Here is a 57,671-nt window from a genome sequence, read left to right as displayed (position 1 = left end):
ACATCCGGGATGGCTGGAGATGAAATAGGGGATTAATTGTTGGCGTAAGCCAAGTTCCCGGTTGATTCTGTCAAATATCTTTTTAAACTCCCCGAATTGGCTGAAGGCAGGTTTACGCATGATACTCAGTACCCGGTCACTGGTGTGTTCCGGTGCTACTTTCAGGCGGCCACTGACGTGGCGTGCTATTAGTTCGCGGGTGTATTCCGCCGTACTTTTATTGACGGAAGGGTCTTTGCTTTGATGAAGCAGTAAATCATAGCGTACTCCGCTGCCGATAAAGCTCCGTTTGATTTCCGGTAAAGAATCTACTGCATGGTAGATATCCAGCAATGGCCGATGATCTGTATTGAGGTTCGGGCATACTTTGGGATGGATACACGAAGGACGTTTGCAATGTTTGCAAAGTGCCAGGTCTTTTCCACCCATTTTATACATGTTGGCAGAAGGTCCTCCTAAATCGCTAAGATTTCCTTTGAAGTCGGGTAGTTGTACCACCTCTTTTACCTCTTTCAGAATGCTCTCTTTGCTTCGGCTCACAATAAATTTTCCCTGGTGGGCGGAGATCGTACAAAAGGCACATCCTCCAAAACATCCCCGATGGATATTGATGGAGAATTTAATCATGTCGTAAGCCGGAATACGTTTTCCCTTGTATTTGGGATGGGGTAAGCGTGTATAAGGAAGATCGAATGAATGGTCCAATTCTTCCTGTGTCATCGGTGGATAGGGTGGGTTTACCACTACTACTTTGTTGTCTACAGCTTGAACAATCCGGGCTGCTGCATATTTATTGCTTTCTTCTTCAATGTGCCTGAAGTTGGCGGACTGCTTCTTTTTATCAGCGAGGCATTCTTCGTGGGAATGGAGGGCAATATCTTGCTCATCAGGCTCGTATTCATCGGTCAGATAAGCAATTTGCGGAATAGTAGTCAGTGAAGAACGACAGATGTTAAACGGTGAAGTCGTACTGTCCCGGTATTCATTGTGCGTTGTTAATCTGCGGACCAGTTCGCAAATGGGCTTTTCACCCATACCATAAATCAGCATGTCGGCACCGCTTTCACAAAGGATGCTTTTTTTAAGCTGATCTTGCCAATAGTCATAATGGCTGAGGCGGCGCATACTTGCTTCAATACCTCCTAAAATGACCGGTACATCGGGATAGAGTTTTTTCAGGATCTGACTGTACACGATTGAGGGGTATTCCGGTCGCATATCCGGACGTCCGTCCGGTGTGTAGGCGTCATCGCTGCGCAAACGTTTATTAGCTGTATATTTGTTCACCATGGAGTCCATGCAACCTGCACTGATGCCGAAAAAAAGGCGGGGACGTCCCAGTTTGCGGAAGTCGCGCAAGTCGTCACGCCAATTGGGCTGAGGTACGATGGCCACCCGTAAACCTTCGGCTTCAAGGATACGACCAATGACGGCCGCTCCGAAGGAAGGATGGTCTACATAAGCATCACCGCTAAAAAGGATGACATCCAGTTCGTCCCAGCCGCGAAGCTCTACTTCTTTCTTAGTGGTGGGTAACCAATCAGTAAGTCGATATTCTTTCATGGGAGCAAAGATACGGATAATTTTGCTATACGAGGGCACGGATAAAGCAGAAGATGAACCAACCACATACGGCTATCTTCAGCACGGTACCCAACAGAAAACCTGCAAATGCTCCGAATCCGGCTTTCAGGGCGTATTTGGTCTCTTTACCGCCCAGCAATTCGCCTGCTACTGCACCTGCAAACGGACCGATGAATACCCCCCAGGGAGGAAACAGGAAAATACCGGCAAAGGTACCGATGATACACCCCCATTTGCCCCATGAAGTACCTCCGAGCCTTTTCACTCCAAACATTGGAATGAAATAGTCGAGTATTTGTATCAGTACCACAATGAACAGCCAAAGGAACAGTTGCGGAATAGTGAAGGAAACTTTATCGGTGAAGTGTAGACATACCAATGCCAGATAGGCAACAGGAGGTCCCGGCAACATGGGGACAATACATCCGGCCAATCCGACAAGCAGGCAGATACTGCCCAAAATAATCAGGAATAAATTCATGCGCTCAGCCGATTCTTTTAATAATAGCAATGAATTCCTCGTTGGTCATTCCGAAGTCTTGCTCACGATAGTTCACGAAATCCTCCAGATAGTCGCTGGCTATGGCTTCAAGAACTTCCTTACCGTTAAGTCCTTCTTCATCAAGCATAAAACGGATCATACCCTGATAGGCATGAATCGTTTTTAAGCGCTGTTCGGCTCCGGCTACTCCCATCATTTGACAATGATGCTCGTTGCGGGCAATAAGATAAACGGTAGCGTAGAACTTTTCTGCGCTACCGAATGTATTTTTTATTTTTTTGATTGCCGTTACCGGCCATTTCTTTATTTGATTTTGTACTTCGCTCATAAGATAGTAAACTGTAAAGTCATCCGCTCTCCATCATATATTTCGCGGAATCCGATACCTTGTTCTGATAAATATTCCTTAAGATCCTGAAATGCGGCTACCTGATCCGTTACAATCTCCATCTTGTCACCGGAACTGGCATTACACATTGCTTTTATGGCCGGAATCAACGGGCTATAGTTTGTCATTCCGCAGGTATCAATGGTAATCATACTTCCTCCTCTTCTTCTGCTTCCTGCTTCGATAGCCAGGTGAGATAAAGTTTGATGAGTTGCTGCAACCCGAATGCTTTCATATTATTGTGATAAATCACGTCTATGCAGAGGTCGAGCAGGTCCTTACTGTCTTCTTCCTGACTTGCTATCAGCGAACGTATATTCAGTTTCAGCTTCTCCAGAACGGCTTCATCTACAATGCCATTGCTGTCTATCAGATGCTGGAATAGAGAGTATTTTTCGATGGTTACCAAATTCTCTTCAGATATTTCCATGCTGCGTGTACCGCTCGGATTTGCTTGTATTGTGTACATAGTGTTTTTATTTTAATAGTTATTATTAGGAGCAAAGATAGAATTTAAAATGAAGAATGGAGTATGCAGCAGGGATTTTTTTTGATGAATTCATATTTTCATAGAATTCCCTCCGTGAGCAGACATGCTCACGGAGGGAACCTTATGACTGTTTATCCGTCAATTGTCAAGGCCATGGCTGAACAATAATCTGAATGGTTTGCCGTCCTAATGGGGGCTGCCCCGGATTGAGCGGATTGTACCATTTCATATTAACCTGATATCTTCCTGCCAAAACTCCTCTGATGCGCAGAATAATCATGGAGCCAAGTACGTATGACGCTTCCTGTTCTATGCCTTCCGGCGGGTTGTCGCATTCCCATACCATTGCTCCAAACATGGGATATGGAATTTCAGCTATTTCGCCCACATGAAGAAAGACCTGGCTTGGCAGTGGGGGAGGCGGAACATGAGGAGGTGGAATATCTTGTTCGATTCCTTCCACCTTTAAAATCGGAACGTTCACGGAAGGGCTGTATGCATAAGCTACGCCTCTACAAAGTAGCATGACTACTACTAAAAAAAACATTTTTGTTTTCATAATTATAAAAAATTGGTTCATCTAAAATGCCACAAATGATTATCCAACCATAAATAATCAGATTAGAAGACTCTATTATGAAATTAGAAAAAGATAAGATGGCAAAAACAGTAATGGTAATGGGACAACCGAATGATGACAGGAACAAAAACGATAGCAGCCATTATGTCAGATGGCAGTAAGTCTTAAAATAAATTCACGTAAATAACAGACATTATGACAGTTTTGTCTGCAAAGAACAAGTTCTTTGCAGACAAAAGACTAATACCCAATGCTGGGACATAACCATGTTTATTGAAAGTTTATTTTTCTCCGAAGAATTTTAGTATTGCTGCCATTACTGTGGCACGGTCCGTTTCGCTTTCAATGCTTTCGAATGGGAATCCCATTGCGAATACCCGATAATCTCCTTTATAGGCAATTCCGGTACTGCGTTGCCCGGGTTGATATGCGAATACCGGGAAAGCAGAACCTACCGGCACAATGCAGTCGGGAGCAGTTACCGCATAAGACTTTTCGTTAGGCAAGCGGGGAATCTGTATGGTACGTCCCAGGCCCGAGATCTGTCCGGAACGGGTATCACTTAATGAACTCTGATAGCCGTATTTCAGTACAGTCTCTGTGAATTCTCGGTTACCTTGCGAATTACTCATGTCGCTGCCTATATAGGATCCGCTGACAAGCAGGTTTCCTCCTGACTGGCAATAAGCTGTCAGTAAGCGCTGCATAGGTGAAGAGAATGTTTTATAATACGTTTTGCGGGCCGGATCACTTTGGATATCATCTTTCTCCAGGCCCAGAATGAAATCTACGATCGGATAGTGTTCCAGTTGGACACGTCCGTTTTCAACGGCTTCGTCACTGCATGAAACGAAACTGTAGTTTCCGGCAGCCTGAATCGCTTTGCCATGTATAAATGGATAGTCGAAGGTATTCCCGGCAATTTTCATTCCTTCCAGTTCGCCGCCGCTATAACCCAGGCTCCCTTTTCCTTCTTTTCCGGCTTGAGAGCGATCAAAGTCTGTTTGTGCTCCGCAAAACGAAATATTATATTGGTAGGCGACACCGGGATCTTGTTCCAGATCAAAGCCTGCTTCATCCGGTGTGTCAATAACTGCCGGTCCGCTTAACCGATTGAAACCGTTAATGATAAGCACTTTTCCGTGTTCTCGCTTGGCTTTGTAGGCCGCCAGAATTTCAGACGGGAAACTTTCTCCTCCCCGGTTGACAGCCGTAACCTTAAATGAATAAACCAGGCCCGGTTCTATTTTTAGAGAGTACGAAGGCTTGTCCACACGTACCCCGTTGTCGAAACCACCATATCCGATACGGGTGTATACTATATACTCACGAGGACGGGCAGTGGGTTCCGATGGATCATTCTCTCCCTGCCATGAAAGTTCCAGAGTATTTTTCTTTTTACCGAATCCGATGGCAAAGTTGCTTACGGGAAGTGGTTGTACCACATACTCTTTGTTGTGCTGGCTGCTGACAAATTGCAGTACGGCTTTATAAATGGCGCGTCCTACGGTAAACTTGAAATTCGGATCGTGTCCGAGTTTCATGTCGGCAAAGTTCTGGTGCGACAGTAACTCGATGATGGTGGATGGGGTGGCAGGCAGGCGGGTCTCGCTGTAATTGCGGTCCCACATGCTGCGTCGGGTCCATTGTATATTAAAGTTGGCACGAATATCCTTTTGTATTTGGGTAAGCATGAGGTCGGCCAGATCCCGCGAAGCATATCGGTTATTTCCCGAGTTGAGCAGTCCGTTATTGAAGTTGGTTGTATAGATGCCGAGTGACCCTACTATATCGCCCGTTTTACTGTATCCGGCATCACTGTGCAGTGCCACATTCATTTCTAACGGTACACCCAATCCTTTCTGTACGGGATTGAATACGGAGCCCCCCGACAGATAATTGATGGTGTTGGAGCGTGCATTGATGTCGTCTGCATAATCGTTTTCTCCCTGTTTTCCTCCGTAAACGTCATAAGGCATTCCTGCCCATTGGGCGGAATAACGCGCACCCTCCAGATAGCGGGGTAATCCGCTCACTGTAGTACCCCGGACAATGTTTCCCATTCCTCCGCCGAAACGTACGGCGTCGGCACAGACAACTCCGCTTTCATTGCTTTCATTGCTCAGTACCACCATGCCGTAATCATTGCTGCCTTTGTCAAACTCAAATGTACCAAGGTATACCCATGTGCCACTGCCTATCTTCTGGTTGACTTTGAATTCCGTTACACCACCTTTGTGAAATACCAGATACTTGGCGTCACTAACGCTATTGGGGAGTGTTTGGTAAGATACATATACCGCATAATTTCCCGCTTCGGGAATGGTAGGGATCCATTCGGCGAATGCCTTATTCTTTTTCTTTTCTGTACGGGTGAAGCGTGCGGTACCTGTCAGGAAGGGATTTTCTCCATCTTTGTAGACAGATTTTCTTTGTGCGAATCCATAACCGTTTGTTTGATTCCAACGGGCCTTGCGGCTTTTCATTTCCAGATAGATGGAACCGTTTCGGGTGTCATTGTCTACAATCACTTCATTTTTCTGAGTATCCCGTTCACGCGGAGTATAAACATTAGCTCCGGCGTTTTCAAGCATGGGAATGACATAAGGCAGGATGAAAGATTGCGTGAATAAGTCTTCTGTGGTACAGAACAGTCGTGGACGTTGCCAACTCCATTCGCCTTTATCGTTTTTGAAATATTTGCCATGGCTTTGCCAGAGGGAGATGTGACGGTTTTGCAGTCCTTTGGTTACTTCATAGGGGCGGGAAACATTTTTTACCCAAGGTGCTCCTTTGTATTCCGCATTCGAGAGTCGCGACTTATCTTTCTTTTTCCCACGAAAGAAGTTGGGGACTAACTCTTCGATGGGTTGGTCGTTGACATAAACCGTGGTTCGGAAAAAGCGTACGGGACCCGGAAGTAACTCTGCTATCTGATGGTAGATTTCATCTACTGTTTCCGGTAGAAAGGGCTGATAAGCAAAACTTTCGGAAGCATAGATGGATAGTTTTTTACCTTCAAAGTCAATATCTACGCTTTTTAACTTACTACTTCCGGTATTGGCAGATGCCGGGATGTAAGTCTCAAAGTAATTGCTAAGCCGTTCTTTTACGCTCTTTTCAATTTCTTGCGCAAATAAGATACCTGTGCCCGTAAGAAGCAACAGGAGGAGTATACATAGTTTTTTCATATATTCGGTTGAGTAATAGTCCGGGTACAAAAATAGAAGAAATAAATGAAAAACCGGTGATCCCGATAAGTCATTAGCAATTCAGACTGGTAATGAACCGTTTATTCGGTATACAATGCCCTTAGTCTGTCGATATCTGCTCCTAATTGGTTTCTCAGGAAGTTCTCCAGGCCTTGGTAATCGGAATCGATAGTCTGGAAGGCTGCTTCCAGATATTCCTTACGCACGGTGGTAAGAGGCGCGAATTCGGGATGGGCCTGTACGATCGCATCGTATTTGCCTTTTAGGTATTCGGCAGACAGCATATAATCTTCCATAATCACTTTTCTGTCTACACCCAATGCTCCCAATAATAATGCGGCGGCAATACCGGTACGGTCTTTTCCGGCCGAACAGTGAAATAAAAGAGGAGTGTTCCGTTCTTCCGAAACAATCCGGAAAAACTCCCGGTAAGTATCCTGGGCATTTTGGATGATATAGACGTATGCCTGTTCAAGTATTTTCGGAATGTTGTTCAGGTTGAAGTGAGCCATGTCGGTCATGTCACCGGCTTCGATGGACAGAGGAATGTATTGCGTTACCGTTGCCGGTATTCTGTCTGCTGCCACTTTCTTTTCCTGTATACTTCTGAAGTCAATATCCGTACGGATGGATAAAGAGGCAAGATAGGCCAGGTCGGATTCTGTCAGTTTATTGAGATCGCCCGAACGGATAAATGTTTTCCACTTTACGTGTTTATGGCCTGCTGCGGGATAACCTCCCAAGTCGCGCATATTATATGCTCCCTCGACAGGGAGAAGACGGAGATATTCTTCTTGTTTCATGTATGATTTGTCTTTTTATTAAAGAAAAGAAGAGTGAAGAGTTTCAAACTCCTCACTCTTCTTTATTTTTATTTCACTAATAAGCTCTGATTATAGTGGAATGTATTCCACAAATGCTTCCATTGCTTCGTAAGAGGCCAATCCCAAGCTGTCGTAAAGAGCTGCGGTACCCCGGTTACGGTCTTCGCTACGTTGCCAGAACAGGCGTTCGTCATTACCCAGGAACGGAGCACTTTCCATCTGGGACTGGTGCTTCAGGATGGAGTTACGTTTTGCACGCAATTCTTCCGGACTGATAGGCACAGCCATTTCGATGTTTTCAATTTCCCATTCGGCCCATGCACCACGATACATCCAGATACGGCAATCTTTCAACCATTCGGCTCCTTCTTCTTTTTCAAGGTCTACAGCAGCAAATACGGCATCTGTACACACACGGTGTGTGCCGTGCGGGTCAGCGAGGTCACCGGCTACAAAAATCTGGTGAGGTTTCACTTCACGGAGCAGATTGCGGACGATTTCTACGTCAGCCTCGCTGATCGGATTTTTCTGGATTTTACCGGTTTCATAGAAAGGCAGATCCAGGAAGTGACAACGTTCCAGTGGGATATTATTATAGGTACAAGCTGTACGTGCTTCGCCACGACGAATCAAGCCTTTGATGGTCAGGATATCGCGTGTATCCATATCACCGTCTTTCTTATCCTTCAGGAATTTACGGATTTCGGCATATTTTTCACTGATCACCTGATCTTCACTGTTTATAAAGATTTGGTTGAATCCGTTGATGAAATGCATGAAACGAACTACTTCCTCATCACCTACGGCAATGTTTCCGGAAGTCTGATATGCTACATGGACTTCATGTTTCTGTTCTACCAGACGGCGAATCGTACCTCCCATGGAGATCACGTCATCATCGGGGTGTGGAGAAAATACGACAACCCGTTTCGGATACGGTTTGGCACGTTCGGGACGATAGGTGTCGTCTGCCTTCGGTTTGCCACCCGGCCATCCGGTGATGGTGTGCTGCAGATCGTTGAATATCTTGATATTTACGTTATAAGCAGATCCGAATAGGGCAAGCAGTTCGCTCAGTCCGTTTTCGTTATAGTCTTTGTTGGTCAGTTTCAGGATTGGTTTTCCGGTCAACTGGCACAACCATACAATAGCACTGCGGATCAGTTTATCGTTCCATTCGCAAGAGGTGACCAGCCATGGACGCTGAATACGTGTCAGGTTGGAAGCTGCCGACAAGTCGATGGCTACATGTGCATTGTTGTGAGTCTGTAAATAAGATGCCGGAATGGTATCTGTTACATTACCTTCCACACACTCTTTCACCATGTGCGCCTTTTCTTCACCCCATGCCAGCAGATAGATTTTCTTTGCTGCCAGAATAGTGGCCACACCCATTGTAATGGAACTGATTGGCGTATTATCAATGGTTCCGAATATTTTGGATGCTTCATTGCGTGATCCGCTGTCCAGCAGAATCAATCGGGTGGTAGAATTCAGGCGTGAACCTGGTTCGTTGAAAGCGATATTACCTACGCGGCCGATGCCCAGTAAGGCGATATCGATACCGCCGAAACTCTCGATGCGCTGTTCGTACAGGCGGCAGTATTCAAAGATGGTATCTTTAGCGATCGTACCATCCGGAGTGAAGATATTCTGCTTGTCAATATCAACGTGATCGAGGAACATCTCTTTCAATGCGTTGAAATTGCTGTTGATAGCGTCTTGGGACAATGGATAGTATTCGTACATATTGAATACGATTACATTACGGAAACTGAGTCCCTCTTCTTTGTGCATGCGAATCAATTCGGTGTATACGCTGCGTGGTGAATTTCCACCCGGCAATGCCAGTACGCAGAAACGTCCTGCTTTTTGTTTATCGCGAATGACCTGTGCTATTTCGCAAGCGATATGATTTGCACCTTCTTCCACAGACTCATAAATATCTGTAGGAATTTTCTCTAATCGGGTTAATACCGATCTCTCGAATGCATTCTCCGGTCTATAATACCTGGGGGAGACCCTGTTGAGTGTAATCTGAGAACTAAGATTTGTCTTCATAAGTTTGTTATTAATTAAGTTTGACTGAGTCTTTGTCGTTATCGGAAACTCTGAACAAATATATATAAAAACAATCAACTATGCGATAAGGTTGACAGGGAATTTAAATTAAAATCTTTTTTTACCTATAAATGGGGAGGAGGGGAGTGATAAAACGATGAAGGTTAAACGATAAACGGTGGACAATGAAGAGGCTGCGTTATAATGGTCTGTTCATTGTTCACCGTTTATGTTCAAAAAACGTCTATTCGATTAAAACAGCGTATTGGTTTCAGGCACCAGCTTACCCATGGCCCATACGGCTCTTACGTTGAGGTCCTCATCGAGTACCAGGATATCGGCATCTTTGCCTTTTTGCAAGGAACCCTTACGGTCGTATACACCCATGATACGTGCCGGGGTTTCGGAAGCCATACGGACTGCGTCTTCCAATGGAATTTCTGCTTTCTGTACGACGGTACGAATCAGGCGGTCCATTGTGGCAATACTTCCTGCCAAAGCAGAATGGTCGGCCAACTTACATACTCCGTCTTCGATAATAACACGCGGGTCGAAAGCTTCTTTGCTGTCACTGTCGGCGCAAGCAAGGGCGTCTGTAATCAGGCAGGTTCTTTCTACACCTTTTATTTTATATACAAGTCTCAGGATAGTAGGAGGTACATGGATTCCATCGGCTACTACTTCTACGGTCATATTATCCAACAGATAAATACTTTCGACTGTACCTTCATACTTGTATTCTCTGCGCTTGTGGAAACCGGGCATTGCATTGTAGAAGTGGGTGGCATGGGTATATCCGGCTTCATATGCCGTACGGATGTCTTCAAATTCGGCTTGTGTATGTGCCACGGAAGGGAGAATGCCTTTGGCAGCAATATATTTTCCGAACTGCATGGCTCCCGGAAGTTCCGGAGCGGCGTCCCAGCGCTTGATGCAATGATACTGTTCTACGATCGGAATATATTCATTCGGATCAGGGTTCTTGATGTTCTCGGGAATTTGTCCTCCTGCCATTTTCATGTTCAGGTAATGACCTTCAAGGTGCAGTCCCAGAATAGGGCTGTTTTTCTCTTCCATCAGTTTGGTGCAGGTTTCAGCAGCTTGCTGGATCATGGGGACTGTAGATGATGAAAGTGTAGGAAAGATACTTGTAGTGCCATGTTTCATGTGAGTATGGACCGCTGCCCGGAAGGCATCTTCCGTACATTCCATAAAGTCGCGGCCTCCACCACCATGCACGTGGATTTCTACCCCACCGGGAACTACATACATACCTTTGACGTCAATAAGTTCAGCTCCGATAACGGCCAGATCGCAGTTTGTGACTTCTAAAATCTTATTGTCTCTGATAAGCACGGAACCGTCTTTCATCCATCCTTGGGGGGTGAGTATACGTGCGTTAATTAATTGGGTTAACATTCGTGTTATGAGTTAAATTAGGGTTTGTTTTTTGGTACAATAAATTGATTGTCTGGCAAAATTAGATACTTTTTTGCATTTATATACTATAATTCAAGAGATATTTTTATTAAATGCGGAAATTATGTCCTGTAGATTTAATAAAGGAGAAAAGAGTCTGCGTCTTTCCAGCTGGGGAATTTATGGCGAAAGGCAGTGAGGGTTTCTATATCAAGTTCGATGGTTTGTATCTTTTCTTCTGAGTCGGGAGTCCCTGTCAGTATCTCGCCTTTAGGACTATACAAGGCTGAATATCCCGGATAGTGAAGTCCGTTGCCGTCTCGTCCTGTACGGTTCACACCGCATACGTAACATTGGTTCTCGATAGCGCGTGCGCAAAGTAGTGTATTCCATGCATGGATGCGTGGAGTAGGCCAACTGGCTATGTAAATAAGAAGGTCGTATTCGTTGTTTATATTCCGGCTCCAGACAGGAAAGCGAAGATCATAACAGACCTGAAGGCAGATATTCCAGCCCCGATAGGGGACGATCACCCTCCGGTTGCCTGCCGAAAAGTGTTCAGTTTCGCATCCCATGCGGAAGAGATGGCGTTTGTCATAGTAAAATTCCTGACCGTCCGGAGTAATCAGAAAGGCCCGGTTATAATAAGCACCTGCTTCTTCGCAGATGAAACTTCCGACCAATGCGAACTGAAACTCTGCGGCATACCCTTTGAGGGTCCGGATGGTGAAACCGGAAATCGGTTCGGCCAATGTCCGGCTGTTCATGCTGAATCCCGTTGTGAACATCTCCGGTAAAACAACAATCTCCGTTGTTCCGCGAAGAGGAAGTAGCTTTTCGCGGAGCAAACGGAGATTTTCCTGTTTATTTTCCCAGATAATATCTGTTTGTACAATCGAGATTTTCATACATCATTCAACATCTCCAATGGAGAAGTTTTCGGGGTGTTTCCCTTTGAAATCTTTGAAATAAAGTTTTATTTCACGCATGTCCTTGTCAATATCTCCACTTGGCATGACTGCTTTAGTCGACGTAATGGTCTTGGTTGTATAGTCGATGCCGACCAGGACAATGGGTACCTGTGCTTTGAGCGCAATGTAATAGAAACCTTTTTTCCAGTTGGGGTTGCGTTTACGCGTTCCTTCGGGAGTAATAGCGAGGTGAAACTTTTTGCTGGTATTGAAGTGATGAACCATTTGCTCTACCAATGAGGTCTTGCGACTACGATCTACAGGAATACCTCCTACAGCTCTGAAAAGCAGCCCTAAAGGAAAAAAGAACCATTCTTTTTTCATCATGAAACTGGTCTTTCCTCCCATGGCACCGTAAAATAGTTTACCAATAAACAAATCTAAATTAGTGGTATGGGGAGCTGCGCAAACTACACATTTATCATATTTGGGTACTGTCACGTTCATCTTCCATCCCAGCAGGCGATAGTAAATAAAGCTATATATTGCTTTTTTCATTCTTAGTTCAGTTTCGCGATGGCGTCAATGATTTCGTTTACTTTTGCATTGAAGTCTACACGGAATTTTTTGTAGAATCCTTTCACATTTCCCGGTTCGGTGTGGCTGATACGGCTGATAAATTCATCCTGCATTTTCAGGATTTCCGCCATCAGTTCGTCAGCTTTTGCTTTATCTGTACCCGGTACGAACATGCTGTTGATCAAACACTCTGAAAATAATTCACCTGCGATATAGTTTACGTTCTTTTTAAGTTCTCTTCTCTTTGCCATAATTCTAAATGTTTTATGTGAGTATATAGAAAATATTTTCGGTAAAGATAACGACTTTCTTCGGTTCTGAGTAATAAATTTGAAATAATTAAATAATTCCATGCTGTGTCTGTCTTGTTGTTTGGTGGTTACAGACGCATTTTAGCAGAGGGTGTAGCCATCCGTATGCCGGGGCTACACCCTATTGGCGGGAGGGCTACACCCTTTACCTCGTGGGGCTACACCCCCTGCCGGAAGAAAGAGGTTGGTATTGTCAGAAAGAAAATCCCAGGTTTACGTAAAATCCTACGTCCTTGGATTGGTTGGAATACCCCAATGATGCTTCTAATGGACCGAACATGCTGTCCAGCCCATATCCGATGCTACAACCGTAAATCCGGTTGCCCTTCAGGATCTTGAAAAAATTATCGTCACTCAAGGCAAAGTTTCCGGCTAACGTTATATAATGTTTGCTACCCATGCGTTGGCGCAGCTTTAGAGAAGCCACGGCAACGGAATTGTGCGTTAATTCTATATTGTAAATTCCGGCGAACGGGAGTTGCTGGGGCAAATAACGTCCGAACACGTCACTTCCCAACGCATTCTCGTAGGCATAAGGAATTTCCTGCCCGATCAGTACTCTGCCGTAAATAGCCGGGATCAGGGCCAGACGGTTGCTGACAGAGAACACACTTTCCCAGGAGGCACTGAGTGCGGAGAAGGGGGCATGTCCGTTATATCGGGCGAAGTTGTCCGTATACAATGAATAAGCACCGGAGAAGTTGCTGCCTTTGGATGGGAAGTATCCTTTGTCGAAGGTGTTGTAACGTAACTGCGCAAAATAACTGATGAAGTATTCGGAGTTGACATCCATTGTAAATTCCGGTTTCTTGAAAAGGAAATCTTTGTATTTGAAATACTCGATTCGTGCGCCGAATCCAAACCGGAGATTTTTATACCACACATCCGAAAATCCGAATTCACCCAGATGATATTTATAAGTTGTGTTGTAGGCACGGTCGCCATGATCATAAATGTTGATGTCATTGTACTGGAACATGTACGAGAAATTGATGTTTCTTTGTTGCATGGGTTCCAGGGTATAATCTACCCGGGCCATGTATCGTTTGCCCAGTCGTCCGGTAACAGAAACTTTGGAAGGAATGTGGGTCTTTAATTGTGCTGTGGCATTTATCAATAGCGAAGCTATCTCTTCCGAGTCGAAGCGGAGACCTACATTGATGGTTTTCTCATACTTTTTCTCTAACAGGAAGGTTAAATTATAGCCTTCAGGGGTATTGGTCAATGTGTAACTGGCGTTTGAGTAAGATTGGTTCCCGCGCAGAATGAATAGCGCTTGTTCAATCTGTCGCATGCTGATTTCACTGTTTTCTTGCAGTTTGCATTTTTTCATTAACCACTTCTTGTCGTTTTCTTCTACATCAGAGAAAGTAATTTCCTTCACTGGCAAAGTCCGGGTGCTTGAAAATAAGGTATAAGGACCATGTGACTCGGGTTTGAAAGTGTCTGCAATACCGATTTTCTTTTTAAGAGCGAGCAGGGAGTTCCATTGCTTGCGAGCTGCCTCTTCTCCCCGGTGCATCAGAGAATCAATGGCCGAAGGGGTAAAACTGGCCGAAGAATATCCCTCAACGTTCACTTTTATATAAGTATCGGTCAGGCTGATATTTTTTTGATGATTGTTTTTGGTAGTCAGGTCAATGATTTGGGAGAGTATGTCCGGAGCACTGTTAAGTTTGTCGATCCCTTTTAAGTTGTTTTGCACATCTACACCGATGATAACATCGGCGCCCATCGATTTGGCTACATCTACGGGATAATTGTTAATCATGCCGCCGTCAATCAGAATCATGCTATCCTTGCGCACAGGTGTGAACACTCCGGGAATCGCCATGCTGGCTCGCATTGCTGTGGCAAGCACTCCATTGTGGAATACAATCTGTTCGCCATTTACGATGTTTTGTGATACGCACGCAAAGGGGATAGGCAGTTTGTTGAAATCAACGGAATCATGATAGCCTACTGTCAGTTCCGTAAATAGGTTGGCCAGATTCTGTCCCTTTATGATTCCACCGGAAACGGCGTCTTTGGGGCTTTTGGTAAAGGGGAATGAAAAGACATATTTTTCTGATTTTTCGCGTTCGTTGAGTGACATGGCACTACGCTTTACACGATCACTGAGCAAAAACATCCAGTCTTGTTTGCGTACCATACTGTCCAGTTGATGCGGAGTATATCCGATGGAGTATAATCCACCGATTATGGATCCCATACTGGTGCCTACTATATAATCGATTGGGATGCCGGCTTCTTCAATGACTTTCAGAGCCTGGATATGTGCTACCCCTTTCGCACCTCCTCCGCTGAGTACCACTCCGACTTTTTTACGTTGCTGTGCCATAGCGGGCAATGCCAGAAAAAAAGCCGGTAACAGAACTAATATCAGTGACAAATGTTTTTTCATTATAGTGTTATTTTTATGAATGCACTACAAATTTATATTATTATTTGGTAAGTAAGTAGTGAATGACACTAAAAGTGCAAGTTATGGAACTTATGCAGAAAAGAATTATCTTTGCGCCCCTTTTGTGGAATAATTCCCCAATCAGGGACACAATTCCACACTTTGGATAAGTGGCGGTTATGTTCCGAAAATCACTAAAACAGCTTCTGCAGGGCATTGGAGAGAACTTTTTAGTTAAAAAGATATATTCGGGACATAGTTTGGTATCTGATTTGTAAAGTAGCTAAGAAAGGATAAGTTAATTTTAATAATACAAACAAGCATGAGACTATTTTTAACGAGAAAAGAGCTGAAACTAAGGAGAAAAAGAACAATAGTGGGCATCGTCTGTTTGGCTCTGGTGGTAGGCATTTACTGGGTTCTGACGCGGCCACATAAAGCTAAGCCGGAGATACCTACTGTGATTGTAGAACCGGCAGAAAGGGACAATGTAGAGATTTTCGGAGAGTATGTGGGGCGTATACGTGCACAACAGTTTGTCGAAGTTCGGGCGCGGGTGGAAGGATATCTGGAAAGTATGCTTTTTGCCGAAGGAACGTATGTGAATAAAAATCAGGTGCTGTTTGTGATCAATCAGGATCAGTATCGTGCCAAAGCAGATAAGGCACGGGCACAATTGAAAAAAGATGAAGCACAAGCATTGAAGGCAAAACGGGATTTGGAACGTATCAAGCCGTTGTATGCACAAAATGCGGCCAGTCAGTTGGATCTGGACAATGCGGAGGCAGCTTATGAAAGTGCGGTGGCGACCGTCGCAATGAGCGAGGCAGATCTGGCACAGGCCGAGTTGGAACTGGGTTATACATTGGTTCGTTCTCCGCTGTCGGGTCATATCAGTGAGCGTAACGTGGACTTGGGAACTCTGGTGGGACCGGGTGGTAAATCGCTGTTGGCTACAGTTGTGAAAAGTGACACTGTACTGGTGGATTTCAGTATGACTGCTTTGGATTATTTGAAGAGCAAAGAACGCAATATTAATATCGGGCAACAGGACTCTTCTCGTTCCTGGCAGCCGAACATCACTATTACATTAGCAGACAATACGGTGTATCCTTACAAGGGATATGTGGATTTTGCCGAACCTCAGGTAGATCCCCAGACAGGTACTTTTTCAGTCCGGGCAGAGATGCCGAATCCGAAGCAGGTGTTGCTTCCGGGACAGTTCACAAAGGTAAAGCTGTTGCTGGATGTACGCGAAGGAGCGATTGTGGTGCCGCACAAGGCGGTAACTATCGAGAAGGGTGGAGCCTATATCTATACCATGCGCAGAGATTCGACGGTAGAGAAACGATTTATAGAGCTGGGACCTGAATTTGGCAATAAACTTGTAGTGGAGAGAGGATTGGCCGCAGGCGAAGAAGTGGTAATAGAAGGATATCACAAACTGACGCCGGGAATGAAGGTGAGGGCTACTTTACCTCAGTCACTAACCGAGAAAAAGGAGAGCGAATGACTCCTTTCCTGAGATAAATAAGAACGTATAATTTAAAAGAAACTCTTCCTCCCTCTCGTTGGGAGAGGGGTGGGGTGAGGCCTTATAGAATATGAAAGTTAGTTTTTTTATAGATAGACCTGTTTTCTCGATCGTTATCTCGATACTGATTGTCATTATCGGCATCATTGGTCTGACCATGTTGCCTGTCGACCAGTATCCTCAGATCACTCCTCCGGTAGTGAAGATCAGTGCTTCTTATCCGGGAGCCAGCGCATTGACGGTTTCACAGGCAGTGGCAACTCCTATCGAGCAGGAGATTAACGGAACACCGGGTATGCTTTATATGGAGTCGAACAGTTCCAATTCCGGCGGATTTTCGGCAACGGTTACTTTTGATGTTTCTGCCGATCCGGATTTGGCGGCCGTAGAAATCCAGAACCGTGTGAAACTGGCGGAAAGCCGTTTGCCGGCTGAAGTTATTCAGAACGGTATCTCCGTAGAGAAGCAGGCACCCAGCCAGTTGATGACCCTTACGCTGATGTCGTCTGATCCGAAGTTCGACGAAATTTATTTGAGTAACTTTGCCACGATCAATGTACTCGATGTAATCCGTCGTATTCCGGGAGTAGGACGTGTTTCGAATATCGGTAGCCGTTACTATGCCATGCAGATATGGGCGGAACCGGATAAACTGGCAAACTTCGGACTGACTGTACAGGATTTACAGAATGCGCTGAAAGATCAGAACCGTGAGTCGGCTGCAGGTGTACTTGGTCAGCAGCCGGTGAAGGGACTCGATGTAACGATTCCTATCACTACACAAGGACGCCTTTCTACTGTAGAGCAATTTGAGAACATTGTGATCCGTGCCAATACGAATGGTTCTATCATCCGTTTGCGTGACGTGGCACGGGTTTCTCTCGAAGCTTCTTCATACAGTACGGAGAGTGGGATCAATGGCAAGAATGCTGCCGTTCTGGGCATTTATATGCTTCCGGGCGCTAACGCGATGGAAGTTGCAAAAAGTGTCAAGGAAGCGATGGATGAAATCAGCAAGAACTTCCCGGAGGGGTTGAGCTATGAGGTGCCATTCGATATGACGACTTATATTTCCGAGTCCATTCATGAAGTATACAAAACCCTGTTTGAGGCGCTGGTTCTTGTGGTGCTCGTCGTTTATCTCTCTTTGCAGAGCTGGCGGGCTACGTTGATCCCGATAGTTGCCGTTCCTATTTCATTGATCGGTACGTTCGGTTTCATGTTGATCTTTGGCTTTTCGCTGAATATATTGACATTGTTGGGGCTGATTCTTGCTATCGGTATTGTAGTGGATGATGCCATTGTCGTGGTGGAAAACGTGGAGCGTATTATGGAGGAAGAGAAACTTTCACCGTACGAAGCTACGAAGAAAGCCATGAACGGATTGGCGGGTGCGTTGATTGCCACTTCTCTGGTGCTTTGTGCGGTGTTTGTTCCGGTGAGCTTCCTCAGCGGTATTACGGGGCAGCTTTACCGTCAGTTCACTATTACTATTGCTGTATCCGTACTGATTTCTACTGTAGTGGCGTTGACGCTGAGTCCGGTCATGTGTTCGTTGATTCTGAAACCGGATAACGGTAAAAAGAAGAACATTGTTTTCCGCAAAATCAACCACTGGTTGAACGTGGGCAATCATAAGTACGTAGTCGCTATCCGCCGGGTAATTGGTAATCCGCGTCGTGTATTGGCCGGTTTCGGGGTGGTGCTGATCGGTATTCTGTTGATTCACCGTCTGATTCCGACAAGTTTCCTTCCGGTGGAGGACCAAGGCTATTTCAAGATAGAATTGGAGTTGCCCGAAGGGGCTACGCTGGAGCGTACCCGGGAGGTAACGGATCGTGCCATCACTTATCTGGAAAAGAATCCGTATATAGCGTATGTACAGAATGTGACCGGAAGCAGTCCCCGTGTGGGCAGCAACCAGGCACGGAGTGAGTTAACCGTAATTTTGAAGCCGTGGGAAGACCGCAAGAATACTTCGATAGACGAGATTATGACAAACGTTCGTCGCGATCTGAGTGAGTATCCGGAGTGTAAGGTTTATCTCTCCACTCCTCCTGTCATTCCCGGTTTGGGAACCTCGGGTGGGTTCGAAATGCAACTCGAAGCGCGTGGTGAAGCTACTTTCGATAATTTGGTGCAGGCAGCGGATACTCTGATGTATTACGCTTCCCAACGCAAGGAGCTGACAGGACTTTCCTCCTCACTTCAGTCGGATATCCCACAACTCTACTTCGATGTAGACCGCGATAAAGTGAAGATGCTTGGTGTGCCTCTGGCGGATGTTTTCTCAACCATGAAAGCCTATACGGGATCGGTCTATGTGAACGACTTCAATATGTTCAACCGTATTTATAAGGTATACATTCAGGCTGAAGCACCCTATAGGGAACATAAAGACAATATCAACCTGTTTTTTGTGAAGGCCTCTAATGGAGCGATGATCCCGCTGACTTCTCTGGGTAATGCATCGTATACCACCGGCCCGGGTAGCATTAAACGTTTTAATATGTTTACCACTGCTGTTTTTCGTGGTGAGGCGGCGCAGGGCTATAGTTCCGGTCAGGCTATGGAGATTATGGAGCAGATTGCACGTGACCATCTGCCTGATAATATCGGCCTGGAATGGAGTGGTCTCTCTTATCAAGAGAAAAAGGCAGGTGGGCAGACCGGATTGGTACTGGCATTAGTGTTCCTTTTTGTATTTCTCTTCCTGGCTGCACAGTATGAAAGCTGGACAGTGCCCATTGCCGTATTGCTTTCGCTGCCGGTAGCCGCTCTGGGGGCTTATCTGGGGGTATGGATTTGCGGACTGGAAAATGATGTCTATTTCCAGATCGGATTGGTGATGCTTGTCGGATTGGCGGCCAAGAATGCCATCTTGATTGTAGAGTTTGCGAAAGTACAGGTGGACCGGGGAGGTGATCTGGTGCAATCAGCCATCCATGCGGCACAATTGCGTTTCCGCCCCATCTTGATGACTTCGCTCGCGTTTGTACTGGGTATGCTTCCGATGGTGTTGGCAACCGGTCCCGGTTCGGCAAGCCGTGCGGCCATCGGTACGGGAGTATTCTTCGGAATGATTTTTGCCATTGTAGTGGGCATTATCCTTGTTCCGTTCTTCTTCGTACTGGTCTATAAAACAAAAGCAAAACTGAGAAATGTGCCGAATGTGAACGTGAAGTTACCGTTCAAGTCTAAAAAGAAAATTGATTGAATTATGAAAAGAAGCTATTTATATATTACTCTCTTATTAACTGCATTTACCCTGGGTTCTTGCAAGATAGGAAAAAGTTATGTCCGTCCCGACCTTAACTTGCCCGATAGTCTGGCACAGCATCAGGATACCCTGAGCTTCGGAGATAGGGAATGGTGGCAGATTTATACTGACAGTACCCTCCGGAGCCTGATAGACCGGGCACTGGAGCATAACAAAGATATGTTGATAGCCGCTGCCCGTGTCAAGGAAATGGCAGCTCAAAAACGCATTTCGACAGCAAATCTGTTGCCGGACATTAAAGGTACGGTGACTGCTGAACGGGAAAACGAAAACCATGGTGGAGATGCTTTCAAACGTAGCGATACTTTCGAGGCGCAACTTCTTTTCTCCTGGGAGCTCGACCTCTGGGGAAATCTTCGTTGGGCACGTTCCGCCAGCATTGCCGAGTATCTTCAGTCCGTTGAGGCACAACGCGCTCTTCGGATGACTATTGTAGCTGAAGTGGCTCAGGCGTACTATGAACTGGTGGCTCTTGATACCGAACTGGACATTGTCCGTCAAACGTTGAAGGCACGTGAAGAGGGGATGCGACTTGCCCGTATCCGCTTTGAAGGGGGATTGACTTCCGAGACTTCTTATCGCCAGTCGCAGGTAGAGTTGGCACGTACTGCTACGTTGGTACCCGATCTGGAGCGTAAAATTTCGTTGAAAGAGAATGATATAGCTTTCCTTGCTGGTGAGTATCCCAATAAGATTACACGTAGCCGCTTATTGCAGGAGTTCAATTTTCCGCAGGAATTACCTGTCGGTTTGCCTTCAGGACTGCTTGAACGCCGTCCTGACATTCGTCAGGCTGAACAGAAATTGATTGCCGCCAATGCCCGGGTAGGGGTGGCCTATACAAATATGTTTCCACGCATTTCACTTACCGGCAGGGTAGGATCGGAGAGCACTGCACTTTCCGAGCTGTTGAAGTCGCCTTATAGTATAATGGAGGGTGCTTTGCTTACACCAATTTTTGGCTGGGGTAAAAATCGTGCTGCCCTCAAAGCTAAGAAAGCTGCTTACGAGGCTGAAGTGCACAGCTACGAAAAGTCTGTCCTGACCGCTTTCAAAGAGACTCGGAACGCGATTGTGAACTTTAATAAAATCAAGGAAGTATATGATCTTCGTGCCAAATTGGAACGTTCGGCTAAGAGTTACGTAGATCTGGCGCAATTGCAATATATCAATGGAGTGACGAATTATCTCGATGTACTCGATGCCCAGCGTGGGTATTTCGATGCCCAGATCGGACTTAGCAATGCGATGCGGGATGAACTGATTGCTGTGGTACAGGTGTATAAGGCACTGGGAGGTGGATGGCAGATAAAATAATGGAATCCCGATTTTAGTCACGCTCCCATGAACAGCATGAAAAGATTAAGATTCTTTTTTAGAAATCTCAGAGCCAGGTTGATATGCCGCTCTATTGCTTTTTCGGTAATAGAAAAATGTTCTGCTATTTCTTTGTTGCTCATGTGCAGCTCCCTGCTCATACGGAATACTTCTTGTTGGCGGGGAGGAAGTTGCATGACAAGCTTATCGATGTATTTCTTTAAGTCAGCGGCATCCAGTTCTCCTTCCATATCATAAGATTCCTCGACTGCTTGTATCGCAGTTATTTTGAGGGCTGTTTCTTTATAGTATCTACGTGAATGATTGAATATAACATTCCGGGTTATGATAAAGAGATAGCCCTCAAAACTTTTGTTTTCATCTAAAAAATGGTGAGATTCCCATACTTTCACAAATACTTCCTGCACAATCTCCTCAATGTCCATTGAAGCGGTGAAATAAAGCTTTGTGAAATTATAGACTTGTTTCCAGTAATGATTGTATAAAAAAGCAAATGCTTCCTGATCGCCATGCTTTAATTTCCTGACTGTTTCTTTCTCTTGCATCTGTTTTAGTAATTAGAGGTGCAAAAGTAATCTTTTTGTTCTAAATAGATGCAGTTTCTACAAGAATATTAAAAAATAACATATTTTGTTTAATTGATATTATGTTATGATGGCTGTATTGTCTTATTATATGGACTTAATAGAATAATGTATCCACTTATTATATAAATAAAATAATAGCAACATATATTTATTGGATAAGTTCTAAAGGAACTATTCTTTTGTGAACTTTTTTGCATCTGTTCTCGATCTTATTCCATATCTGATTTCCAATCTCTGTATCTACCGGATTATTTTTGTTTTCATTCCATTGTTTTCTCATTTGTTTCTTTATCAAATTCGAATGATAGAGCTTTTTACGTCCTTTTTTGTCTAATCGATCTGATAATAGTTTTTTGATCAGATCGATTTCCTTGTTGTTTTTATCCATTTCTTAAATCTATTTTGTGTTATCTAAAACTAAATACACAACAGACCTACTTACCACCACATGTAAATTATAACTTTTTAATTGAAAATCGTCTCTGATGATATCGATAGCATACACATCTTGGTTTTTGTGGATGTTAATTCATTGTTTTACAGTATTATATATGGTTTTTATTTGGTAATAATAATTGCTTGTTTTTTTATGTGTAATAACGTTAGTTCCTTTAGAACTATGGTATATCGCTGCTTCTGTAGCTCTTGTTCTGATCGTGGGTGGACTTTGGATGTACTCTAATACGGGTAGAACTCAAATAGAGAAATATATTGAATTTACGGCACAAGAAAGCAGAATGTATCTATTGCCGGATAGTTCGAAAGTATGGATGCAGCCGGGGAGCTCCATACGTTTTGCCGAAAACTTTAAAGAATGCAGGGATGTATGGCTGAAAGGCAATTCACTTTTTGAAGTTCGCAAGAATTCGGGTAGTAAATTCAGAGTATACATTGATAAAGCATTTATCGAAGTGAAAGGAACCTGCTTTCTGATAAAACAGAATAACCCTAATGCGAATGAAATTACACTATTTAATGGGAGTATTGAATTTAATATAGAATCCACCCATGATAAAATAGCAATGAAACCACTCCAGGAATTAGTGTATAATCCTGTTAGTGCAAGAACTCAGCTGAGGCGGATAGAAAACATAGAATGGCAAAACGGGCGCTATAACTTTACCCAATTTAATTTGGAACACTTAACCCGTATTATGAATCAAATGTATGGCTCTCACATCACCATTAGCGACAAAGTGAATAAAAATTGTGCTTTCACCGGAAGTATCCGCTATGATGAATCTTTGGAAGACGTTATTGATAAAATCTGTTTTAGCCTGAATCTTAGAAGCAAAGAAATGAATGAAGGAATTCTTATTTACAACTAATATTTATTAACCCAATGTTAAATCTAAAAATTGAAGCATGAACAAGTTTTTATTTTCTTGCCAGAAGCGGTGTCTTAAATACATCGTCATGGCTCTGCTGCTTTATCCGTTGTCTGCACTTGCTGCGCAAGGACAGATTGTGGTTAAAGGTCAGTCTCTCACCATTCCTCAAGCCATCCGGCTTATAGAGAAAAGTAGTACATATACTTTCTTCTACAACGCTAATGATTTGAAAAACACAAATCTCAAGAGTATCGATTGTAAAGGTTCCATCAACGACGTCCTGAACGAAGTATTTAAAGGGAGCAATATCAGTTATGTCATTAAAGGTAATGAGGTTATTCTTAAAGTAGAGAAAACGGAAAGCACACAACAAAAAAAAGCCAAAATTATCGGTGTGGTAACAGATTCTAAAACCGGTGAACCTATCATTGGAGCAACTGTACAGCTACTGGGTACTACTACAGGCGTTATTACCGATGTGGATGGTAAGTTTGAACTTGCGGCAACTCCTAAAAATGAAATACAAATTTCATATATAGGATATGTTACCAAGAAAGTGAAAGTAGGTAGCCAAAAGGTTATTTCGGTCACCCTATCCGAAGATGCCCAGCAGTTGGATGAAGTGGTGGTGACAGCGTTTGGTACAGGACAAAAGAAGGAGACTATCACCGGGTCTATTCAGTCCGTACGTCCTTCAGACCTTTTGGTGCCTTCCGCCAATCTTTCTTCTTCATTTGCCGGACGCCTGTCAGGTGTGATTGCTTATCAGCGTAGTGGTGAGCCCGGTCAGAATTCTGCCGATTTTTTTATTCGTGGTGTTGCGACGATGAATGGGGCGACTTCTCCTTTGATTATTTTAGACGGAGTTGAAGTGTCTAAAGCAGACCTGAATTCGTTGGATCCTGAAGTAATAGAAAGTTTCTCTGTATTGAAGGATGCTACGGCATCGGCGATGTATGGTACTCGTGGAGCCAACGGTGTACTTATTATTAAAACCAAATCGGGTAGTGATCTTGAAAGGCCGATCATTGGCGTGCGTATAGAAGGATATGTGAATACTCCGATCAAGAAACCGGAGATCGTTGACGGACCTACATATATGCGTTTGTACAACGAAGCGGTTACCAATCAGGGAACAGGAGCCGTACTTTATTCTGATGAAAGAATTAACGGTACAATCAATAATCTGAACCCCTATATCTATCCTAATGTAGACTGGTATAAAGAAGTCTTCAAAGATGCAACATTCAATCAAAAGGCGAATTTTAATGTACGTGGGGGTACTTCTAAAATCACTTATTTTATGAATGTCAATATGAACCATGAAACCGGTATGTTGAAGGATCGTTCCAGTGATTTCTTCTCTTATAAAAACAATATAGACTATATGAAATATGCGTTTCAGAACAACGTGGATTTTCATCTGTCAAAGTCTTCTACTATTTCGCTGCATCTGAATGTGCAGTTGAATGACATGCATGGCCCTTTGACTACAAAGGACGGAAATGGAGTAGGAGATATATTCAGTGCTATTATGGGAACCAATCCTGTTGATTTCCCGGTTATGTTTCCGCAAGGATCGGATACATGGTACCATTGGGGAGGTATTCTTGCAGGTAACTATCAACCGCTCAACCCGGTAGCCCTTTCAAGTGCAGGATATAAAGATACATTCGAGAGCACGGTAGTGGCCAATGTGAATTGGGACCAGAAACTGGATTTTATTACGAAAGGTTTGAGCTTCAGGGCTTTGGTCTCATTTAAAAATTGGAGCTACAATCAGAAGTTCCGTCTGCAGGGATACAATAGTTACCAGCTTTCCGACTATAAACAAAATGAAGACGGTTCCTATGATTTTACCAATACACCTATCGGTGAACCGAGCAATCATACGATGGATGCTTTCTTTGGTACTAACGGCGACCGCAGGTTTTACATTCAGGGATATCTTAATTACGAACGTTCCTTCGGTTCACACAATGTAAGCGGTATGCTGCTTTATAACCAGGATGATTATAATACAAATGTAAACAGCAGTCTTATTGGCTCACTTCCCAAACGTAAGATGGGCGTTGCCGCACGTTTGTCATATGATTACGATCACCGTTACATGCTTGAAGTAAATGCCGGATACAATGGTTCCGAAAGTTTTGCCAGAGGACATCGTTGGGGATTGTTTCCATCCATATCGTTGGGATGGAATATCAGTGAAGAGAAATTCTGGAAATCTATTAAACCGGTTATTTCCAATTTCAAAGTCCGTGGTTCGTATGGCTTGGTAGGTAATGACCAGATTGGTAGTGATCGTTTTGCTTATCTGGCAATTGTGAATCTGAACAGCAGCCCGTCTTATACAACCGGATATGGCGGGAGTACAACTTCATTATCGGGTCCTACCTATAATCGTTTCCAGAATAACGAACTTACATGGGAAGTGGGACATAAACTGAATGTGGGTGCCGATTTGCAGTTTTTCAATTCATTAAATATTACTGTCGACGGATTCAGGGAGATCAGGGATAACATTTTCCAACAGAAAAATTCGATACCGAATTACTTGGGGACTGCCAATACTAAAATCTACGGTAACTTTGCTAAAGTGAAGAATACGGGATTTGATCTTGCTTTGGACTACGGAAAACAGGTGAACCGGGACCTCTCTATCCAGATGAAAGGAACATTCACCTATGCGCACAATGAAGTTTTGAAATACGATGAAGCGGCAGGACTTCGTCCGGCATTGTCGCAGGTTGGAAAGAGCTTGAACTCGATTTGGGGATATGTAGCAGACGGGCTGTATATTGATCAGGCTGATATTGCCAATAATCCTCAGTCGACTATCGGCAATATTGCCATTGCGCCGGGAGATGTGAAATATGTGGACCAGCCGGATGCTAACGGAAATTATGATGGGAAAATAACATCGGATGACAGAGTGGTATTGGGGTATCCCACAATTCCGGAGATAATATACGGATTCGGCCCTTCTGTTACGTGGAAGAATTGGGACTTCTCTTTCTTCTTCCAGGGACAAACCCATGTGTCACTGATGATGAGTGGTTTCGAACCGTTTGGAACACAGAGTAAAAGTAATGTCCTGAAGTGGATTGCTGATGACCATTGGAGCAAAGATAACCAGAATCCGAATGCAAAGTATCCAAGGTTGACACAATATAATAATAACAACAATACTGCATCATCTTCCTATTGGCTGCGCGATGCTTCATTCCTGAAATTGCGGAATGCGGAAATTGGCTATCGTTTCAAATGGGCAAGAATCTATGTGAATGGAAGTAACCTGCTGACCTTTTCTCCATTTAAGTTGTGGGATCCCGAAATGGGTGGAGGTGCCGGTATGAAATATCCGACACAGCGTACATATAATGTTGGTATTCAATTAACTTTTAAATAATAAATACTTATGAAGATAATATATAAACTCCTGTTCCTGCTTTTCCTGATGCTGGGATATAGTTCATGTGATTTCCTGAATATCGTTCCTGATGAAATAACGACCGAGGAAGATGCATTTAAAGATCGGAATGCAGCAAAGAATTTTGTTTATTCTTGTTATGGTTATCTGCCTCAGAGCAATGTGGCGTCGGCAAGTCTTGATTTGCTGACGGGAGATGAAGTGATTACAGCTTTTGAACATGAAACGTTTGCCAGTTTTCCGAAAGGAAACTATACGGCTTCGTCGCCGGTGATTTCTTATTGGAACACATTCTTTCAGGGATTGCGCCAATGTTACCTGTTTTTAGAGAATGTCGACAAGGTACCCGATCTGACTGAAAGTGTGAAGGCTGATTATATTGCACAGGTTAAATTCCTGATTGCTTATTATCATTATCAATTGGCACGTTGCTACGGACCTATTATCCTGATTAAAGAACTGCCGAATGTAAATGCTTCGCAGGCAGAATATTTGCCTCGGACTCCCTATGACGAATGTGTAGAGTGGATATGCAATCTGTTGGATGAAGCTGCAGCTTCATTGCCTGCCATACGTACCAATAAAGAAGATTACGGACTGGCAACCAGTGTGGGAGCAAAAGCGGTGAAAGCTAAGATGTTGTTGTATGCAGCTTCTCCGTTGTTCAACGGAAACTCGGCATTCTACAGTAACTTTGCGGACAAATCGGGCAACATGTTAATGCCTGTTACTTACGATCCCAACAAATGGGTAAAAGCGAGAACAGCCATAAAAGAGGCGATTGACCTTGCCGAGCAGAATGGGCATGCTTTGTATACGAAGCAAGACTATAAGATAGGTAATGAGGATGCGAACCCTTATCCGGCAGCCGGCCCCGTAAGATGTCTACGTACCAGTTTGGTCGATTGGGACTCTCGTAATCCGGAAGTACTGCTTGCAGAAACCCGTAGCGAAGGTTCATACGGTATACAGAATAAGTCATTGCCGTTTGTGACTGATGGCTGGGCATGGAATGGTATCGGTCCGACATGGACTATGTTGAATCGTTTCTATACCAAGAACGGTTTGCCTTGGGATGAAGATCCGGAGTATAAAGATAAAGACAAATTGAAGATTGTAAATGTGGATGCTGACCATGCTGATGAGGCCCATGAAGGTAGTAAAACGCTTCTGTTCAATCTGGAACGTGAACCTCGTTTTTATGCTTGGGTAGCTTTTCAGGGAGGATATTACGAAGTAATGAACGGGTCGACTAATCCCGCTTATGTGATGAGTAACGGAAAAAAAGACAATTCGGACAGCAGATTAATATGTGATTTTGTTTTGGGAGGTAACTGTAGCCGTGGTACTGCGACCGTACAACGTCCCGGAAATTATACTCCAAGTGGTTATCTGAATAAAAAAGGAGTCGACCCCAGTACGGTTGTATCTACCAATTCGACCAATCTGAATACATATCCTTGGCCTATTATCCGTCTTGCAGACCTCTATCTGGCATATGCCGAAGCGTGTGTGGAAACCAACGATCTGGAAACTGCCAAACAATACTTGAATAAAGTAAGAGAGCGTGCCGGTATCCCCACGGTAGAAAATGCATGGAGTGGCGTTGCTGCATTGGATCAGACGAAGCTCCGTCAGATTGTTCGTCAGGAAAGAATGAACGAACTCTATCTTGAGAATCAGAATTTCTGGGATATGCGTCGCTGGTTGCTGGCAGAGCAATATTTTGGAACTAAAGCCAAGGGATTGAATATCGCCGCCACCACTATTGAAGATTTTGCGGCAATTAAGACGATTGACTTTGAACGTAAGTTTGAGGCACCGACTCAATATCTGCTGCCGATACCTTCTGACGACATTAATAGAAATGAAAAATTAGTAAACAATCCGGGTTATTAATCTTTATAAAGAGAATTGAAGATGAAAAAAATACTGCTTGGCCTATGTGCGATACTGGGCCTGATAAATATGACAGGGTGCTCCAGTGACGAGAAGTACCCCATGCCGACCACTATAGACCAGAATTCACTGTCGGCTGAAGCCAAAGCCGGGGCTATAAAACTGAAATGGACAGTGCCGGCTGATTCCAATTATTATTATGTGAAAGTGACTTATACGTTGCCGGAAGACGGAAAGAAATGCCTGAGACTTGCGAGTGTGAAGAGCGATACCATGCTGGTGGATAACTTGTTGCACCGCTATGGCGACATTGACTTTACACTGCAACCATGCAACCGTGCGGGGGAAGGATCACAGAGTTGCAGTATAACAGCACGGGCCTTGCCTGCCCCGAAGCAGATTAAAACAGACCGGAGTGATGTGACTTTGTCCGCTAAACAGTTGTATACGGATGATCAGGAAAGCAGTGAAGGTCCTATCGCCAATCTGATAGATGGAAAGAACGACACTTATTTTCACATGTCATGGAGCAGTCCCACACCTTTCCCACATTACATTGTGGTTGACTTGGGTGAGGAGAATGCTTTGTCTACTTTCCTGTTCTCTTATGTTTGTCGTGATAATAACAATAAGGATAATCCCAAAGAGATGGATATTCTGGGAAGCAATACTTTTGATGGAAAGAATTACGATGAAAGCCAGACAACCCTGTTGGCGTCTTTAAGTGATTTGCCCAATACCAAGGCTGCATCTTACGAGTCGGATATTATAAAAGCGGGTGCGTCTTACCGTTATCTCTGGTTTAAGGTGAAATCGTCTACAAGCGGTTCCAATTGGATTGCGCTGGCCGAACTCGCCCTTTCTAAAGTAATTGTGAAAACCTATGATCCGGAAACCGGAGAGACTACCATTGAATAAAACAGGATTCAATAGGGACTAAATAAAGTAGCATGAGTCTGCGCAGCCGGTGGCTGTCGGCTTAATGCTAAATAGAAGAATCAAATAATTATCAAAAAGGAAATACAAATGACATTTTTTACCAGAACAAAATTTGTATTTCCTTTGTTTTATTTATCTTATGTTTAATTTATCCTAATAACATGAAGAAACATCTAATTTCAATGATTTTTGCAGCAATCATGCCCTTGTTGCTGTATGCTTGTTCTGCCGAAGAAGAGAAAATGGTAACATCGACCACCCTTGAGGTGGCGCAATCTGCAATTGACTTTAAAAGTGACGCAGGGACCCGTGACATTGCTATTGTCACCGATGCGGATAATTGGACGGCACGGTCTGATAAGGACTGGTGTTCGGTTGCTGTCAACGGAAGTACATTGACGGTGAATGTATCCGGATATGACGGGAAAGAGACCAGAGAGGCAGTGATCAGAGTGACTGCCGATGCATTGACGGAAACTGTTAACGTACGCCAATTGGGATCGGATCCTGCTATTCTGATATCCCAACAGACATTTACTGTTGAGGCCAGCGGAAGTGATATTGCGTTCGATGTAACTACAAACGTGCCGGTGACGATTACATTGCCGGAATGGGTCAAAGAAAAACCGGCGGATACGCGTGCATCCGAAATGGTGACTACAACACATAGATATATTGTCTTGGCCAATCCTGAAGACGGTGAACGCACTGGCAATATTACTGTAAAAGAGGTAGGCGGAGAGCTTGAGGCTCTGGTATCTGTTACTCAAAAAGGACTGGGAGAATATGAATCCGGAGATATGGAAGGTATTAAAGACGATATTAAGGTTCCGGTAGAATCGGGCGAGGCAAGTTCTTTCCAGGGAGGCTCGAATATCGATAAATCATTCGATGGAGATATGAGTACTATTTATCACTCTAATTGGAATAACGCAGGAGAGCATTATTTTCCTATCACGTTGACTTATAATTTCCCTGCGGGTTCGGATATGGATTATTTTATATATTATCCCCGTACTTCGGGACCGAATGGTAACTTCAAGGAAGTAGAGATCCGTGTGAAGTCAAATGCGAATACCAGAGGGGCCGATGAATGGAATACTGTAATGACTAAGAACTTTGGAGGTACCAATGCCGCAGTCCGTATTAATTTTCCGAAGGCACAAATCGGCGTCACATCCGTTCAGTTTATTGTAAAATCAGGTTCGGGAGACGGACAGGGATTTGCGGCCTGTGCCGAAATGGAATTTTATAAAAAGAATCCGGGAGCATTTGACCCGTTAACTCTTTTCACTGATGTAACTTGTTCTGAGCTGAAGCCCGGACTTACCGATGAAGAGATAGAAAACTGTCCTTATTCATTCTACAAGAACATAGCTTACTATATGAAGCAAGGTAAGTATCCGACAGAGTTCCGTATTCAAGATTATAAAGCGTGGCCCAATCCGGATGATCAGTCGAAAACACATAAGACCAGTCCCTACAGCCTGCGCGACAATCCTACGGGAATTTCGGTAAAAGACGGGGAACAGTTGATGGTCTTGGTCGGCGATACGCACGGGCAAATTATCAGTGCAGTGATTCAGAACCTTGACGTCCCCGGTGGTGACGGCTTCGGAGGTACCTTCTATCCGTTGTCTGAAGGAGCCAACAAGATTACGGCCCGGAATAAAGGATTGATGTATATTTTGTATCACACCCCTGACTATGAAACAGCTCAGCCTGTAAAGATACACATTGCTTCCGGACAGGTGAACGGGTATTTCGATGTAGCCAAACATCAGGCTTCCGATTGGAATAAATTGTTGAGCAATGCGGTCGATAAGTATTTTGATGTGGTGGGACATTATGCACATCTCACATTTCCTACCGAGCGCTTCCGTGCTCACACTCCGGACGGAAAAGCATTGATCGATGCTTATGATCAGATCGTGAATTCGGAGATGGAACTGATGGGGCTGTATAAGTATAATAAATTGTTTAAAAACCGCATGTATCTGCATGTGATGTATACCAGCTATATGTATGCCACCAGTTATCACACCGCGTACAATGACGGTACACTGGCGGAACTTTGTAATGTGGATAAACTGAAAACTTCTTCATGCTGGGGGCCTGCACATGAAATAGGGCATTGCAACCAGACACGTCCCGGATTGAAATGGCTGGGAACTACGGAAGTGACGAATAACATTATGTCGGAGTATATTCAGACTACGATTTTCGGGCAGCCTTCACGCCTGCAGACAGAAAATATGGGAGATGGTAGCCGGAACCGATATTCCAAAGCTTGGACCCAGATCATTGCGGCAGGTGCTCCTCACGGAAACTTTGGCAGTGACAGTGATGTTTTCTGCAAACTTGTTCCTTTCTGGCAACTGGAGCTTTATTTCGGCAAAGTGCTTGGGCAGACACCGCTTCAGCAGGCTGACAAAGGAGGATTCTATCCGGATGTATACGAATATATACGTACGCACGACAACCTGAAGACTGCCGGAGAGCAACAGACTGAGTTTGTGTATATCTGTAGTTTGATAGCTAAAGCCAATTTGCTGGATTTCTTCACGAAATGGGGATTCCTGACTCCGATAGATGTCACTCTGGACGATTATGGAGTTGGAAAACTTACTATCACTCAGTCCCGTATCGACGAGATAAAGAAGCGTGTAGAGGCTTTGGGATATCCGAAACCGGATGTTGCCTTAGAGTATATAACTGATAATTCGGTAGAACTCTATAAAACCAAACCCGGAATAATATCCGGAACAGCTACGCGAAGCGGTTCGACATTTACCATGACCAATTGGAAAAATGTGGTAGCTTATGAAGTAGTGGATGAAACGGGTAAAAAGGTTTGTATCTCCGATGGAGTATTAGCACCCTCAAATACTGCCACGTTTACCATGAAAACAGCCTGGAAGGACGGCTTTAAAGTGTATGCCGTCTCTGCTACAGGCGACAAGACAGTGGTGACGTTTTAAAGAGGAAGTAAGATATACCTTTAAGTAGCCGGGAAGGGCACAGAGTTCAGATCGTTGATTTTAGCTCTGTGCCCTTCGTTTGCTCTGTGGCATACCCGCAGAGAACAAAATCACCATTTTCTTTCATAATTCGGAAAAAAACACGAAATTTGCGACGCTTTTAAGTTCGAATTACTAACACCTTTAAATATAAGATAAAGAAAATGACTAAAAGTGCATTGCAAATTGCCAGGGCTGCTTACCAGCCCAAACTTCCGAAAGCGCTGAAAGGCTCAGTAAAAGCAGTTGAAGGCGCAGCTACACAATCTGTAGCCGACCAGGAAGCTATCCAGAAACTGTTCCCGAACACTTACGGAATGCCGTTGATTAAATTCGAAGAAGGTGAAGCTATCCAGCTTCCTGCCATGAATGTAGGTGTTATCCTTTCAGGAGGACAGGCTCCGGGCGGACATAACGTAATCTCTGGTCTGTTCGACGGTATCAAAACACTGAACAAAGACAATAAGCTGTACGGCTTTATCCTGGGTCCCGGCGGATTGGTTGACCATAACTATATGGAGCTGACTGCCGATATTATTGACGAATACCGCAACACTGGTGGTTTCGATATCATCGGCTCAGGACGTACTAAACTGGAAACTCCGGAACAATTCGAGAAGGGTCTGGAAATCATCAATAAGCTGGGTATCAAAGCACTGGTAATCATTGGTGGTGACGACTCCAATACAAATGCCTGTGTTCTGGCTGAATATTATGCTGCAAAGAATGCCGGTGTACAAGTGATCGGTTGCCCGAAAACTATTGACGGTGACTTGAAAAACGACATGATTGAAACTTCGTTCGGTTTTGATACTGCATGTAAAGTATACTCGGAAGTGATCGGTAACATCCAGCGCGACTGTAACTCAGCACGTAAATACTGGCACTTCATCAAACTGATGGGACGTTCGGCTTCTCACATCGCACTGGAATGTGCTTTACAGGTTCAGCCTAATGTATGTATCATTTCTGAAGAAGTAGAAGCAAAAGACATGTCATTGGATGATGTAGTGACTTACATTGCCAAGATCGTGGCTGACCGTGCTGCTCAGGGAAACAACTTCGGTACTGTGCTGATTCCTGAAGGTCTGGTTGAATTTATCCCGGCTATGAAACGTCTGATCGCTGAGTTGAACGATTTCCTGGCTGCTAACGCAGTTGAGTTCGCCAACATCAAACGTTCTCGTCAACGTGAATATATCATCAGCAAGCTGTCAAAAGAAAATGCTGACATCTATGCAAGCCTTCCCGAAGGTGTGGCACGTCAGCTTTCTCTGGACCGCGACCCGCACGGAAACGTACAGGTATCACTGATCGAAACAGAAAAATTGCTGTCTGAAATGGTTGGTACGAAACTGGCTCAGTGGAAAGAAGAAGGCAAATATGTAGGCAAGTTTGCTGCACAGCACCACTTCTTCGGTTACGAAGGACGTTGTGCTGCTCCGTCAAACTACGATGCCGACTACTGCTATTCACTGGGTTATACAGCTTCTATGCTGATTGCCAACGGTAAGACCGGTTACATGTCATCTGTACGCAACACAACTGCTCCTGCTGCCGAATGGATCGCAGGCGGTGTGCCTATCACGATGATGATGAACATGGAACGTCGTCACGGTGAAATGAAGCCGGTAATCCAGAAAGCATTGGTGAAACTGGATGGCAAACCGTTCCTGACATTTGCTGCCAAACGCGATCAGTGGGCGCTGACTACAGACTACGTTTATCCGGGTCCGATCCAGTACTTCGGTCCGACAGAAGTTTGCGACCAGCCGACTAAGACATTGCAGCTGGAACAGGCTAAGTAAGCTGTTCTCCGCATTACAATAACAGAAACCCATCGGGGCGGATTGATTCAATTCCCTTCGGTGGGTTTTTAGTTCATTTGAATATCCTTATTTATATGATGAAACGACTTTCTACTCTATGCCTGTTGGCGGCAGGTTTTTTCCTTTCGGGGCAGGCGCAGCAAGCCCGTCCGTTAGTGCTCGATTCGGTCTGTGCTCCCTTGAAAGTAGCTACTCCGCCTTCCGATGCTTATATCGGTCTGTCGCTTCTTGACAATGGTGAAGTAAGACATTACAACTATGGAGAACAGGCAGTGGCAGGAGCTGTTTATCTGTCGAGTACCGATCACGGTCTGACCTGGAAACGGGTAAACCGGGCTAAAGAGATGCCTTTTGCAGACCGTCAAAGCCCTGTGAGCAAAGAGTATATCCGTTTGGTAGATATGGGGGCGATGGGTGTTTATTGCATTCGTACTTCCGGTGGACTGGCAGGCGGACGTACCCTTACGAAAGTGGCCGATCGCAGTTCCATCATGATTAAACCACCCGTTTTTATCAAGAACGGCAAGCGTATTGTGGTGGCTGCCCATGGAGGCGTGACACCGAAAGGCTGTTATACTTACGTTTCCGATGATGACGGACTGACCTGGAAGTGCTCGAATACAGTCACTTCGCCCGACCATCGGGGAGGAGGCTTCCACAAAGGTATTCGTTGGAATCACGGTGCTGTGGAGCCTACTGTGGTTGAACTGAAAGACGGAACACTCTGGATGCTGATGCGTACTTCACAGGACCGGCATTATCAGGCTTTCTCGCAAGATGGCGGTCTGACATGGAGTGAATCGGAACCTTCGCCTTTTTACGGTACTATCACGATGCCCACCCTTGGCAGGTTGGCCGATGGTAGACTGTTACTTTTCTGGTGCAATACTACTCCTCTGCCTGAAAAAGAAGGGACGAATGGTGTCTGGGATGATGTTTTTACCAACCGCGACGTGACTCACGTAGCTGTGTCCGATGATGACGGCAAGACGTGGACAGGTTTTCGTGAACTTTATATGGACCCCATGCGCAATGACTCCGATTATGCTGTCAATGGCGGTGGAATCGACCGTGGTGTCCATCAGGCGCAGTTTGTAGAAGTAGCTCCGGGCAAGGTGCTGGCGTCCATCGGTCAACATCCCCTTCATCGTGCCATGATGATGTTCGACGTGAATTGGCTGTACGAGAAAAGCCGTTTTAATAATTTCAGCGATTCTCTTTCGCAATGGAGCACATTCAATTATATCGACGGCATTAAAGGTCATTGTGCCTATAACCGCATACAGGGGTGCCGGCTCGAATCCCATCCCGAGAAAGAGGGTTGTCAGGTGCTCCATTTGTCTTATCAGCCGGATGCCTCGCTGGTAGCAGATACACGTGGGGCAGTGTGGAACTTCCCGGCAATGAAGAAAGGGACGTTCACTGCCAGCCTGCGTATTCCGGAGGGAAGCCATTCGGTTTCATTGTTACTGAATGATCGCTGGATGAATCCTTCGGACACCGTGGCCCGCTATGAATCGATGTACGAACTTCCTCTGACCCGCAAGCAACTGGGAGTGAAAGATGACCGCTGGCATGAAGTTTCTTTGGAATGGGATTTGTCTCAGAAACGTCCGCAGGCACGTGTCCGGGTAGACGGACGGCTTCGGTCCCTGCGTCTTCCACTCAGAAACAAGTCGCAAAACGGAATTAGTTATGTTCACTTTATCGCTCCTCCAGCAGAGGCTGATCCGGGCATTTATCTGGAATGGGTCAGGGCGGAAGCTGATGGCACTATTTAGAAATGAATCCAACTCAAAATAAGAATACAATCAATGAAGTCTTCACGAACCACTTCTGTTTCTAATAAACCCGCTCCCCGTCGCCATACGTCGGTACGGAAGAGAAAAGCGAAAAAGAAAGCCTCCCGTACCATGCCTGTTTGGTTGCGCAATACCCTTGCGCTCGTTGTTGTCGGTCTGTTTTCTGTTGCTTTTTACTATTTCGTTATCCGTCCTTATTCCTATCGCTGGAAAGAATGCTACGGGCGGAAAGAGTATGGCGTTTGCATTCCTTGTGGTTATGAAGTGCATGGTATCGATATTTCCCATTATCAGGGAAACATCGACTGGGAGGAACTGAAACAGAATAAGGAGACTGATTTCCCGCTTCACTTTATTTTTATGAAGGCCACCGAAGGAGGCGACCATGGCGATGATACCTTCAAGCAAAACTTTGAACAGGCACGCCAGCATGGCTTTATCCGTGGGGCCTACCATTTCTTTACTCCCCGTACGGATGCCTTGAAGCAGGCTGACTTTTTTATCCGTACCGTAAAGCTCGATAGTGGCGATCTTCCCCCGGTGCTCGATGTGGAGCTGTCAGGCAAGAAATCTAAGAAGGAGTTGCAGCAGAGCATCAAGAAATGGCTCGACCGGGTGGAAGCGCATTATGGTGTGAAGCCTATCCTCTATACTTCATATAAATTCAAAACCCACTATCTGGACGATTCGCTTTTCAATGCCTATCCCTATTGGATTGCCCATTACTATGTCGACTCGGTGAAGTATCAGGGAAAATGGCATTTCTGGCAGCATACAGATATCGGAAGTGTGCCCGGTATTCACCATGATGTAGATTTGAATGTATTTAACGGTTCGCTCGAAGAGTTGCGTAAGATGACTATGAGGTGAACTTTACCCGCTTTGCCTGCGTTATATTCCTAAAAAAAGGAGATTCAGATGAATATAGCAATTAGCGGGGCCTCCGGTTTCATAGGCAAGCATCTTACAGAGTACCTTACGGAAAGGGGGCACCGGATAGTCCCTCTGGGGAGACCCATGTTTCGTGAAGGTACATCGGGACATTTAATTCAGGCCTTGTCGCATTGCGATGTAGTCATCAATCTGGCAGGAGCACCCATCAGTAAACGCTGGACGCCGGAGTATAAGAAAGAGCTTTATGACAGCCGTATCAAGGTGACGCATCGCATCATCCGGGCCATGGATGCGGTAAAGACAAAGCCGCGGTTAATGATTTCCGCCTCTGCCGTAGGATATTATCCGGAAGATGGGACGTTTGACGAATATACCAATACCCGCGGCAGCGGTTTCCTGGTGGAACTTTGCTACGCCTGGGAGAAAGAGGCTCGCCGTTGCCCTTCACAGACAAGGCTGGCTATCACCCGTTTTGGCATAGTGCTCTCACCCGATGGCGGGGCAATGGAGCAGATGTTGCGTCCGCTTCGGATAACACGGGTAGCCGGTGTGATTGCTCCGGGCACACAGCCTTTTCCCTGGATTGGAATCCAGGATCTTTGCCGTGCGATGGAGTTCATCATCAACCACGAAGTATTAAGCGGAGTGTTCAATCTGGTGGTTCCGCAACAGGTTTCACAATATGCGTTTACCCGGGCGATGGCAGCGCGCTATCATGCCTGGATGAAGGTGGTGATACCACGTTGGTTTTTTCGGATGCAATATGGTGAAGCGGCTTCCTTCTTAACGTCGGGGCAGAATGTGCGTCCCACACGCTTGCTCGAGGCAGGTTTCCGCTTTGATAAACCGACTATCGAAGCCTTTTTTGAGGGCACGGACCACAGTACGGTGGACGAACTGGATCTGCAACGTTATATGGGTACATGGTACGAGATAGCCCGTTTCGACCACCGCTTTGAGCGGGGACTGTCGGAGGTGACGGCAACTTACACATTGCTGCCCGACGGAACCGTTCGCGTAGAGAACCGGGGATGTAAGCATAAAAAGCCGTATGATGTCTGTAAAACAGCGGAAGGACGGGCAAAGGTTCCCGATTCGTCGCAACCGGGCAAACTGAAGGTATCCTTTTTTCTGTCCTTTTATTCAGACTATTATGTTTTGGAATTGGATCAGGAGGAGTATAATTATGTACTGATCGGCAGCAGTTCGGACAAGTATCTGTGGATATTGAGCCGTACGCCTATTCTGCCGGAAGAGATAAAGAAGAAATTACTGGATGCTGCCATCCGCAGGGGGTATGATGTGGATAAGTTGATCTGGGTGGAGCAGAGGGAGAAGAATTTAAAATAATCTATATTAACCTAAACAAAAAGGAGATTGGAAAATGGAAGAATATGAAGTAACTCACCGCCCGGAGCGGAATCGTTTTGAACTGGAAAAGAATGGAATGACTGCTTTTGTGGAGTATGAAGTGGAAGATGGAACGCTGGACATTATGCATACCATCGTTCCTCCCCCTCTGGAAGGAAAGGGGATTGCGGCAGCTCTGGTAGAAGCAACCTACAAATATGCTGCCGGACAAGGTCTGAAACCGAAAGCGACATGTTCGTATGCCGTAGCCTGGCTGAAGCGGCATCCGGTGGAATAAACGGTACCTCTTCCGATACAGCAGGAGATGTGTCAAAAGCCTTTTCACCAGAGGATTACACAGATTGCCACAGATTAGAATGTTAATCATCGATGACTTAAAATTCACTCTGTGTTACTCTGTGTCCTCTGTGGTGAGTTTCGACACATTCTCCTTTGTTTATGCGTCACAGATGTCTGTTTGAGTTATGTTTCATTGTTTCCATCTCTTCAGCATCGGGAAGAATTGCTTCATGTTCGCAATGGCCTCTTCCTTCGTCATTTTCACTTCCGAATCCTTGTTAAATTCGTCAACGAACTGTGCGCAATGGTTGATCATTTCGTCCATCGTGCAATCCACGGTGAAATGTCCGTCGGCATAACAATAGGTGCAGTATTCTTCGTTCTTGCTGCCATCTTTTTCTGTTCCCAATACTTCCGGGCTAAGCGGCATACCGCAGCTCTGGCAAAATTTCTGTTCCATTCTTTCTTTGTTTTTAATGAATTATTCAATAGGGATATATATTCTTGTCACATAGTCTTTCCTGTCCGTATCGGCAGCCGTTTCCATATCCAGCGCGGAATCATCCGCCAGAAAAAGACAATGACAGCATAGCGCCAGTCGATCACTGCCACTCGTTTCCGGTGGTGCAATGCCCGTACAATCTGCCGGGCTACCTTTTCCGGTTGCATCAATAGCGGATAACGTTTTCCGTCGTTCAGCAGGTCGGTAGACACAAAGCCCGGGCGGATGTCCGTAAAACAGATGTTCAGTTTTTGCATGCATGCCAACTGTTCCAGTGCGTCGATATAGGTGTTCTGAAAACGCTTTGTGGCAGAGTAGGCAGGTGCCACTCCCAATCCCTTTGTCCCCGCAACGGAACTGATCACAGCCAGTTGTCCGCCGCCGTGCTCACGGAAGTAATTGAAAGCAGTGTCCACCATACGGGTGAACCCTTCCACATTGGTACGGGTGGTTTCCAGTTCGATGTCCGGATTCAGCCCTATGTTCTGATAACCGATGCCGGAGCTCAGCAGAAACAGATCCATACCTCCGACTCGCCTGATCAGGTTACTCAATTTGGGGGCTGCATCCGGTTGGGTGACGTCCAGTGCGGCGACTTCTACGCGGTCCGGTGCGCTGCTCTGCAAAGCTTCGAGTGACGGAAGCCGGCGCCCTGCAATACCGAGGTGCCAGCCCTGTAGGAGAAGTTGTTTGGCTACTTCACGTCCAATGCCTGAAGTAGCTCCTATGATAACGGCTCGTTTCATATTTGAATTTACTTTTATGGTGTTCTGTTTCTTTGAGAAGAACGTTTTTTCCGTCCGGTGTGTTTATCCGTCCGGCGCTCTTTTGTGTACCATCGGGTCAGTTGTCCGCTAAGGATCCATCCTGCGAGTAGGAACACTGCCAGCATTGCGGGAGTCACCCAGATATGTTTTTCAATCAGGGCTTCGAACCATTCAGTGTTCCGTATCGGTATGAACCACAGGGCTGTCAGCCCGATGGCCGAGAATATTCGTATGAGTATCCGCCTGTCTTTTCTTCTTTCTTTCTCCGAAAATCCGGTTTCCGGGTTGAAGCTGCCGGGTGCCGGCACCTTGACGATGAGTGTAGTCAGCAGTACGATTACGCAGCCCGATGCCAGCATTATCTTCTCCAATGGTTTGCTGCCTTTTGCCGCGAACTTCACAAAAAGAAAGATCAGGGCAGCGATAACAATGCCTGTAATCCAGCAGGCGGTTTGGTCGGCGGCGGAAGATGCTGTGTATATCATTTCCTTACGAAAAGGTGAAATATAACTGGGTTTGCGGCAACAAAGATAATTAAATCTTTCTAAAATGCGACCTTCCGTTTTAAAATGCTGTTTTTATAAGGTTGGCAGAATAAAGGAGGGGAAATTGTAGCGGCGATAAAATGTCATTTTGTATATTCTATCACTCTCAGGCAGTCTTGGTTTCATGCCGGAGGATGTGGCGACTGAAAAAACGCTTGTAGGAGGATTAAGGTAAAGCAATATGATGGAGAATTTGGGATATTGTTGGAAAATTGTGTGATATATGTTTTTATGATCTTAGTAAATGATCTTTTTTGTGTGTGATTACTTTCTTTTAGTAGATTTGATTCGTGCGGCACGGTGGCTCTGATAGTTCGTAAACAGCCCATCTTACTCTTCTTTTTTACCCGTGCGGCGTTGCTCGTAGAGGAACGCACCGTCTCTTTGAAGCCAATGCACCGTCCGTTTGGGACTAACGCACCCTTTCTTTGCTGTCAACAAAGGCTCTGATAGAGTGGGGGACTGCATATATCTGCTTTTTATTGCATTTTTATGAGAGAATAAAGGCTTGTCCTTGCATGTTTTTTCATTATCTGTTGCTCCATCTCTCTATTTGTCTCTTTTTGTAAATGGAGGCTGTCGGCAGATAAGGGGTTTTACTGTCTTTTTGAAAGAAATCTATTGGAAATTCTTTCTTGGAGTGTTTGGCTTTTGAAGGACTTAATAGTTCTCTTTTAGCCAGATACCTAAAAATTGATCGTATATCTGGTATATTCCCAACTCCTGAGTGATGAAATCTTTTTCGAGCAGACCTTTCAGAGCCGATTGTACGGAGCTGGAAGAGGATAGCTTGTACTTCTTGATAAAAGCTGCCGAAGTAATAGCCTTCGCTTTTCCCTCTTTTGTGATGGCGATTAGTAACTCTTTCTGTTTTTCCGGTATGCGGAACAGTATTTCGGAATAGGTGAACTTGAACGAGTCGATGATTTGGCGGATGGCCTCCTCCACCATCTTCACTTCACAGGTTCCCTGTGCGGGAGTCATGTCGTAAAGTGTGTGGAGCACTTTCTGCATGTACCAGGTGATGCCGTCAAATCGTCGGTAGATGGTTTCAACCGTTTCATCGGTGATGCTTTTTCCTGCTTGGGCGAAGTGCAGTTGCGCGAAAGCAGTGTATTTTGCCAAAGGAATACTTTCAAGATGCATCATGGAAACACTCTGATAGAATGGGCGCGAGGGGGTGAGGAACATATTTCCCATGATGTGGCGCTGGCTTCCGGCAAAGATAAAATGGGCATTGCTGCAATGCTGGACATAGGTGCGCAAGGTTGCTTCTACATTATCCTCCGCATATCCGGCTATCTGCTGAAACTCGTCGATGGCTATCAGGCAGGGCTTGTCGGCATGGTTCAGGTAATGGAAAATTTCGTCCAGCGTTGTTGCCGGAGCTTGTATGTCTCCCAGTCCCAGACTCAGTGAAGGAGTGCCGTTGATGTCGAAAGATACGCTTGTATGCAATGATTTGACGCTTTTCCAGAAGAGTTGCAAAGCTTTCTTGCCGGAAGGTTTTAATTCTTCCAGAATCTCTTTGCTCAGTGCGAATACAAAGTCACGAAGTGATTTGGTGGCATATATATCTATAAAAAAGGTATAGTAGTCCTTCCGGATTTTCCTTTCGCGGAAGCAATGCTGAATCAATCCGGTTTTCCCCATTCTCCGGGTAGAGATCAGGGCGAGATTGTTTCCGTTGCTTACTTCCCGGATCAGGGTTTCGCTCTCTTTCTCCCGGTCGCAGAAATAATCGGAAGATACATATCCACTGGTTATAAAGGGGTTTCTGATGATAGTCATGGTTCGTTACTTTAATAAGCAAAGATAATTATTATAAAGTAATAATGCAATTATAATAATAATATTCTTCTCTGTGCCTGCTTATCCAAACAGATGCCTGATTGCTTCCCAAGGTGCATAAATCAGCATTCGGGGACCGGAGAAACGCATTACTTGTTTCATCCGTTCTCGCATGGCAGGTTTGTAGCAGTGTACGCTGCATTGCTTGCATGCTTTCTTTTTCTCCCCAAAAGGGCAGCGGTCCAGCCGGGCATGCGCATAGCGAAGCAACTCTTCGCATTGGGGGCAAAGCGTGACATTCTTTTCTTTTTTACGGCAGTAAAGACGGATCATCAGCTCTACCACTCTCTTTTCCTGATCAATACGGTTTTTGCTCAATTTTAATCTCTGTTAGAATTGACGCAAAAGTAACCAACATCTCCAAAAAACTGTATCTTTGCACCCCGAAAATTGAATATAATAATGAATATTAATAGTAAGGCTAAAGGATTTGTTTGCGGAGCTGTGGCTGCTGCTACTTACGGCATGAATCCGTTGTTTACACTGCCGCTCTATAAAGAAGGAATGTCGGTGGACTCTGTATTGTTCTATCGTTACGGGTTTGCCGTACTTATTTTGGGGATTCTGATGAAAGTGCAGGGACAGTCGTTTGCTCTGAAAAGGAACGAGATATTGCCTCTGGTTGCAGGCGGACTGCTTTTTTCTGCCTCTTCACTGCTGTTGTTTCTGAGCTATAAGCACATGGATGCAGGCATTGCTTCCACCATCTTATTTGTCTATCCGGTGATGGTGGCGCTTATCATGTTCCTGTTTTTCCATGAGAAAGTGTCGTTGCTGACCGTCTTTTGCATTCTGCTCGCCCTTTCCGGCATCGGACTGCTTTACAAAGGGGAGGGAGGCGAAACGCTGAGTCTGGTCGGCATGTTGCTCGTTATCCTTTCCTCACTGTCTTATGCTGTCTATATAGTCGGTGTCAACCATTCCACGCTGAAGTTGATGTCTACGGCCAAGCTGACTTTTTACGCGCTGTTGTTCGGTCTTTCCATTTATATAGTCCGCCTGAATTTCTGCGCGGATCTTCAGGCTGTTCCTTCGTTTCCTGCCTGGGGCAATATTCTTGCCATGGCTTTCTTGCCTACCGTCATATCATTGGTATGTACGGCTGTTTCCATTCATAGCATCGGCTCTACGCCTACTGCCATTCTGGGAGCATTGGAGCCGGTGACGGCACTTTTCTTCGGGGTGATGATTTTTGGCGAACGGCTGACTCCCAGATTAATGCTTGGCATTCTGATGATTCTGGTAGCGGTCATGTTTATTGTAGTGGGTAAGCCATTGATGACTTTTATCAAGGAAGAGTTAGCCCGGGGAATGAAGAAAAAACTGATAAGATAAGGAATCCTGAAAAGCTTATAGCCGTTATACATGACTACATTTCACTCTATCGACGAGTTGCTGAAGATGATGAGCCGAGAACAGCTCCTGCTGAAACAGATGTTCAGCAAGCGGAAACAGCAATCCTTCCGGCGGGAATATGCACTGGAACTGACAGAATATAAACTACAACGTATACAGAGCCTGATCGATCACGGAGTGCTTCGTGAGAATGGTTCGTTTCTTGAGATGGAGGATATTTATCTGCATTTCTTCGAGCAGGTACTCGAAGTGAATGAAGAGATCAACACTTCGTTTGTCAACGAGCATATCAGTTATCTCAAAGATACTATCTCCTATTATCAGCAAGAAAACCACGAGAAACGGAAAACGACCTATCTGCGTACCATCAAGCGGATATTACGTAATATCGCCCTGACTACCTTGCGCAATGTGATCGACCTGAAGCGTAACATCGACAGCACTTTCAAGAATGAGCCGAACTATCAGATCAAGAAGAAAAAACTGGTTCGCCTGGACGAGAAACGGCGGGATATCGAGGCATTGATAAAAGTGAGCGAGGAGCTTCTTGCCAATGAAGAAGACCGCTTCTTCCGGCGGATACCGGACGAGGAACTGGGGATTGTGGTGGCAAACGTACGAATACAGCTCAATGAATGTTTCCACAACCTGATCGAGATACAAAAGCAGATTATCAGCTATCTGAACAAAATAGAGTATCAGAACAAGATCCGGGTTAAGATCCGGCAGCTGAAATACCTGAAAGATCAGTTCGAACTGGAGGAACGAACCAATATCTGCGAGGTGTTGATGCAGAAAGACAGTGTCTGGTTCGAACCTGCACCGGCTTATCCGTTACGTCTCTCCGTAGAATATCTTCGTAATGATGATGAAGTGTTGGAGAGCATCCGTAAAGTGATAACCATGATCGGCAAGCGTGCCATCCTGACCCGGAATGTGGCCGGCAGCATTGCCGAAGACTCTCTTGAGACCCATATATCGGAAGAGGCTTATATCAATCTGGAGGAAGTGAAGAAGCGGTTTATGCAGGCTGAAGAAGATTTGTTTTCGTTTGTGACTGCCTATCCTTTCGCACAAGAGGTTTCTTTTGATGAGCGGATAACGTTCTACTGCCAGATTGTATCCCAGTTTTACGAAGAACTCCGTATCACCGGTGATTATGGCAGAATGGGTGGGGTGGAATATGCACTGATTTATTCGGAAAGGACAGGCGAAATAGTTTAGAAACGAATACAACTCACCACAGATTACACGGATTCTCACAGATTAATAATTTATTTTATTGAGAGTTAAATTAAAAGATCTGTGTTAATCTGTGCAATCTGTGGTGAACTCAAAGCCATTATAGTAATGATTAAACAAACTGCTGAAATATTTGAAATACTGAGTAAAGGAGGATTCATCTCTTCCGACAGTACCAATCCCAATATCCGCCAACTCTATACGGTGATCGAAGATAATCAGTCGGAGTTGTACGATTTCTTTGCCGCCATCAACTTTATCCTTGAGAGCGGGAATGAATATTATTATTTCTCCCGTCGGGAAAATAAAGTCGATCTGGAGCGTAAGTTAGAGATTGCCACCCGCTGGATTGATGTGCTTGATTTCATTAAAACCTACGATGCGGCTTTTTCATCCGGATTCCGTTTCCAGCCGGCCGATATGGTCGTAAAAGTAGGTACCGACCTGGAACTGAAAGAGAAACTCGCCGGATTAAAGAAACTTGTCGGACGGGAGAAGCACGAAGAGATGATCGATAAAATAGTGAATGACCTGAAACGTGACGGCTTCATTGAATTGGAGAACGAGATCACTTCCACCTATAAAGTAGTAGCGGCTTTCGGCTATCTGGAAGAGTTGGTCGCTTGTATTAACATATCAGAAGAAATACAGAATGAGATACCTGAATAAAATTGTTTTCATCAATAGTGCCCGTATACAATATGCCGAAATACAGATAGACGGCAATGTCCACTTTATCGGTACACAGGGGGTGGGGAAGAGTACGGCGTTACGTGCGCTGCTTTTCTTTTACAATGCCGACAAGACGAAGCTGGGCATATCAAAAGAGAAAAAGAGCTTTGACGAATATTACTTTCCGTACCTCAATTCATATATTATTTATGAAGTGACCGTAGACGATGCATCGTATTGTGTGTTGGCTTTTCGCTCCCAGGGGAGAGTTTGTTTCCGTTTTCTGGGAACGGGTTACAAAAAAGAATATTTTATTTCTCCCGAAGGAAAGGCTTACGAAGAGTGGGATCAGATACGCGATGCCCTTGGCAGCTTTGTCTATAAGAGCCGTCGCGTAGAGACGTATGAGGAGTATCGTGACATCATTTTCGGCAACAACCGGGGGCTTCCTCCGGAGTTACGGAAGTTTGCCATTACCGAGAGCCGTCAGTACCAGAATATACCGCGTACCATTCAGAATGTTTTCCTGAATTCAAAGCTCGATGCTGAGTTTATCAAGCAAACCATCATCATGTCACTGAACGAAGAAGATGTGCGTATCGATCTGGGGCAATATGCCCATCATCTGCGACGGTTCGATGAAGAGGTGACCGATATCAGCAAGTGGTTCAGGAAGAACAAGAACGGCGAGGTTACTGTTCGCCGGCAGGCTGACCGGGTAATTGAGCTTTATAGGGAAATGCATTATCTGGAGCAACAGGCGCGTACGCTGGCCGGGGAACTGAATTATACTTTCCGGATGGCACAGGAACTGCTCCCTTCACTGCAACAGAAGAAAGAGGAACTGTTGAAAGAGTTGGCAAAAGAGAAACACCAGCTTGAGGAACTTTCCGGGAAATTCCAGAGTGAGCGCGACCGTTTGCTGGGGCTTGTCAGGGTACAGAACGAGAACTTGAAAACTGCGCGTGAACGAAAGGAACGGTATGAGTCGCAGGATATTTATAATGTGTGCGACCGGGTGAATGCGGAGCCCGAAGCCATACTCCACAAACAGATGTTGGAGGAGCAGCTGACCATGTTGACTGCCCGCTTTGACGACATCAACAGCCAGTATAAGCTACTGAAGGAACAGGCTTCCAGTGCCTTTGAACGTTTCCGTAACGGTAAAAATGCTGAGCTGAATACGCTCCATTTACGTGCTATCGAACGTAAGGAGGCTGTACGAAAGGAGTACGATAAAATATTGAAAGAGGTGCGTGAGCATGAGGTAGGGAAGTTGACCCTCCTGCGAGAGCAGACAGAAAAGAAAAAAGAGGGCATCTATCAGTTGAAGATGGAACGGGAGAAGTGCCTGCACCGGACTTTCCATGAAGAAGAGTTACAGGCCTGCCGGACGGAACGTGTTGCATTGGAAAAGGAGAATCACGAATACCGGTTGAAGCTGAAAGAGGCAGAACAACAAATGGGGCTGGTACGTCGGCAATGGGAACTGGATCAGGCTGCCTGTGAGCAACAGTCGGGCGTTCGTCAGAAGGAAATAGAGCAGCAGATTGCGGTTGGTAGAGAAAAAGTGGCGGAGATAGACCGGTTACTTGATAACTGTCAGGGATCACTCTATGAATGGTTGAGCCGAAATTGTCCGGGATGGGAGAATACCATTGGTAAGGTGGTAGACGAAAAACTTGTTTTATTCAGTAAGGAACTCAATCCCCAATCTGTTCCGGATACCGGACAAGACTCTTTCTATGGCATCAAACTCGATCTTTCGGCTATCCGGAAAGAAGTGAAAAGTGTGCAGGAGTATGCCGCAGAGCAGGAAGCAATCCGTAAGGAGATACATGAATGGCAGCAGAATCTTGAGAAGTCGATAGAGGAAAAAGAGAAAGAGCTGGCTGCCATCCGGAAGAAATACCAGACTGTACTTAATACTTATAAGGAAGAGATGGCTCAGTCCGCTTACTGTATGGAACAGAATGACAAGCGTATTCAGGTTCTGAAAGCAGATGAAATCATGCTGGAGCAGAAGGCAGGCGAGGAGAAACGTATATTGCTGGAACAGTTGGAAAAACAGTTGGCTGAGGCTACACACAGTTTGCAGGAGTCAGCGGCGGAACTGGAACAGTTCAATCACTTACTTGAAACCCGAATCCGCCAGAAAGAGAAGGAACGTAACCAGAGAATGCAGGAAGAAGACACTTTGATCCGTAACAAGCAGGAGGAGATCCATCAGTCCATTGCTTCTGAAAAGAAGAAAACCGATGAACTGCTGGAGACAATGGATAAGGACCTGTTGCATGAACTTTCCGGAAAAGGGGTGGATACGGAACGTATCACTGCCCTGCGTAATGAAGTGGCCCGCACGGAACAGGAGTTAGCGTTTATCGAGCAGCACCGCCGTCTGGTTTACGATTACGAAAAAGATAAGCGGGAATTCTTCGACCGTATGGACGAATTCAGAAATGGAAAGCAGTTGGCCGAGAAAGAACTGGACGGTGAGAAAGAGAAGTTCCGCTTGAAGGAAGAAGAACTGAATCAGAAAGTAACGGGACTGAACAAGCAATTAGTTGAGACAAATACCCGCCTGAAGCATTTAGAAGAGGATATCCGGGAGACTGAGAACTTCAAAACACTCAATATTTGTCCGCCTGTACTGCAAACGGGAGTGGAAGCAGAGAGTGTGAAGCGTTGCAAAAAAGTGATAGAGGAGCTGACACAGAATCATTATCGGCAGATTGAACAAGAAAAGGACTTCCGGGAAGCGGTCGGCCGCTTTACGGGTAACTTCTCCGAACAGAATACGTTCAACTTCCGTACACGTCTTACAAAGCGCGACGAGTTTATGACCTTTGCTGCCGATCTCAAAGAGTTCATTGATAATGATAAGATCATTGACTTTGAACGTCGTTCGAATGAAGCATATACCGACTTGATTCACCGGATCGGGAAAGAGACGGCGGATATGCTTTCAAAAGAAGGGTTGATTCGCAAAACTATCAACGACATCAACAGTGACTTTGTGGAACGCAATTTCGCCGGGGTCATCAAAAGCATTGCCTTACAGATTGTACCCAGTGGCAATCGTATCATGCAACATTTTGTTACCATCAAAGAGTTTTGCGACCGGAATCAACCGGGTGCTCTGGGCATGTTTAGCCTGTTCGGTCAGGAGGAGCTTGTGGAACAGAATCGGCAGGCGGTAAGTTTATTGCAGTCGCTGGTGAAAGAACTGGCACTGAACAAGGAAAAGGAACTGACGCTTTCTGATACTTTCGAACTTCAGTTTCGCATTGTGGAGAACGATAATGACAGCGGATGGGTGGAGAAACTGGCAAATGTAGGTTCCGATGGAACGGATATTCTGGTGAAGGCCATGATTAACATCATGTTGCTGAATGTGTTCAAGGAAAAGGCATCGCATCAGTTCAACGATTTCAAGCTTCACTGCATGATGGACGAGATCGGAAAACTGCATCCCAATAATATTAAAGGTATTTTGGACTTTGCCAATAACCGGAATATTATCCTGGTGAATAGTTCGCCTACTTCTTACCGGGCAAGCGATTACAAATATACTTATATCCTGAATAAAGACAAGCGAAATATTACAAGCGTGACACGGCTGATAAAGCAAGAGGTGAGGGAGTAATTTCCCTCACTCACATCTGCAAAAGTCGTTGGCTCCGCAAGTACATCGCGGGAGCAACTGCTCCTGCAGAATATATTTTCATACCTTTTCCAAACGAGGAAAGAAGAGCCTGTGCGATCCGGCTGCGGCAACTGTCAGCATTGCTGAGGATTAATATGTTCATAATAATGTATAGTTTTCCTATTAACAGTGTTAACTCGGAATGAATGATTCTGATTGTTTGCAAACAAAGGACTTCTTTTGCACAGTTAAAGGACAAGTCTTTTGTTTGTAGAAAACAAGTTTTAATACAGTGTTAAAACACGTTTTCCGGAATTTGTTTGTTTGGAGTGATAAACTGTTTAACCTCAATGATATCTCTACATTGCGGATGATCTTTTATTAAGGCCGCCTCCTTGAAAGATTTGAGTAGATACTTGCTAATTTAGTAACTATATCTTTCTCAGAATCTCCATGCCAAAATCCGGCTGGTTTTACTACCTTGGTGCATCTCGATAATCTTATGTTCAGATATACCGACTGATTTGAGTTTGGCGGTCAGTTTACCCAGGTTCTTTTCTTTCGATACCAGACTGGTGAACCATTCGCAATTCTTTCGGTAGTTCCGGCTCTCTTCGATCATGGTCAGCAGAAAGCGAAGTTCTCCACCTTCGCACCAGAGTTCGTTGGCATTGCCTCCGAAGTTGAGCCGGGCTTTGGTTATTTTTCTCCCCTTTAGGCTACTGAGTTTACGCAGCGTCCCGTCTTCAGCTTCTTCTCTGGAACTGTGGAAAGGAGGATTACAGATGGTTACATCGAAGTATTCATCCGGAGCAATGATCCCTTCAAATATCTTTCGGCTATCCCGTTGCAGCCGGAGTTCTATTTTATGGGCCAGTGCCGGATTGCAAGTTACAATCTTTCGTGCATTATCAATGGAGATAGGATCAATATCGGAACCGACGAAAGTCCATCCATATTCTGTTTGTCCGATAATGGGGTAGATACAGTTGGCACCTACACCGATATCAAGACACCTGCATGGGTGAGTGGCTTTTGTTGCTGCTTCTGTCTGTATCGGGTTTTCGGGTTGAATCAAATCCGCTATGTAATGGATATAGTCTGCTCTTCCCGGAATGGGCGGACACAGGTAATTCTTAGGAATATCCCAGTATCGTATGCCGTAACAGCTTATCAACAAGGCTTTGTTGAGTGCCTTCACCGCCTGCGGATTAAAGAAATCGATACTTGTCGTCCCGTATGCGTTCGGTGCGACGAACTTCTTCAATGGGGGATACTCTTCCATCAGTCTTGAAAAATCGTACTGTCCGTTATGCTTGTTCCTTTTATGTAATTCGTTTCTCTCTGCCATGCGGGCAAAGATACAGAGAATCTTTCGGCCGACAAATCGGGCTTGATTAAAAATGCGTATCTTTGCCGGCGAATTAAAAAAGAGCCAACCGTTGAAGTTACTTATCTTATATCTGGTAATCGTGAACACCGTTTCTTTTGTTATGTACGGTATCGATAAACGGAACGCATCCCGAAAACGATGGCGTACTCCCGAAGTCCACCTGCTGGGAATAGCCGTAGCGGGAGGGTCGTTAGGTGCATGGGCAGGGATGTATACGTTTCGGCATAAGACACGGCATCTTAAATTTAAGTATGGTATACCGGTAATTGGGGTATTGCAGGTGGGGATGGCGGTATATTATTTCTTGTCAGAATTCATATAGGGACGAATGTCTTTTAAGAGTGATTCTAAATACATTTGCAATGTCCTTTACTGTGTTTTTCCACTCGATTCTCTTCTATGCCTTTGGAATTGCTGACTACTTTTTCTATCATTTTTTTACAGTGTCACATTTGTAAAACCCTTTTCTCTCTACCCGTATTTAATAAGAGATGTCGTTTTAAAACCAGATAATATCATTATCTTAATTTAATTCCCAGTTTTTGTAATCTGGAACGTATCGCTCCGTCATTCCGTTCGAATATCTCTGTCAGTTCGTTAATGGTTTTGCCTTCCGCATACAACCGGAGAAGATAATCATCTGCACTCTTTTCCCATGGCAAATAGGCGTTGCCATACTCTTCTCTTTTGAAACTAAGAGTCTGTTTTTGCTTTATAGGGTTCAATCCCCAATATTCAATAGCTCGGTCTAATTCTTGTTTGAACTGGAGTATTTCATCCTTGTTGATGAAAATCGTTTCTCTGTGGAAACCCTTATTTCCTTGATGTTTACTTTGGGTAATTTTTAGATATTCTTGTCCGCTTAAGTCCTGTTTAATATCTAAAAAGAGTTCTCCTCCTTTTGTGGATGTCCTATAGGTTATAACATCACTGTCTGCCGCTCTCTCCATAAGGGTAGGTTCTGTCGGCAGGTAATTCGAATTGTGTAAAAATGTAATGTTTGTTTTTCCGCTAATTTGTCTGTCGATATTTCCTCCTGGTTTACAATAACCGATTATAACATGGTCCGCAAATGAAAGTATTATTTTATTCCGGTCATAGGCTGATTGATGATTAATTCTGTGTACCTGGCTATTACAGGCAGTTACTATCAATAGCCTCTTCTCTTTGAGTGCCAACTTAATATGATTACTCCATTCTTCTTTCATGCTTTCAGCCAGTACCAGAATGACTGGTATTTTCTTCTCCAATAGTATATTAAAGACCTCTTGTTCCATTTTTGAATGATTTCCGCAAAGGATGCAATCTCTTTCCGGTAATAATTGATTTGCCCAGCGATAAATAGATGCTGTTTTATTTTCAGGTACTTGCCGGGAACATAAGAAAGCAATTTTCTTCTTCGATATGAGTGCACTGTTACCTGATTGGTAGAGTTGGGGAGTGGTGTTCATTTTATATGCTGATAATTGTTTTTCAATGTATTAATTGTTAATTGTCTTATCGTTATGGGACTTACATTCCGGTGATTAACAAAGGTAGGGAAAATATTTAAGATTAGTCTTTATTACTTTTAATTTCCTCCTTTCCCACATTCTTTTATTACTTTTGCATCCATTATCTTCGAAACCCAATACCGCAGTCATTATGAAAAGTATAGAAGTCGTAGCAGCCGTTATCAGATCTGGAGGAAAATATCTTTGTGTACAACGGGGACGGACTAAATTTTCATATACTTCTTTCAGGTACGAATTTCCGGGTGGAAAAGTGGAGAAAGGTGAATCTTTGCAGGAAGCACTTCAAAGAGAAATTATGGAAGAAATGGATTATACTATCGAAGTGGGAGAAAAGCTTTTGACAGTCCATCACATCTATCCTGATTTCGAAATTACGATGCACGCTTTTCTATGTCATCCTATCGGGGAGCAATATGTATTGAAAGAACATATTGCTGCACAGTGGCTCTTTCCTGGGGAGATGGCAACTTTGGACTGGGCGGAAGCGGATAAACCGGTAGTAAAAAAGATTTCGGAACAATAAAAAAGTATGTTTAATTACGTGATATCAAGACGCATCTCTCTCCAGAGATATAAGTTTATACCTTTTTTCTACTCTCTCCAATAATGATCGAATAATAACTTTATGGAAAGGACGAATCACGAAAAAGTAGAGTTTTCCCAAACGGTTGTGGTATTTGACTATCGTGGTGATTCGTAAAGTTTGGCTGTTGGCTTTGGAAACCTTACACCAAAGGGATACGTAGAAAGTCAAGTGTTTATCGGACATGCCAAAGATTATTTCGTGTTGATTTCTTTCACACTCCATATCCGTGATTCGTTTGTTTGTATTGAGTCCGAGAGGCTTGACTATACTATTTCTTACTTTTAGAAGCCGGATAATCCAGAAGGGTAGTTGGTTAAAAGCTATATCTGCAAACTCGTCAGTGGAGATTGCATTCTTATTATGCAACTCTTTTGAAAAGGAGTCATAATAATCTGCCGGAAGATAGTTCTCAATTAGGCTGTCTGGATTAGTTTCTTGTTGCTTCATAGATCTGATTTCTTATGATTATGGGTTTTATTGTATCATGGTACGTCATGGCGTATTATATAATATCATGAAAATTAATTAGTTATTTAAGAACATATATATGTGTCGGTTAATAAGATCGTGTTGTTCTGCCGATCCGTTTTCTCCCATGTTACTGTGTGTAACTCCATCCAGTCGCACAACTTCTATTCGAAATTTCTGTTGCTCCTCGCTGGTTGGGAGTACACCCGGATCAGCATCATAATCACATCCTCTCAACGTGTATATCCGTGGCTTTTGTGTTCTTGGGATTATCATTCTCCGGTGGTCCATTGAGATAGCTTTCATTATCAGTTCCGGATGATTTGTTGCGGTGAGCATGGTTATATCACCTCCGTTTGAATGACCTATCACACAAAGTTTCTCCCATTGCAGGTTCGGTTTTAGCTTCTTAAACTCCCGGATTGTAAAGAGAATATTTTCTTCTCCTCTTTTCCAGTTAGGCATACGGGTTTCCATAAAATTTCCTTCCATAGCCAAAAGAGGATCATCGGACAATTCATGTTGGATACTTATCACATAATATCCTTTTTCTGCCAAAAAACGAGTCAGATATGAATAACTCTGGTTCGATTTATCGTTCTTGTTTCCGTCATATCCATGGTTGAATATAATGACTCCGGTCCTGGCGCTTTCTTTTTTTGGCCGGTAAACAGCTACCGGCACTATCCGGTTACGTCTTGAATCAAACAGGCTGGTTGTGAATTCTGTTTGTGCGTACACTTCTGCCAATGAGAGTAAAAGAAGCAGTATGGTGAATCCTTTTTTCATGTTGTCCCGTATGCTTGATGAACATGTTGCTATCTCACAAGTCCATTCTTACTGAAATCATAAAATGCTTCGATCTTTTCCTCCGTATCGGCTTTCAATGCTAATAGCAACTCACGGGTGAATTCCAGATAACCGGTACCGTTTGCCGTAACTATGTTCTTATCACCGACAGCTTGCTTTTCCAGGTAACCATCTTCGTTGGTATATCGTTCTCCGCCCCACTGTTTGAGCACGGCAAGGGTGTTTCCGGTATGCTTAACATTGTTTAGGAAGCCTGGGCGCACAGAAATGAAGCAGCGTTGCAGATACCGCCAATCACTTTCCCTTTTTCAAAAGCATCCTGGACGATGGGGAATACACGTTCTGCTTCAGGAGACTGCCATTGCATACCACCAATTAGGACCAAGGCAGCATAATCGGAAGGAAGGTTGTCGAAACTGTAGTCCGGCAGAGTACGGAAACCACCCAAAGAGCAGACTGGATCCAAAGTGGGGGCTACTGTTTTGACTACGTACTTGATTTCACTGCCCGGCATTAGTCCGGAATGAAGGGACGCTGCTACGAAAGCACTTTCCCAATCGGCATACTCGTTGAGAATGATAAATAATACTTCTTGTTTCATTGTTTTTTTGTTTTTATAATTGAATAGTGACTGTGAGGGGCTTATTTCATTACCTGGCATCCCCTGCAATAATAAATGCTTCCTCCCAGATAGTTCTCTTTCACAATGGTTTCACCACATTTGGGGCACGCATGTCCCGCTGTATTTTTTGACAGGGAGGCTACATATTGCCCGGGAACTCCAAACAAATCAGTTTCGGTGCTTCGTCCGCCCAGGCGGTAGATATCTTGTAGTGTCTCTTTCACTTGTTCGTACATTTTCTCCTTTTCCTCTGCGCCCAGTTTGTCGATCTTTGTTTTTGGATGGATATGCGCATGGTACAGGATGTCTTGCAATACTCCGTTGCCCAGTCCGGGAATTGTCTGTTCCGTGGCCAGAAAAGCTTTTGCCGATTTCTTCTGTGCATCCGGCGCATTTACCAATCCAAGAAAGTACTCCTTGTCAAAGGCGTCCGACATCACTTGTGGCTTTGTTCTGGCCGTTTCGTAATAGGCGGCCAATGGTGCGTCAAAATGCCCTCGGGTAAAGCACAACAGTGCTCCGTACATCCGTACAGATGCTAACAGGCAACTTTCGTCATCGAATGCCACCAGCAGTTGATGTTTGGAGGGTAACTTCGCTCCCGGTTCGAAATAACGAAGATTGACCCCGTCTGTCAAAACCAACATCGTGTCTCCAGCCGTTAGTTCGACCATTCCGCCTTGTGGGCAGGCTTTGTCAATGGTCTTGCCAACCAGGCGTTCGGCACACTCTTCCGGTTTACCATAAAACCAGGCAAATTTATGTGGTGTATATTGGGCGAATACATCCGTGATTCGTTTGCCGCATACGGTTTTGTTCAGTTGCTCGCACAGCAGGCGAGCTTCGGGAGCTTCTATCATGGGCGAAAGGATTAAAAGGTTTATAGATGCACAAAGATACGATTCTTTTAAAAAAAAGAGAATATAATAGGAAAATAAGGCAGCGTTACTTATAACGCTGTAAGTCGAAACATACTAATTCCCTTGCTTTCATCTAATATTATTAAGTAGTTAATCAGGATTAGCTGAATCTATTAGAAGTATAATTTATTGGTCTTTAATATTATACTCAAATTGATATTGATAACTAAATATGCATTGGTACTTAATATATTAATATTTAAACAAGGGAATTATCCTTAAAAAGGCTTCAATCTATAAGATTCTTAAATTCTACTTTAAGGTAGTCTTCCATACCTCTCTTTTGATCTATAATGGTTTTACCGGTATGCAGATGTCAACAATGTGTTTCTTTTGCGGATGGGTGGTGTAGTCGTTGTGGTACAATTCATACGCACATCCATCTCCTTGCTGGTAGCCGCTTTCGGTGAACCAATGGCACATGGTGTTCCATGCCTTCTGAAACTCGTCCATTCCAAGTTCGAAATGCCCGACTGCATACTGACCGCCCGGAATCGTCATCTTACCGATTTCGCCTTCTACCTTCACCTCTTTGTCGACAATGATGCAGGCACTTTGCCTGATTTTGTCTTCATCGGTGATCGAAGGATCGTCGTGTGTGACGGTAGCGGTTTTAGTAACATTAGGCGTGTACAATCCCCTGGGTGTTGCCCATTGTCCCAATTTTGCGTAAGCCTGGCCAATCAGGTGGAACGGGCCGATGTGGCGGCAATAGATCGCCTTCATTTCCGGCATTTCTTTTACTTCTACAATTGATTCCATAAAATATAGTTGTTTTAGTTTTACACCGCAAAGGTCGAAATTTGCCACTGCACTGTGTGTTATATTCTTGCGGATCGCTTGCCCGTTCTTGCTAAATAGGTTTCCTTCGAATACATAGACCGGCTTATCCGTTCGGCTGAACTGGGTAGGGGTGATGCCGAAATACTTTTTGAAGGTCCGGCAGAACAGGGATGTACTGCCGAAACCGCAGCTGTAAGCAATCTCGGTGATGGACGGGAAGGGATCTTTCTGTAATTTCCATGCTGCCTTCTCCACCCTGAGACGCTGGATGTAGTCGGTCGGTGTTTCACCTATCAGAAAGGTAAATATCCGGTGGAAATGAAAGGGTGAAAAGTTGGCAACGGCAGCGATGTCTTTCAGTTCGATCGGTTGCTCCAGGTTCCGGTCGATGAAATCCATCACCCTATTAATCCTGGAATGATGTTCTATCCTGCTTCTTTCTTGTATATTCATGCCTGTTTGTTTTGGTGGACAAAAGTACGTTCTAAATATCAGCTGCGTTTGTCCATTCTTGCTTTTCTTTGTCTCTTTTTTCCTATCCCTTCTTTTTCCCGTACCTTATCTTTGCCATGATGATCTAAAAAACAATATATTTGTAGTCTATGCAATCATTCAGAATCATAAAACCTGCTGCGGCACTTGTCCCTTATGTCCGGCATTACTGGGTATTGAGCGACGATGCGCTTGCGCCGGTATCCGAACGGACGCTGCCCGTGGGGTGCGTCCAGATGGTCTTTCACCGGGGGCGGCAACTGCTTTCGCTGACCGAAGGCCGGTTGCAACCCTCTTCTTTCATCAGCGGGCAGTCGTTCGGCTATTCCGATGTTGAGTCTACAGGGATGCTGGAGATGATCGTAGTCGTTTTTCAGCCCTTTGCCGCAAAAGCTTTCCTTCACATGCCTGTTAGCGAGTTTCGTGGGATGAATGTAAATACCGAAGAGACGGACGATCCTCAGTTGGCTGATCTGGGCAGGTGGGTAGCCGATATGCCGGATCAGGCAGCGTGCATCCGCCTGATAGAAGAGTTTCTGTTAAGCCGTCTCTACGCTTTTCCCGAATACAACCTGAAGCGGGTTTCGACCGCTTTGGGGGCGGTAACCCTCCATCCGTACATCCGTACGGCACAACTGGCGGACGTAGCCTGCCTGAGCAATAAGCAGTTTGGGCGGGTGTTTGCGGAGTATGTAGGCGCT

Annotated in this window: 49 protein-coding genes and 1 pseudogene (2 of these 50 cut by a window edge); 20 read left to right on the top strand and 30 right to left on the bottom strand. The window is 44.7% G+C overall.

Going from position 1 to position 57,671, the window contains the following annotated elements; genetic code table 11:
- The 14 genes from R3O62_RS18825 to R3O62_RS18760 all read right to left on the bottom strand — a co-directional run.
- Nucleotides 1–1,563, bottom strand: the 5' portion of a protein-coding gene (locus R3O62_RS18825; protein ID WP_220576046.1) for a YgiQ family radical SAM protein. 291 nt of this gene lie to the left of the window's left edge; only the first 1,563 of its 1,854 coding nucleotides appear in the window; its start codon is at nucleotides 1,561–1,563; its stop codon lies off the left edge, out of view.
- Between the two features lie 25 nt (nucleotides 1,564–1,588).
- Complete coding sequence (locus R3O62_RS18820; protein WP_217737531.1) at nucleotides 1,589–2,065, bottom strand: DUF456 domain-containing protein; 477 nt, start codon at nucleotides 2,063–2,065, stop codon at nucleotides 1,589–1,591.
- Nucleotides 2,066–2,069: 4 nt separating this feature from the next.
- Entirely contained in the window at nucleotides 2,070–2,414 is a 345-nt protein-coding gene (locus R3O62_RS18815; RefSeq protein ID WP_005807359.1) for a hypothetical protein, read from the bottom strand.
- The gene (locus R3O62_RS18810) at nucleotides 2,411–2,626 is read right to left on the bottom strand and encodes a sulfurtransferase TusA family protein (RefSeq protein ID WP_005807358.1); all 216 of its coding nucleotides are present in this window, start codon (nucleotides 2,624–2,626) and stop codon (nucleotides 2,411–2,413) included. Before R3O62_RS18810 ends, R3O62_RS18815 begins: the two co-directional genes overlap by 4 nt.
- Nucleotides 2,623–2,943 (bottom strand): hypothetical protein, encoded by a 321-nt coding sequence (locus tag R3O62_RS18805; RefSeq protein WP_005780191.1) that lies wholly within the window; start codon nucleotides 2,941–2,943, stop codon nucleotides 2,623–2,625. Before R3O62_RS18805 ends, R3O62_RS18810 begins: the two co-directional genes overlap by 4 nt.
- A 166-nt stretch (nucleotides 2,944–3,109) precedes the next feature.
- Entirely contained in the window at nucleotides 3,110–3,511 is a 402-nt protein-coding gene (locus R3O62_RS18800; RefSeq protein ID WP_005807355.1) for a hypothetical protein, read from the bottom strand.
- A gap of 314 nt (nucleotides 3,512–3,825) precedes the next feature.
- The gene (locus tag R3O62_RS18795) at nucleotides 3,826–6,735 is read right to left on the bottom strand and encodes a xanthan lyase (protein ID WP_317472792.1); all 2,910 of its coding nucleotides are present in this window, start codon (nucleotides 6,733–6,735) and stop codon (nucleotides 3,826–3,828) included.
- Between the two features lie 101 nt (nucleotides 6,736–6,836).
- Nucleotides 6,837–7,559, bottom strand: a complete 723-nt coding sequence (locus R3O62_RS18790; protein WP_005823386.1) for a tyrosine-protein phosphatase — start codon at nucleotides 7,557–7,559, stop codon at nucleotides 6,837–6,839.
- Nucleotides 7,560–7,649: 90 nt separating this feature from the next.
- Nucleotides 7,650–9,641: a glucosamine-6-phosphate deaminase gene (locus tag R3O62_RS18785; RefSeq protein ID WP_005780179.1), complete on the bottom strand. Its 1,992-nt coding sequence runs from the start codon at nucleotides 9,639–9,641 to the stop codon at nucleotides 7,650–7,652.
- A gap of 252 nt (nucleotides 9,642–9,893) precedes the next feature.
- Nucleotides 9,894–11,060 (bottom strand): N-acetylglucosamine-6-phosphate deacetylase, encoded by a 1,167-nt coding sequence (gene nagA, locus R3O62_RS18780; RefSeq protein ID WP_317472791.1) that lies wholly within the window; start codon nucleotides 11,058–11,060, stop codon nucleotides 9,894–9,896.
- Between the two features lie 137 nt (nucleotides 11,061–11,197).
- Entirely contained in the window at nucleotides 11,198–11,968 is a 771-nt protein-coding gene (locus tag R3O62_RS18775; protein WP_005780174.1) for an amidohydrolase, read from the bottom strand.
- 3 nt (nucleotides 11,969–11,971) lie between these two features.
- A complete protein-coding gene (locus tag R3O62_RS18770; protein WP_005780170.1) occupies nucleotides 11,972–12,529 on the bottom strand; it encodes a 1-acyl-sn-glycerol-3-phosphate acyltransferase in 558 nt (185 codons plus the stop codon).
- Between the two features lie 2 nt (nucleotides 12,530–12,531).
- Nucleotides 12,532–12,801: a hypothetical protein gene (locus R3O62_RS18765; RefSeq protein ID WP_005780168.1), complete on the bottom strand. Its 270-nt coding sequence runs from the start codon at nucleotides 12,799–12,801 to the stop codon at nucleotides 12,532–12,534.
- A gap of 253 nt (nucleotides 12,802–13,054) precedes the next feature.
- Nucleotides 13,055–15,265, bottom strand: a complete 2,211-nt coding sequence (locus tag R3O62_RS18760) for a patatin-like phospholipase family protein (protein ID WP_005807345.1) — start codon at nucleotides 15,263–15,265, stop codon at nucleotides 13,055–13,057.
- Nucleotides 15,266–15,587: 322 nt separating this feature from the next.
- On the opposite strand from R3O62_RS18760, the gene R3O62_RS18755 reads away from it, so the two are divergent.
- The 3 genes from R3O62_RS18755 to R3O62_RS18745 all read left to right on the top strand — a co-directional run bounded on the left by R3O62_RS18755 (nucleotide 15,588) and on the right by R3O62_RS18745 (nucleotide 21,396).
- Entirely contained in the window at nucleotides 15,588–16,778 is a 1,191-nt protein-coding gene (locus R3O62_RS18755; protein ID WP_005780164.1) for an efflux RND transporter periplasmic adaptor subunit, read from the top strand.
- 91 nt (nucleotides 16,779–16,869) lie between these two features.
- Nucleotides 16,870–20,016 (top strand): efflux RND transporter permease subunit, encoded by a 3,147-nt coding sequence (locus R3O62_RS18750; RefSeq protein ID WP_005780162.1) that lies wholly within the window; start codon nucleotides 16,870–16,872, stop codon nucleotides 20,014–20,016.
- A 3-nt stretch (nucleotides 20,017–20,019) separates the two neighbouring features.
- Complete coding sequence (locus R3O62_RS18745) at nucleotides 20,020–21,396, top strand: efflux transporter outer membrane subunit (RefSeq protein ID WP_005780160.1); 1,377 nt, start codon at nucleotides 20,020–20,022, stop codon at nucleotides 21,394–21,396.
- A 17-nt stretch (nucleotides 21,397–21,413) separates the two neighbouring features.
- Here the strand turns inward: R3O62_RS18745 and R3O62_RS18740 are convergent, their stop codons facing one another.
- Nucleotides 21,414–21,962: an RNA polymerase sigma-70 factor gene (locus R3O62_RS18740; RefSeq protein WP_317472790.1), complete on the bottom strand. Its 549-nt coding sequence runs from the start codon at nucleotides 21,960–21,962 to the stop codon at nucleotides 21,414–21,416.
- A 190-nt stretch (nucleotides 21,963–22,152) separates the two neighbouring features.
- Nucleotides 22,153–22,392 carry a hypothetical protein gene (locus R3O62_RS18735; protein ID WP_022012434.1) on the bottom strand — a complete coding sequence of 80 codons (240 nt, stop codon included), beginning with the start codon at nucleotides 22,390–22,392 and terminating at the stop codon, nucleotides 22,153–22,155.
- A gap of 349 nt (nucleotides 22,393–22,741) precedes the next feature.
- Between R3O62_RS18735 and R3O62_RS18730 the strand changes: the two genes are divergently transcribed.
- The 10 genes from R3O62_RS18730 (at nucleotide 22,742) to R3O62_RS18685 (ending at nucleotide 38,799) form a co-directional block, all read left to right on the top strand.
- A complete protein-coding gene (locus tag R3O62_RS18730) occupies nucleotides 22,742–23,332 on the top strand; it encodes a FecR family protein (protein WP_005807339.1) in 591 nt (196 codons plus the stop codon).
- Between the two features lie 37 nt (nucleotides 23,333–23,369).
- The gene (locus R3O62_RS18725) at nucleotides 23,370–26,747 is read left to right on the top strand and encodes a TonB-dependent receptor (RefSeq protein WP_317471643.1); all 3,378 of its coding nucleotides are present in this window, start codon (nucleotides 23,370–23,372) and stop codon (nucleotides 26,745–26,747) included.
- A 9-nt stretch (nucleotides 26,748–26,756) separates the two neighbouring features.
- Complete coding sequence (locus tag R3O62_RS18720; protein WP_005780152.1) at nucleotides 26,757–28,667, top strand: RagB/SusD family nutrient uptake outer membrane protein; 1,911 nt, start codon at nucleotides 26,757–26,759, stop codon at nucleotides 28,665–28,667.
- A gap of 21 nt (nucleotides 28,668–28,688) precedes the next feature.
- Nucleotides 28,689–29,585 carry a discoidin domain-containing protein gene (locus tag R3O62_RS18715; RefSeq protein ID WP_005807335.1) on the top strand — a complete coding sequence of 299 codons (897 nt, stop codon included), beginning with the start codon at nucleotides 28,689–28,691 and terminating at the stop codon, nucleotides 29,583–29,585.
- A 182-nt stretch (nucleotides 29,586–29,767) separates the two neighbouring features.
- The gene (locus tag R3O62_RS18710; RefSeq protein ID WP_317472789.1) at nucleotides 29,768–32,587 is read left to right on the top strand and encodes a M60 family metallopeptidase; all 2,820 of its coding nucleotides are present in this window, start codon (nucleotides 29,768–29,770) and stop codon (nucleotides 32,585–32,587) included.
- Nucleotides 32,588–32,790: 203 nt separating this feature from the next.
- A complete protein-coding gene (locus R3O62_RS18705) occupies nucleotides 32,791–34,434 on the top strand; it encodes a diphosphate--fructose-6-phosphate 1-phosphotransferase (RefSeq protein WP_005780146.1) in 1,644 nt (547 codons plus the stop codon).
- A 98-nt stretch (nucleotides 34,435–34,532) separates the two neighbouring features.
- Nucleotides 34,533–36,236 carry a sialidase family protein gene (locus R3O62_RS18700; RefSeq protein ID WP_032538075.1) on the top strand — a complete coding sequence of 568 codons (1,704 nt, stop codon included), beginning with the start codon at nucleotides 34,533–34,535 and terminating at the stop codon, nucleotides 36,234–36,236.
- A gap of 33 nt (nucleotides 36,237–36,269) precedes the next feature.
- Nucleotides 36,270–37,127 carry a glycoside hydrolase family 25 protein gene (locus tag R3O62_RS18695; protein WP_005780142.1) on the top strand — a complete coding sequence of 286 codons (858 nt, stop codon included), beginning with the start codon at nucleotides 36,270–36,272 and terminating at the stop codon, nucleotides 37,125–37,127.
- A gap of 48 nt (nucleotides 37,128–37,175) precedes the next feature.
- Nucleotides 37,176–38,501 carry a TIGR01777 family oxidoreductase gene (locus tag R3O62_RS18690; protein ID WP_317472788.1) on the top strand — a complete coding sequence of 442 codons (1,326 nt, stop codon included), beginning with the start codon at nucleotides 37,176–37,178 and terminating at the stop codon, nucleotides 38,499–38,501.
- A 34-nt stretch (nucleotides 38,502–38,535) separates the two neighbouring features.
- Nucleotides 38,536–38,799 (top strand): GNAT family N-acetyltransferase, encoded by a 264-nt coding sequence (locus tag R3O62_RS18685; RefSeq protein WP_005780139.1) that lies wholly within the window; start codon nucleotides 38,536–38,538, stop codon nucleotides 38,797–38,799.
- A 192-nt stretch (nucleotides 38,800–38,991) separates the two neighbouring features.
- Here R3O62_RS18685 and R3O62_RS18680 read toward each other — a convergent pair whose 3' ends face one another.
- From R3O62_RS18680 to R3O62_RS18655, 6 genes are all read right to left on the bottom strand, one after another.
- The gene (locus R3O62_RS18680) at nucleotides 38,992–39,261 is read right to left on the bottom strand and encodes a zinc ribbon domain-containing protein (protein WP_005807327.1); all 270 of its coding nucleotides are present in this window, start codon (nucleotides 39,259–39,261) and stop codon (nucleotides 38,992–38,994) included.
- Between the two features lie 47 nt (nucleotides 39,262–39,308).
- The gene (locus R3O62_RS18675) at nucleotides 39,309–40,049 is read right to left on the bottom strand and encodes an SDR family NAD(P)-dependent oxidoreductase (RefSeq protein WP_005820920.1); all 741 of its coding nucleotides are present in this window, start codon (nucleotides 40,047–40,049) and stop codon (nucleotides 39,309–39,311) included.
- 14 nt (nucleotides 40,050–40,063) lie between these two features.
- Complete coding sequence (locus R3O62_RS18670; RefSeq protein WP_317472787.1) at nucleotides 40,064–40,555, bottom strand: accessory gene regulator B family protein; 492 nt, start codon at nucleotides 40,553–40,555, stop codon at nucleotides 40,064–40,066.
- Nucleotides 40,556–40,945: 390 nt separating this feature from the next.
- Complete coding sequence (locus R3O62_RS18665) at nucleotides 40,946–41,083, bottom strand: hypothetical protein (RefSeq protein ID WP_005807324.1); 138 nt, start codon at nucleotides 41,081–41,083, stop codon at nucleotides 40,946–40,948.
- A gap of 192 nt (nucleotides 41,084–41,275) precedes the next feature.
- Nucleotides 41,276–42,406, bottom strand: a complete 1,131-nt coding sequence (locus tag R3O62_RS18660; RefSeq protein ID WP_317472786.1) for an ATP-binding protein — start codon at nucleotides 42,404–42,406, stop codon at nucleotides 41,276–41,278.
- Nucleotides 42,407–42,487: 81 nt separating this feature from the next.
- Nucleotides 42,488–42,784: a nitrous oxide-stimulated promoter family protein gene (locus R3O62_RS18655; RefSeq protein ID WP_005780129.1), complete on the bottom strand. Its 297-nt coding sequence runs from the start codon at nucleotides 42,782–42,784 to the stop codon at nucleotides 42,488–42,490.
- Nucleotides 42,785–42,868: 84 nt separating this feature from the next.
- Here R3O62_RS18655 and R3O62_RS18650 point away from each other — a divergent pair, with 84 nt between their 5' ends.
- From R3O62_RS18650 to R3O62_RS18635, 4 genes are all read left to right on the top strand, one after another.
- Nucleotides 42,869–43,801 (top strand): DMT family transporter, encoded by a 933-nt coding sequence (locus tag R3O62_RS18650; protein WP_005807317.1) that lies wholly within the window; start codon nucleotides 42,869–42,871, stop codon nucleotides 43,799–43,801.
- 30 nt (nucleotides 43,802–43,831) lie between these two features.
- Nucleotides 43,832–45,046, top strand: a complete 1,215-nt coding sequence (locus R3O62_RS18645; protein WP_005820913.1) for a hypothetical protein — start codon at nucleotides 43,832–43,834, stop codon at nucleotides 45,044–45,046.
- Between the two features lie 126 nt (nucleotides 45,047–45,172).
- Nucleotides 45,173–45,733: a condensin complex protein MksE gene (locus R3O62_RS18640; protein ID WP_005780122.1), complete on the top strand. Its 561-nt coding sequence runs from the start codon at nucleotides 45,173–45,175 to the stop codon at nucleotides 45,731–45,733.
- Nucleotides 45,717–49,382 (top strand): ATP-binding protein, encoded by a 3,666-nt coding sequence (locus R3O62_RS18635; protein ID WP_317472785.1) that lies wholly within the window; start codon nucleotides 45,717–45,719, stop codon nucleotides 49,380–49,382. The genes R3O62_RS18640 and R3O62_RS18635 overlap by 17 nt, the downstream gene beginning before the upstream one ends.
- 10 nt (nucleotides 49,383–49,392) lie before the next feature.
- On the opposite strand, the gene R3O62_RS18630 is transcribed toward R3O62_RS18635, so the two are convergent.
- On the bottom strand, nucleotides 49,393–49,545 hold the full coding sequence (locus R3O62_RS18630; RefSeq protein ID WP_317472835.1) for a hypothetical protein: 153 nt from the start codon (nucleotides 49,543–49,545) through the stop codon (nucleotides 49,393–49,395).
- A gap of 279 nt (nucleotides 49,546–49,824) precedes the next feature.
- Nucleotides 49,825–50,733: a 23S rRNA (adenine(1618)-N(6))-methyltransferase RlmF gene (rlmF, locus tag R3O62_RS18625; RefSeq protein ID WP_317472784.1), complete on the bottom strand. Its 909-nt coding sequence runs from the start codon at nucleotides 50,731–50,733 to the stop codon at nucleotides 49,825–49,827.
- A gap of 91 nt (nucleotides 50,734–50,824) precedes the next feature.
- Here rlmF and R3O62_RS18620 point away from each other — a divergent pair, with 91 nt between their 5' ends.
- Nucleotides 50,825–51,097, top strand: coding sequence for a DUF1294 domain-containing protein (locus tag R3O62_RS18620; protein WP_032535829.1), 273 nt, complete (start codon nucleotides 50,825–50,827; stop codon nucleotides 51,095–51,097).
- Nucleotides 51,098–51,293: 196 nt separating this feature from the next.
- Here R3O62_RS18620 and R3O62_RS18615 read toward each other — a convergent pair whose 3' ends face one another.
- Entirely contained in the window at nucleotides 51,294–52,052 is a 759-nt protein-coding gene (locus tag R3O62_RS18615) for a DUF3276 family protein (protein WP_227559659.1), read from the bottom strand.
- A 367-nt stretch (nucleotides 52,053–52,419) separates the two neighbouring features.
- Between R3O62_RS18615 and R3O62_RS18610 the strand changes: the two genes are divergently transcribed.
- Nucleotides 52,420–52,812, top strand: a complete 393-nt coding sequence (locus R3O62_RS18610; protein WP_032530654.1) for a (deoxy)nucleoside triphosphate pyrophosphohydrolase — start codon at nucleotides 52,420–52,422, stop codon at nucleotides 52,810–52,812.
- A gap of 24 nt (nucleotides 52,813–52,836) precedes the next feature.
- On the opposite strand, the gene R3O62_RS18605 is transcribed toward R3O62_RS18610, so the two are convergent.
- The 5 genes and pseudogenes from R3O62_RS18605 to R3O62_RS18585 all read right to left on the bottom strand — a co-directional run bounded on the left by R3O62_RS18605 (nucleotide 52,837) and on the right by R3O62_RS18585 (nucleotide 56,931).
- Nucleotides 52,837–53,322, bottom strand: coding sequence for a DUF2867 domain-containing protein (locus R3O62_RS18605; RefSeq protein WP_234071108.1), 486 nt, complete (start codon nucleotides 53,320–53,322; stop codon nucleotides 52,837–52,839).
- A 78-nt stretch (nucleotides 53,323–53,400) separates the two neighbouring features.
- Nucleotides 53,401–54,132, bottom strand: a complete 732-nt coding sequence (locus R3O62_RS18600) for an alpha/beta hydrolase (protein ID WP_005807303.1) — start codon at nucleotides 54,130–54,132, stop codon at nucleotides 53,401–53,403.
- Nucleotides 54,133–54,161: 29 nt separating this feature from the next.
- Nucleotides 54,162–54,754: pseudogene (locus R3O62_RS18595) on the bottom strand (type 1 glutamine amidotransferase family protein).
- Nucleotides 54,755–54,795: 41 nt separating this feature from the next.
- Nucleotides 54,796–55,635, bottom strand: a complete 840-nt coding sequence (locus R3O62_RS18590) for a formamidopyrimidine-DNA glycosylase (RefSeq protein ID WP_005780101.1) — start codon at nucleotides 55,633–55,635, stop codon at nucleotides 54,796–54,798.
- 348 nt (nucleotides 55,636–55,983) lie between these two features.
- The gene (locus tag R3O62_RS18585) at nucleotides 55,984–56,931 is read right to left on the bottom strand and encodes an AraC family transcriptional regulator (RefSeq protein ID WP_317472783.1); all 948 of its coding nucleotides are present in this window, start codon (nucleotides 56,929–56,931) and stop codon (nucleotides 55,984–55,986) included.
- 149 nt (nucleotides 56,932–57,080) lie between these two features.
- Here R3O62_RS18585 and R3O62_RS18580 point away from each other — a divergent pair, with 149 nt between their 5' ends.
- Nucleotides 57,081–57,671, top strand: the 5' portion of a protein-coding gene (locus R3O62_RS18580) for an AraC family transcriptional regulator (RefSeq protein ID WP_193683738.1). The gene runs 216 nt beyond the window's last position; only the first 591 of its 807 coding nucleotides appear in the window; it begins with the start codon at nucleotides 57,081–57,083; the stop codon falls past the right edge of the window.

The organism is Bacteroides hominis (assembly GCF_033042785.2).
GTDB lineage: Bacteria > Bacteroidota > Bacteroidia > Bacteroidales > Bacteroidaceae > Bacteroides > Bacteroides hominis.
This window is presented reverse-complemented; position numbering and strand designations above follow the sequence as displayed.

What these genes read in the sequence shown, in the direction of transcription:
- R3O62_RS18820 (WP_217737531.1), bottom strand. Translation starts at nt 2,065, where the DNA reads ATGAATTTATTCCTGATTATTTTGGGCAGTATCTGCCTGCTTGTCGGA.
- R3O62_RS18815 (WP_005807359.1), bottom strand. Translation starts at nt 2,414, where the DNA reads ATGAGCGAAGTACAAAATCAAATAAAGAAATGGCCGGTAACGGCAATC.
- R3O62_RS18810 (WP_005807358.1), bottom strand. Translation starts at nt 2,626, where the DNA reads ATGATTACCATTGATACCTGCGGAATGACAAACTATAGCCCGTTGATT.
- R3O62_RS18805 (WP_005780191.1), bottom strand. Translation starts at nt 2,943, where the DNA reads ATGTACACAATACAAGCAAATCCGAGCGGTACACGCAGCATGGAAATA.
- R3O62_RS18800 (WP_005807355.1), bottom strand. Translation starts at nt 3,511, where the DNA reads ATGTTTTTTTTAGTAGTAGTCATGCTACTTTGTAGAGGCGTAGCTTAT.
- R3O62_RS18795 (WP_317472792.1), bottom strand. Translation starts at nt 6,735, where the DNA reads ATGAAAAAACTATGTATACTCCTCCTGTTGCTTCTTACGGGCACAGGT.
- R3O62_RS18790 (WP_005823386.1), bottom strand. Translation starts at nt 7,559, where the DNA reads ATGAAACAAGAAGAATATCTCCGTCTTCTCCCTGTCGAGGGAGCATAT.
- R3O62_RS18785 (WP_005780179.1), bottom strand. Translation starts at nt 9,641, where the DNA reads ATGAAGACAAATCTTAGTTCTCAGATTACACTCAACAGGGTCTCCCCC.
- nagA (WP_317472791.1), bottom strand. Translation starts at nt 11,060, where the DNA reads ATGTTAACCCAATTAATTAACGCACGTATACTCACCCCCCAAGGATGG.
- R3O62_RS18775 (WP_005780174.1), bottom strand. Translation starts at nt 11,968, where the DNA reads ATGAAAATCTCGATTGTACAAACAGATATTATCTGGGAAAATAAACAG.
- R3O62_RS18770 (WP_005780170.1), bottom strand. Translation starts at nt 12,529, where the DNA reads ATGAAAAAAGCAATATATAGCTTTATTTACTATCGCCTGCTGGGATGG.
- R3O62_RS18765 (WP_005780168.1), bottom strand. Translation starts at nt 12,801, where the DNA reads ATGGCAAAGAGAAGAGAACTTAAAAAGAACGTAAACTATATCGCAGGT.
- R3O62_RS18760 (WP_005807345.1), bottom strand. Translation starts at nt 15,265, where the DNA reads ATGAAAAAACATTTGTCACTGATATTAGTTCTGTTACCGGCTTTTTTT.
- R3O62_RS18755 (WP_005780164.1), top strand. Translation starts at nt 15,588, where the DNA reads ATGAGACTATTTTTAACGAGAAAAGAGCTGAAACTAAGGAGAAAAAGA.
- R3O62_RS18750 (WP_005780162.1), top strand. Translation starts at nt 16,870, where the DNA reads ATGAAAGTTAGTTTTTTTATAGATAGACCTGTTTTCTCGATCGTTATC.
- R3O62_RS18745 (WP_005780160.1), top strand. Translation starts at nt 20,020, where the DNA reads ATGAAAAGAAGCTATTTATATATTACTCTCTTATTAACTGCATTTACC.
- R3O62_RS18740 (WP_317472790.1), bottom strand. Translation starts at nt 21,962, where the DNA reads ATGCAAGAGAAAGAAACAGTCAGGAAATTAAAGCATGGCGATCAGGAA.
- R3O62_RS18735 (WP_022012434.1), bottom strand. Translation starts at nt 22,392, where the DNA reads ATGGATAAAAACAACAAGGAAATCGATCTGATCAAAAAACTATTATCA.
- R3O62_RS18730 (WP_005807339.1), top strand. Translation starts at nt 22,742, where the DNA reads ATGTATCTATTGCCGGATAGTTCGAAAGTATGGATGCAGCCGGGGAGC.
- R3O62_RS18725 (WP_317471643.1), top strand. Translation starts at nt 23,370, where the DNA reads ATGAACAAGTTTTTATTTTCTTGCCAGAAGCGGTGTCTTAAATACATC.
- R3O62_RS18720 (WP_005780152.1), top strand. Translation starts at nt 26,757, where the DNA reads ATGAAGATAATATATAAACTCCTGTTCCTGCTTTTCCTGATGCTGGGA.
- R3O62_RS18715 (WP_005807335.1), top strand. Translation starts at nt 28,689, where the DNA reads ATGAAAAAAATACTGCTTGGCCTATGTGCGATACTGGGCCTGATAAAT.
- R3O62_RS18710 (WP_317472789.1), top strand. Translation starts at nt 29,768, where the DNA reads ATGAAGAAACATCTAATTTCAATGATTTTTGCAGCAATCATGCCCTTG.
- R3O62_RS18705 (WP_005780146.1), top strand. Translation starts at nt 32,791, where the DNA reads ATGACTAAAAGTGCATTGCAAATTGCCAGGGCTGCTTACCAGCCCAAA.
- R3O62_RS18700 (WP_032538075.1), top strand. Translation starts at nt 34,533, where the DNA reads ATGAAACGACTTTCTACTCTATGCCTGTTGGCGGCAGGTTTTTTCCTT.
- R3O62_RS18695 (WP_005780142.1), top strand. Translation starts at nt 36,270, where the DNA reads ATGAAGTCTTCACGAACCACTTCTGTTTCTAATAAACCCGCTCCCCGT.
- R3O62_RS18690 (WP_317472788.1), top strand. Translation starts at nt 37,176, where the DNA reads ATGAATATAGCAATTAGCGGGGCCTCCGGTTTCATAGGCAAGCATCTT.
- R3O62_RS18685 (WP_005780139.1), top strand. Translation starts at nt 38,536, where the DNA reads ATGGAAGAATATGAAGTAACTCACCGCCCGGAGCGGAATCGTTTTGAA.
- R3O62_RS18680 (WP_005807327.1), bottom strand. Translation starts at nt 39,261, where the DNA reads ATGGAACAGAAATTTTGCCAGAGCTGCGGTATGCCGCTTAGCCCGGAA.
- R3O62_RS18675 (WP_005820920.1), bottom strand. Translation starts at nt 40,049, where the DNA reads ATGAAACGAGCCGTTATCATAGGAGCTACTTCAGGCATTGGACGTGAA.
- R3O62_RS18670 (WP_317472787.1), bottom strand. Translation starts at nt 40,555, where the DNA reads ATGATATACACAGCATCTTCCGCCGCCGACCAAACCGCCTGCTGGATT.
- R3O62_RS18665 (WP_005807324.1), bottom strand. Translation starts at nt 41,083, where the DNA reads ATGCAGTCCCCCACTCTATCAGAGCCTTTGTTGACAGCAAAGAAAGGG.
- R3O62_RS18660 (WP_317472786.1), bottom strand. Translation starts at nt 42,406, where the DNA reads ATGACTATCATCAGAAACCCCTTTATAACCAGTGGATATGTATCTTCC.
- R3O62_RS18650 (WP_005807317.1), top strand. Translation starts at nt 42,869, where the DNA reads ATGAATATTAATAGTAAGGCTAAAGGATTTGTTTGCGGAGCTGTGGCT.
- R3O62_RS18645 (WP_005820913.1), top strand. Translation starts at nt 43,832, where the DNA reads ATGACTACATTTCACTCTATCGACGAGTTGCTGAAGATGATGAGCCGA.
- R3O62_RS18640 (WP_005780122.1), top strand. Translation starts at nt 45,173, where the DNA reads ATGATTAAACAAACTGCTGAAATATTTGAAATACTGAGTAAAGGAGGA.
- R3O62_RS18635 (WP_317472785.1), top strand. Translation starts at nt 45,717, where the DNA reads ATGAGATACCTGAATAAAATTGTTTTCATCAATAGTGCCCGTATACAA.
- R3O62_RS18630 (WP_317472835.1), bottom strand. Translation starts at nt 49,545, where the DNA reads ATGAACATATTAATCCTCAGCAATGCTGACAGTTGCCGCAGCCGGATC.
- rlmF (WP_317472784.1), bottom strand. Translation starts at nt 50,733, where the DNA reads ATGGCAGAGAGAAACGAATTACATAAAAGGAACAAGCATAACGGACAG.
- R3O62_RS18615 (WP_227559659.1), bottom strand. Translation starts at nt 52,052, where the DNA reads ATGGAACAAGAGGTCTTTAATATACTATTGGAGAAGAAAATACCAGTC.
- R3O62_RS18610 (WP_032530654.1), top strand. Translation starts at nt 52,420, where the DNA reads ATGAAAAGTATAGAAGTCGTAGCAGCCGTTATCAGATCTGGAGGAAAA.
- R3O62_RS18605 (WP_234071108.1), bottom strand. Translation starts at nt 53,322, where the DNA reads ATGAAGCAACAAGAAACTAATCCAGACAGCCTAATTGAGAACTATCTT.
- R3O62_RS18600 (WP_005807303.1), bottom strand. Translation starts at nt 54,132, where the DNA reads ATGAAAAAAGGATTCACCATACTGCTTCTTTTACTCTCATTGGCAGAA.
- R3O62_RS18590 (WP_005780101.1), bottom strand. Translation starts at nt 55,635, where the DNA reads ATGATAGAAGCTCCCGAAGCTCGCCTGCTGTGCGAGCAACTGAACAAA.
- R3O62_RS18585 (WP_317472783.1), bottom strand. Translation starts at nt 56,931, where the DNA reads ATGAATATACAAGAAAGAAGCAGGATAGAACATCATTCCAGGATTAAT.